Genomic DNA, 54,356 nt, shown 5'->3' on the forward strand with positions numbered 1-54,356 from the left:
CCCGGTAACCCACGACCACCACCCGTCCCTCACCCACGGCCACCACAACCTACAAACCCTCCCCGGCGCCACCCGAGCAGCCCACCAAGCCCTCACCACCCACCTGAACCAGGCCCTGAACCCCTAACCCCCCGGCTCAACCAACACCGGCACAGCCTCCCGAACCTGCAACGGCGTCGCGGGCCCGGTGATTGGAACCGTCCCGGAAATGTATTGCCATGCACCTCCGGCGACACGGAACCGTGCCGCGTAGTCGGTCGTCAGCGTGAGATTGACGCCTCCGCGCTTCAGGTATTTATGGGTGATCTCCTTGGCGGGGTACGGCTTGCCCGGAGTCGTCGTCCGCAGAGTCGTGCCGTCGCCGAACGCCCAGAGATAACTCATCGGCGTGGCTTCGACATCGACTGGGAATCCCAGGATCGTGACCTGGGTCGTCGAAACCTTGCTCTCGTCGGTATAGACGATGGTGTCGAGATTGACGAGCGTCCGTGACGTCGGCTGCACCTTGACGGTCAGGCCCGGAAACAGCACGTTCCTGCTCTCCGACAGGACCTGCTCCCAAGTGACATCCTGCGGCCTGGGAATCCGCTCCACGACAACCCCGCCCGGCGTCGGCGGCACCGGCTCGTCGGGCTCGAGCGGCTGGCAACGCGCCGGGCCGGGGATGGTTCCGTCGGCGCCGGCTCGGCCGCAGATGCCGATGTTCATCCGAAACGGGCGTCTAGCCTGGTCGGACGTCTCCAGAACTCTCCTCAGCGGCGGCCGCTCGCCGCTCGATTTCTCATGGCGGTCCGACTTCGTGGGTTTCTTGGGACGTAGGCGGTTCGACTGACTGGTCGTGCTGCCTCCCACGGTCGCACCCCAGTTATTCTTCTTGCCGGTCACCGTCGGCGTTGGCTTCGGCTTCTTGGTGGACTCGCTGGACGGCACGGCTTGGGCGCTGTTCATCGATGCCCCGGCGAACACGACCGCGATACCCCCGACGAGGAGTGCGAGCAGTACGACGCCCGCGCCCGCCAGTCGTGCGTTGTTGGTGCTCATTCGTTGATCTGCATCTCGAACATCACCCAGTTGCCTCCCTTTGCCGACAGGGTGAATTCCATCGTTCCTGTGCTTGCCGGCTGGGAAACAAGAGGTGCGCCAGGCGTCGGACGTTCTCTGTAGGCACCGCTCTTGACCGAAGCGGAGCCGCCCAGCCTGCCGGACTCGCCTCGGTAGATCTCCTTCACATCAACCAACTGATCCTTGAAGTCGCCTTCGAGACCGCCGTTGTTCGCGTTGATCTTCTGCACATACTTGGCGATGCCGTTGCAACCGACGCACCCCTTGTCGCTCTCCGCAAGGAATGGTGCGGAGTCACCGGTGACGTACGAGTAGTTGAGCAGCTCTATGTAATAGCCCAGGAATGCCTCTCCGGCGGCGAGCGAATTCCCCGCCGCTGCGTCTGGTCGCGACGGTGGCGCCGCGGGACTGGACACCGGCGGCGGTGTGGTCGCACCGGGGCTGGACTGCGATCCGGTCGGGGCCGAAGTCTGTGTTGATGGCGGCGCGGTGTTGGGGCGGCCGGCTTCGGGGCTGTTGGTGCAGGCGGTTAGTGAGAGTGTGGTTAGGCAGGCCAGGAGGAGTGGGAGTGGTGGCCTGTTGCGGTTAGTCACGGGTGTCTGCCCTCCGTAGTCGGGATGATCGTAACGGGGGGTGAGCGCGGTGCTCGATGTCAAAAGGTGCAGTTGTGGATAAGTGCGGGCGGGCCAGGAGCCGTCCGGCTGGGGGGTTAGAGGCGCGGACGGCTCCTGGTTGATGGTGGGACGGGTGGGGGCGGGGTTTATGACGTGATGTGAGCGGACGGATTCGTTGTGATGCCATTCACAGGCGCGAACTGGACGTCGAGGGCCGCGGTGGTGAAGCCGAGGGAGGCGTAGAGGCGGCGGGCGGCGGTGTTGGTGCCGTCGACGTACAGGACGATCTCGTCGAGGCGTCGTACCTCCTGCAGGTGGTGGAGGCCGACCAGGGTGAGGGCCTTGCCCAGGCCGTGGCCCTGGTACGCGGGGGCGACGCCTACGACGTACACCTCGCCGACGCCCTCCTCGACCTTCGTCCAGTGGAAGCCGGCCAGCGCGCCGCTCGCGGAGTCGACCGCCAGGAAGAAGCCGGCCGGGTCGAACCACGGCTGGTGCAGGCGCTCGGCCAGATCGGCGGCAGTCCAGCTGCCCTGCTCCGGGTGGTCCGCGAACGCCTGACTGTTGACCTCCAGCCACGCCGCGTCGTCCTCACCGGGAACGAACGTGCGTACGTCGATCCCGTCAGCCCACACCGGTTCAGGCAGTGCAGCCCTTGTACGCCGGAGGAAGTACAGCTCCCGGGATACCTCGAGGCCAAGGCGTGCTGCGAGCTCATCACTGCCAGGGAGTCGCCCGTGGGCCCATAGACGAAGTCCTGCGCCACCATGGTCGAGCAGCATGCGCAGCAACGCAGTACCAGTGCCCTGTCGTCTGGCTGCGGGGGTGACCACGAGTTCGGCCGAGCCGTCGGGTGACAGGGCGGCGTACCCGATGAGGTTGCGGGCGCTCTGCAGTCCGGTGACCTCGATCGTGCCGGGGTCGCCGTCGTACGCGAGCACGTGGACGTCGCCCGGGTGCTCACCGTCGAGATGGAGCAGCGTGCGTTCGGAGAGTGGGTTGACGCCGTCGCTCTGTGCGGCCGCACGAGCGAGTTCTGTGACGGCGGCGGCGGTGGCCGAGGGCAACGGTGAGGGCACGGCTTCGAGGGTCACCGGAATACCGTAAAAGGTCCGGATGAGTTCATGCTCGAGTCCTTGGAGGGGCCGCGCCGCGTCGGGTAATTTTCGCGGGACCGCGCACCAGCGGTGACCGACTACGACGGAGTAGACATGGCCTTCACACGACGAGACCGGACGTGGCTGCGAGGACGGCGGGTGGCCGCGCTGGTCGCCGCCGGGACAGCCGCGGCGCTCGCTGTGGCCACGGGGGGATCCGTGACCCAGGCGGCGACGACGGCGAAGCCGAAGCCGACGCACACCCAGATCCAGGTGCTCGCGCTCAACGACTTCCACGGCAACCTCGCGCCGAACAGCCCGACCAGCTCGAGCGGCAACGTCAACGGCACGCCCGCGGGTGGCGCGGAGTTCCTCGCCACGCACCTCAAGCAGATGCGCGCGGCCGCCGCGGCCAAGGGCCAGCAGTCGGTCACGGTCGCCTCCGGTGACCTGATCGGCGCCTCGCCGCTGCTGTCGGCGGCGTTCCATGACGAGCCGACGATCGAGGCGCTGAGCGGGATGGGGCTGGAGGTCGCGTCCGTCGGGAACCACGAGTTCGACGAGGGCTGGCACGAGTTGCTCCGGATGCAGACCGGCGGCTGCCTCCCCGACGGCGACGGGGAGAACAACCAGAACTCCTGCCCCGACCCGAAGAAGCCGTTCACCGGCGCCAAGTTCAAGTATCTGTCGGCGAACGTGTTCTTCGAGAACACGCAGAAGACGCTGTTCGCGCCGTACAAGATCAAGACCTTCAAGGACGGCCGCAAGGTCGCCTTCATCGGCATGACGCTGGAGGACACCCCGAACATCGTCACCCAGTCCGGTGTCGAGGGGCTGACCTTCACCGACGAGATCGAGACCGCCAACAAGCTGGTCCCGATCCTGAAGAAGAAGGGCGCGGAGTCGATCGTCGTGCTGCTGCACGAGGGCGGGTTCCCGGTCGATCCGCGGGCGTACAACAGCTGCCCCGGGATCTCCGGCCCGATCGTTGACATCAACGCCGGTCTCGACCCGGAGATCGACGCGATCATCTCCGGCCACACCCACCAGGGCTACAACTGCACCCTGCAGGACAAGGCCGGCGCGCCCCGGCTCGTGACCAGTGCGTCGTCGTTCGGCAAGCTCGTCACCGAGGTGCGGCTGAGCATCGACAACAAGACCGGTGACGTCGACCGGGCGAACACGATCGCCAACAACCAGATCGTCACGCAGGACGTGCCGAAGGACGCCCGGACGAGTGCGCTGATCGCGAAGTACCAGACCCTGGTCGCGCCGATCGCGAACAAGGTCATCGGTCACCTCACCACGTCGTCGGTCTCGCGTACGCCGGACGAGTCGCTCGAGTCCCCGCTGGGCAATCTGATCGCCGACGCACAACTCGCCGACCCGTCGGTGGTGACGGACGGGAAGGCGCCGGTGGCGGCGTTCATGAACCCGGGCGGTATCCGGGCCGACCTGGCGTCGAACGGCGGTGAGGTCACCTTCGGGCAGGCGTTCACCGTGCAGCCGTTCAACAACTTCCTGGTGTCGATGGACATGACCGGGACGCAGATCAAGACCCTGCTGGAGCAGCAGTTCTCCGGCGTGAACGGTCCGGAGGCGCCGAAGTTCAAGGTCCTCCAGGTCGCGGGCATCACCTACACCTGGAACCCGGCCGCGCCCGCGGGCTCGAAGGTGGTCCCGGGGTCGATCAAGATCGCCGGGCAGCCGCTGGTGGACGGGACGACGTACCGCATCGTCACGAACAACTTCCTGTCCGACGGTGGCGACGGCTTCCCGGCGTTCACCACGGGGACGAACAAGTTCTTCGGCGGTCTCGACATCGATGCCTTCGCGAACTACCTCACCGCCCACGACCCCTACACCCCGGTCCCGACGGACCGCATCTCCACCGGCTCCTGACCCGTCGAGTACGCCGGTACGCCGATTGCGGGCGGCGTACCGGCGGACCCGGGCGCGCTCGTGAGGCGGTCGGGCGGGTTCGCGGGGCGGGAGAGGGCGTGGGAGAGGTTGAGGGGGCAGCTTTTTACGATCGGGTTTGTTGCTGGTACCTTGCGTATTCGGTCTTTTACGGAAGGTGACCGATGGCGCACGTTGCTCCGACTTCGCATCGCCGTGCCGCCCGTGCGTCGCATCGCGGGCATCGCAGTGATGACGGGCCGATCCAGCTCACGACCTGGCTGGGGCTCACGTTCGCGATGGTTCTCGGTCTGGTGCTGACTGCGCGGTCGCATGTCGGCGTGCACGCGGCCGGGATCACGTTGCTGGTGATGCTGGTGCCGTTGACAGTGGCTGTGTTCGGGGCGGCGCTGAAGCGGGGGATCGGGTCTGGGAAGGCGGCTCTGATGACTGCAGTCGCACTCACCCTCGTGCTCCTGAAGTTCCTGCTCTGAGCCCCGACCTGCTCTGAGCCCCGACCTGCTCTGAGCCCCGACCTGCTCTGAGCCCCGACCTGCTCTGAGCCCCGACCTGCTCTGAGCCCCGACCTGCTCTGAGCTCCAAGCTGCTCCGAGCCCCAACGTGCTCCGAGTCCGACCTGGTCTGAGCCCTGATTTGCCCCGAGCTCCGACCTGCGCCGAGCTCCGACAACTTGCTTTGGGGCTGGCCGTCGTGCATTGGGCCCGGCTGGGGGAGTGATGCTGGAGGCGGGTCAGCCGCCGGCGAAGGGTGGGAGGGCGTCTACCTGGGCGCCGGCGTGGAGCGGGGTGGAGGGGTCGGCGCGCTGGCCGTCGAGCAGGAAGGTGCAGATGCCGAGGACCCGGGCCAGCTCGGGGCGGTCGGCGGAGACGGTGCCGATCAGGTCGCGGATCGAGGCGGCGTCGGCGGTCGCAGAGGACTCGCCGGCGGCGGCGCGGGCGGCGGCGAAGTACCTGATGGTGACTTCCGGCATCTGGGAGTACGCCTCACTAATCGGTTAAGTCTCAGCTATTATGTCAGCTTGCTGTTGCTATCCAGTGTGTCTCAGGCCCCCGGCAATGACGCCGTCGGGGCCTGACGTGCAGAAGGACCGGATCGCTCTCGGGGGATCCACCGACCAGCACAAGGAGACAGCGTGAGTACGTTGCTTCTGCTGACGAACGCGCTGCAGGCGTCCACCGAGGTGCTGCCCTCGCTCGCCCTGCTGCCGCACCAGATCCGGATCCTTCCCGCCGAGGTCGCCGCGCTGGTCGACGCCCCAGACGCGGACGCTGTCCTGCTCGACGCCCGCCGCGACCTGGTGGCGGTCCGGGGTGTCTCCCGCCTGATCCGGACCACCGGGGTCGACGTACCGCTGATCCTGGTCGTGACCGAGGGCGGCCTGACCGCGGTGAACGCCGACTGGGGCGCGGACGACGTACTGCTGGACACGGCCGGCCCGGCCGAGATCGAGGCGCGGCTGCGGCTGGTGATCGGCCGGCTCGCAGCGGCTCGCAACGACGAGCCCGACAGTTCGCTGATCCGCACCGGTGACGTGGTGATCGACGAGGCGTCGTACACCGCGAAGCTCAACGGGCGGGCGCTCGACCTGACGTACAAGGAGTTCGAGCTGTTCAAGTTCCTCGCGCAGCATCCGGGGCGGGTGTTCACCCGGGAGCAGTTGCTGCAGGAGGTGTGGGGGTACGACTACTTCGGTGGGACGCGGACGGTGGACGTGCACGTACGGCGGCTGCGCGCGAAGCTCGGCCCGGAGCACGAATCCCTGATCGGCACCGTGCGGAACGTCGGCTACCGGTTCGTGATCCCGCCCACCAACACTCGCGAAACCGCCGACGCCAAAGCCTGAGCCCGCCGCGGGCACAGGCCTCCTAGGCCGGAGGTCCGGTTGAATGGGGTTGTGGACAGCGGGCTGGTGGTGCGCGCCGGGGTGGTGATCCCGGAGACGGAGTTGGCCTGGCGCTTCTCGCGGTCCAGCGGTCCGGGCGGTCAGTCGGTCAACACCACCGACAGCCGGGTGGAGCTGAGCTTCGACGTCCGCGGTACGACGGCGCTGTCCGACGTACTGCGGGCTCGCGCGCTCGAGCGGCTGCGGTCGCGGCTGGTGGACGGCGTACTGACGGTCGCGGCGTCGGAGCACAAGTCGCAGTGGCGGAACCGGGAGGCGGCGCGGACCCGGCTCGCGGCGCTGCTGCGGGACGCGATCGCGGCCCCGCCTCGGCAGCGGCGGCCGACCAAGCCGAGCAAGAGCTCGGTCCGCCGGCGGCTGGACGACAAGAAGCGCCGCGGCGAGACCAAGCGGCTGCGAGGGCGCCCGTCGGACTGACGCGCGGACGCCCCTCGGAGCGGGTGATGCGCGGGCGCGCCTTCAAGCGAGGATGCGCGGGCGCGCCTTCAAGCGAGGATGCGCGGGCGCGCCCCTCAGAGTGATGCGCGGACCCCGTCGGAGTGGTGCGCGGGCGTGCGTCCGAGTGGTGAACGACCGTTTGGGGGCCTAGGTCTGCGACGTACGCTGGGTTGTCATGAGCCTGGGGATGTGGGTGCTGGTCGGTGCGGTCGCCGTCGGCGTCATTCTCAGTCTGCTCAAGTCCAAGCTCGACGGCCGCTTCCGGGGTACCCGGCAGGTCAGAAGGACAGAGGCGCACGACGTGGACAGCGTGGACCGGGTCTCCGCGGCGGACATCGGCAGCGAGCTCGGTGAGCGGGCGACGCTGCTGCAGTTCTCGTCGGCGTTCTGCGCGCCCTGCCGCGCGACCCGACGGACACTGGCCGAGGTCGAGGGCATGGTCGATGGCGTGCGGCACGTCGAACTCGACGCCGAGAAGCATCTCGAGCTGGTCCGGCGGCTGGACATCCTGCGTACGCCGACCACCTTGGTCCTCGACAGCGCCGGCGCGATCGTGAAGCGGGCCAGCGGCGCGCCGCGCAAGCCCGACGTGATCGCCGCACTGGCGACCGCGATCGAGCACGCGCCCCGCTGAGCCCGTCCGGTACCTGCCACCGAATGGCGAATGGACCGCCGCGTAGGTGATGCTTTGGCGGTGAGCTATCCAGCCGGTTGGTACGACGACCCCCAGGACCAGTCCCAGCAGCGGTACTGGGACGGCAACGCGTGGACCGACGACCGGCGTCCGCGCCAGAGTCCGCCGCCGTACCAGGGCCAGTTCGGTCAGCCCGCGGGGCAGCAGCAGTTCGGCCAACCGGTCCAGCACGGCCAGGTGTACGGCGGCGGCCAGCCCGGGCCGGCGCAGTACGGGCAACCGAAACCCCAGCAATACGGCCAACCGGGCCCACAACAGCAGCACGGCCAGCAGCAGCAAGGCCAGCAGTACGGCGGTCAGCAGCCGTACCCCCAGCAGGGCGGCTACGGCTACCCCGGTCAGAAGGTGCACACCACTCCGGACGGCCAGCAACTGTCCGGCTGGTGGCGGCGGGTGTTCGCCCGCATCATCGACTCGATCATCGTCGGCATCATCGGCCTGCCGCTGACCGGCTACTTCTACTACCAGTACTTCCTGGTGATCTGGGAGTACCTGGAAGAGACCATGGACGCCGCGGCCGCCGGGACGCCGACGACCACGACCGCGCTCCCGCCCGAGGCGTACCAGTGGATGATCCCGGCCGTGCTGATCGGCATGGCCGTGTCGTTCGTGTACGAGTACCTGTTCCTGACCAAGAAGGGCGCCACCCCCGGGAAGATGGCGCTGGGGATCGCAGTCCGGTTGCGCGACGTCCCCGGCCTTCCGCCGGGGCAGGCCGTGGCCAAGCGGTACGGCTTCGAGATCCTGCTCAGCGTGCTCGGGGCGATCCCGCTGGTCGGGACGCTGTTCGGCTTCCTCGCGCTGATCAACTACCTGTGGCCGCTGTGGGACGACAAGAAGCAGGCCCTGCACGACAAGATCGCGGCGACCAACGTGGTCCGCGTTTGACCGCGATGTGAACAGTTGTCTCACGAAATGGGACCACGGCTGGTGGGCCCGCCCGCTTTCCGTACTCTCGATGCCGTGGCTTACACGACATGGCTGACCAAGCGCCGGGCGGTGGACAACTGCCGGGTGCGCTCGTCGCTGTGTCGTCGCCGCTGACCAGGCGGCGTCCCGAGCGCTGCGGAACCGGTCGCTGAGCACGGTTCCGCGTACGTCGTCTCCCGCGTACCCGGGCGGGTCCGGCTCGATCCATCTCCCTCGGGGAGTCGTCATGTCCGACACGACAGCCACAGTCGATCCGCGCGGACTCCGGTTCGCGGCGGGCATCACCACCGTGCTGCTCGCGCTGACGCTGATCCTGAACAGTGCCTGGCCGCTCGCGGTCCAGGCCGTGGTGTTCGCGATCTCGGTCGCGTTCGGCGTCCACGCGTCGCCGTACGGGCAACTGTTCAAGCGGCTGGTCCGCCCGCAGCTGGGCCCGCCGCGCGAGCTGGAGGACGCGGCGCCGCCGCGGTTCGCCCAGCTGGTCGGCCTCGTCTTCGCGGCCGCCGGTCTGATCGGGTACCTGACCGGCGTCACCGTGCTCGGCGTGGTCGCCACCGGATTCGCCCTGGTCGCCGCTTTCGTGAACGCGGCCGTCGGGCTCTGCCTCGGGTGCGAGGCCTATCTGCTGATCCACCGCATTCGTACGCCGTCAACCGCTACCAACTGAGAAGAGGCAGCACACATGAGCAGGGAATCCGCGCTCGTCTCGGCCGACTGGGTCGAGGAGCACAAGAACGACGCCGGGGTCGTCCTGATCGAGGTCGACGAAGACGTCTCGGCGTACGACGCCGGCCACATCGCCGGCGCGATCAAGCTGGACTGGAAGGACGACCTGCAGGACCCGGTACGGCGTGACTTCGTGAACCAGCAGCAGTTCGAGGCGCTGCTGTCCGAGCGTGGCGTGAAGAACGAGGACACGGTCGTCCTGTACGGCGGCAACAACAACTGGTTCGCGGCGTACGCGTACTGGTACTTCAAGCTGTACGGCCACGGCGACGTCCGGCTGCTCGACGGCGGCCGCAAGCGCTGGGAGCTGGACAGCCGCGAGCTGACCGACGAGGTCGTGAAGCGCGACGCCACCGAGTACAAGGCCAAGGAGCCGGACCTCACCATCCGCGCGTTCCGCGACGAGGTCAACGAGGCCATCGGCGTGAAGAACCTGGTCGACGTCCGCAGCCCCGACGAGTACGCCGGCCGGCTGCTCGCCCCGGCCCACCTGCCGCAGGAGCAGGCGCAGCGCGCGGGTCACATCCCGACCGCCGCGAACATCCCCTGGAGCAAGGCCGCCAACGACGACGGCACCTTCCGGTCCGACGACGAGCTGAAGTCGCTGTACGCCGACGCCGGCGTCGACTTCGGCAAGGACACCATCGCCTACTGCCGCATCGGTGAGCGGTCGGCGCACACCTGGTTCGTGCTGCACGAGATCCTCGGTCAGGCGAACGTGAAGAACTACGACGGTTCCTGGACCGAGTGGGGTTCGCTGGTCGGCGTACCCGTTGCCCTCGGCGACGAACCCGGAAAGGCCTGACACATGTGCGGAGCGAAGAAGGGCGGCCTCGACCTCAAGGGTGTCGACGTCGACAAGGAAGCCGTGATCCAGGGGCAGGTGCTGCGCGGCGAGGAGCCTGTCGGCGGCGCGTACGTGCGGCTGCTGGACGCCTCGGGTGAGTTCACCGCCGAGGTACCGACGTCCGCGACCGGGCACTTCCGGTTCTTCGCGGCGCCGGGCAGCTGGACACTGCGGACGCTGGCGCCGAAGGCGGCGCCGGTCGACCGCCAGGTCGTCGCCCAGTACGGCGAGGTCGCCGAGGTGGCCGTTACCGTCTGACTTGTCGCTCGTTACAGATGGTGCCGCCGCCCACCCGCGGCGGCCCACCCTGATGCGGTCCCCGAAGGGCCCGGACCTTGCGCGTCCGGGCCCTTCGGCTTGCCCGGAAACCGTCCTGTGTGCAGGGATTCGGGCATCACCGCCGGGTTACGGGTGCGGTCGGAAAATCTCGCCCGCCGAGCGGACAGGTAACGGTTTGGTCTCGGAGAGGAACCTTCTCGTTACCTACCGCAACCGACTGAGTTGTGTCTGTGTCCTGGCCCGCCATCCGGGTCACGTCATCACTCAGGGAGGAGGGGTCATGAGACCCCGCATCGGATACAAGAAGCTCGCTGCCGTCGGTGTTGCCGCGGTTGTCGGCGTGGCTTCTACGATCGCGCTGACCTCGGGTTCGGCGTCCGCGTCGCCCGTCTTCGGCTACAGCGGCTACGCGTTCGGCACCGACGTCCAGTCGGGTCTGGCGAACAGCGGCCCGCAGGTGGTCAGCCAGATCAGCTGCACCACGGACTCGAACCGGTCCGACAAGAACGACCTCGCCGCCGCGAACGTCAACAACCACGCGATCGCCCGCACCGTGCGGACGGACACGCACTCGTTCAACAACAAGTTTGGGAACGGCGTCACCAGCAACGCGACCGCGGTCGACATCAAGCTCGGCAGCCTGCTGCACCTGACGGGTGTGAAGACCACCACCACGGCGGTGTACAAGAACGGCAAGCTGTCCTACACCGGCAGCACCACCTTCGCCGGCGTGAAGATCGGTTCCGTCTCGGTGCCGTCGCTGCTCAAGCCCGAGCCGAACACCAAGGTCGCCGTACCGGGCCTTGGCTACATCGTGCTGAACCGCGTCGGTGGCGTGAAGACCAACACCGGCATCTACTCGTACGCGCAGGCCGTCGTGCTGCACGCCACGGTGAAGAACAAGTACATCCCGCAGGGTGTCGACGTCGCGGTGCTGAAGACACGCTCGGAGATCACCAAGCCGGCCACCGCGATGGTGATCGGTGACGCCTACGGCACCAAGGCGCACGCGGACAAGCTGGTCGTCTCCGGTCCGACCTCCTACCAGGCCACCTGCCAGGGCACGGAAGGCAAGACGATCCGGAACGCGATCGGCGAGCTGAACATCCCGAAGGTCGCTTACGTGGGTGCGGTCTACACCACGAAGAACGGCTACATGAGCATGGACAAGTCGGCCGTGAAGTTCACCTCGCACGTCGCGGGTGTGAAGGTCGGCAACCTGTCGATCGGCGCCATCGAGTCCTCCGCCGCGGCGTGGAAGACCAAGGACGGCAAGGTCGGCCTGGACCACAGCTCGAGCATCGCCTCGATCCGCGTCGGCAACAAGGTGTACCCGGTCAAGACCGGCCCGAACGCCACGCTGGACATCCCGGGCATCGCCAAGCTGACCTTCAACCAGGTCGTGAAGCAGCAGCGGTACATCTCGGTCAACGCCCTGGTGATCGACGTCTACAGCCTGAACACCAAGGTCATCGTCGGCCACTCGGCCGCCGGCGTCATCGGCTGATCCAGCCCGACGCACCCTTCTGAGTCGAACCTCACCGATTCAGAACAGCACGACACCGGCCCCGGCTGGATCCCAGTGATCCGGCCGGGGCCGTTCTTCGTACCGACTCTCAGGCGTCGAGGATCAGGGTGACCGGGCCGTCGTTGACCAGGGCAACGTTCATGTGGGTGCCGAAGCGGCCGCGTTCCACCTTGGCGCCGAGGGACTCGAGGGCTGCGCAGAAGGCGTCGTACAGGGGTTCCGAGACGGGGGCCGGGGCTGCGGCGCTCCAGGACGGGCGGCGGCCTTTGCGGGTGTCGGCGTACAGGGTGAACTGGCTGATGGCGAGGATCGGCGCCTGCTCGTCGGCGCAGGAACGCTCGTCGCGGAGGATGCGCAGCGTCCAGATCTTCGCGGCGAGCGCCTTCGCCTGCTCCTCGGTGTCGTCGTGGGTGACGCCGAGCAGCACCAGCAGCCCGGGCTCGTCGATCGCACCGACCACCTCGCCCTCGACGGTGACCGATGCCTGACTGACACGCTGTACGACGGCTCTCATGCCTCCATCCTGCCGTGCGGGAGATCGTCCGGTCATCAGGGCATCGAACCGGCGAATGTCCTGTCCGGTCGGCGATCTGGCAGGATCTGTTCATGGCCTCGACTCTGATCACCGTTGCTCCCACCGGCGCCGAGACCGCCAAGGCGGACTGCCCGGCGCTGCCGACGACGCTCGACGAACTGGTCGAGACCGCGAAGCGGTGCGAGGCGGCCGGGGCCGCGATGATCCACATTCACATCCGCGACGGCGAGCACCGGCCGACACTCGATCTCGGCCGGCTGACCGAGACCGTCGCCGCCGTACGGGAGAACACCGCCCTGATCGTGCAGTTGTCGACCGGCGGCGCGGTGACCGATCCGTTCGACCATCGCCTGCGGGTGCTGGACGCCGCGCCGGACTCGTGCTCGCTGACGATGGGCACGGTCAACTTCGGTGATGACGTGTTCATGAACCCGTGGCCGTTCGTCACCGAGCTCTATCGGCTCACGCAGGAGCGGGAGGTCGTGCCGGAGTTCGAGCTGTTCGACCTCGGGCACGTGGCCGCGTTGCACCGGTTGCTGGACAAGTTCGGTCTGCCGTACGGCGGGCGCGTGCACTGCGATCTGGTGATGGGCGTCCCGGGCGGCATGCCTGGCACGACGGACGCATTGGTCGCCGCGGTCAACGCGCTGCCGGCCGCGGTGACGTCCTGGTCTGCCACCGGAGTCGGGCGTACGACGCTGCCGGTCGCACTGGCCGCGTTGTCGAAGGGCGGACACCTGCGGGTCGGGATGGAGGACACGTTGACGCTGGCGAAGGGACAGCCGGTCACGCACAACGCCGAGCTGGTCGAGCGTGCCGCGACCCTCGCGACCTTGGCGCAGCGCCCGCCGATGTCGCCGGACGAGGCCCGTGGGCTGCTGAACGTCAAGCGGTGAGGTGCAGAACGACAGGAGGTGTCGGTCGGATCGGCCGCTCCTAGCCCGCTCGTCCCGCTCGGGCCGTTCGCGCGAGCCGGATACCTCCTGTCGTTCTGTCCGTCGGTCCGGGGGTGGTGGCACCGGCTGGGCTTAGGCTTGGCGGGCTGAGAGAGGAGTCGACGGGTGAAGACGCAGCTGCGGTCGTCCGACGATGACGAACGCGCCATGGCCGACCTCGCCGAGGTCTCCGACTGGAGATCGATCTGGGGACCACCGGGGACCGGGCTGGACGCGATCCGCGCGCTGGTCTCCCGCGTCACCGCGGCCACCGGCTGGCGTCCGTGGGCTCCCGGCAACATCGACCCCAACCGCTACACATGGGGCCTGGTCACTCCGCGCGAGACCGTGATGCTCGTGCTGCCGGACGCCGTACTGCCGGAGAGTCCGCGCAGCGGGTGGTCGGCGTACGAGATCGGTCCGGGGGAGCAGACCGAGGCCGAGGAAGGGCTGGACGAGTACTGGCCCAACCAGTTGCTGTTGGCCCGCAAGCACTGGGGCGCGCCGGTGTACGTCGGTCCCGGTGACGATCCCCGGGTCCCGCCCGAGTGGCGGGGACGCCGGCGTCACCTGGCGGTCTGGCTGAAGCCGGGCGCCGAGTTTCACCTGTACGCGACACAGCCCGGGCCGGAGGACGCGCAGGCCGGCTTCGGGTACTCCGTCTATGCGAGCGAGGTGGCGTGATGGCCGAAGCGGAAGACATCTTCGAGCAGACGCTGTCGGGGCTGCGGACCCAGCTGCGGCACCTGCGGCGGCTGCGGAACGCTCTCAGCCGCCGGCAGGAGGCGCGTTCGCTACTGGAGGCCATGCGGAACGCGCGGACGCACAACGCGGATCTCGACCGGGCGATCAACAACGACCCGGACCGGGCGTCGCAGTGGGGCGAGATCGAGCGGCAGATCCAGCAGTTGCGGGAGCAGAACGACCGGCTGCAGGAGCAGAACGCGCAGCGCCAGGCGGAGATCGACCGCCAGCAGGCCGATCTCGACCAGGCGCGGGCGGACAGCCTCGATCCCGATCGCGACGGGGTGCCCAACGACGTCGAGGAGCGCCGGGAGGCGGCGGACGACGCGCGGCAGCGGGAGGAGCAGGCCGAGGACCGTGAGCAGGCCGTCGACCAGGACGGCGACGGGGTGGACGATCAGGTCGAGGACCGCCAGGAGGAGCAGGCCGAGCGGGATCGTGAGGCCGAGGCGCGGCGGGAGCAGGAACGCCAGCGCGAGCGCGACGAGCAGGAGCGCGGGCCTGATCCCACGGTGCCGGTCGCGGCGGCCGCAGGTACGGCGGCCGCCGTCGACGAACTGAACGACGAACGTGACGACCGCGCCGACGAGCTGAACAGTCGGGAAGCCGAACAGGACGTCGAGCTGGGCGACGACGGCGTCAGCCGCCCGACCGCCGACCAGGAGCTCAACGGACCAGACGCCGACCAGGACCGCACACAGGAGGCGAACGGGCCCGACGCTGACCAGGTCCGTGCGCAGGAAGTGAACGAGCCGGGGGCCGACCAGGTTCGTGCGCAGGAAGTAGATGGGCTGGACGCCGACCAGGTCCGCGCGCCGGAAGCGGATGGGCCGGACGCGGACCAGGTTCGGCAGGCTGAGGTGGATGGGGCGGAGCCTGATCAGGTTCGCCAACCGGAGCTGGACGGGCGGGACGCTCAGGAGTTGGGGGGGCCGGGAGCCGAGCAGGCTCGTCAGGCGGAGCTGGATGGGCAGGATGCTCAGCAGGTGGGTGGGCCGGAGGGCGAGCAACAGGTTGAGCTTGGTGACGATGGGGTGATTCGGCCGGCGGGGGAGCGGGCGGCGCAGGCTGAGGTGAACGAGCCGACGCGTGGGCAGTACGTGGATGCTGATGGTGCTACTCCGCCGGTGATCGGGGAGGATCAGCAGGCGCAGGGACCGGCGGTCGATCAGTCTGGCGAGCAGCGGGTGCAGCCCGTCGAGCGGGTGCTTGATGAGCAGCGGGCTGAGCACGCGCAGAGCTCGGACGGTCGGCAGCAAGGTGATCGACCGAACGGGATGACGCCGGACGAGATCGGGCGGAATCAGCACGTCGCCAACTCCGGGACCTCGCCGGCCACCGGCGCGGCCGTTCCACCGCGCGAGGAGGCGCTCACCGGCGGCCGCGGCGGTCAGACGCCCGCTCAGCAGCACCAGGTGAACGTCAACCGCGGCGGCCGCACCGACGGCCCCGGCCTAGGCGAGTAACCAAACCACACCCCCACCATCCCCACCACACCGTTCCGCCACGCACTGCGCACCACACCGTCCCCGGTGCGAACGCCCCACCACACCATCCCGAAAACGCCATCTCCACCACACCAACCCCACCACACGTCCCCGGCGTACCGTCCCACTGCACGTCTCCGGGCGTGCCGTCACCGACTCGCCGTCGCCGGTGGGCGGAGTGGGGTTAGTAGACGATGGCTTGGGTGTTTTGGGTGAGGATTTCTTCGGTGAAGGCTGGGGCGCCGGCGATTCGTGTGCCGGGGACTAGATCGGCCTCGGTCAGGTCGCGGCGTTTGGCGCACTGGGTGCAGACGGTCAGCTGACCGCCTTCGACCACGGCCGCGAGCAGGTCCGCGAGCGGCGCCGCGTGGGGGAGGTCGAACTTCTCGGCCCGCCCGGGTACGGCGAACCAGACGGCCTCGCCGGTGAGCCAGAGCGACACCGTGGCTCCGGCGGCGACGGCGGTCGCGGCCACGGTGAACGCCTGGTTGGCGCGTTCGGGCTCGTCGGCACCTGCGGTCAGCTTGATCACCAGCGTGCGGGACATCACGCCACGGTAGCCGAAGGTCCGCCGCGACCATCCTCTAGACTGGCCGACGTGCTGCACGTCATCTTCACCACGCTGCTGGTCCTGGTCTGTGTGTTCATGGGCTGGTTCTCGGCATTCGTCGTCTACCGGCTGTACCGCGGCCGCAGCACCAACTGAGACCTGAGATGGCGTTCGAGATCCCGCAGGACCTCCACCCCGACCTGATGCCGCTGGCCTGGCTGCTCGGTCGCTGGGAGGGCCGCGGTCACGGGGACTACCCGACGATCGAGAAGTTCGAGTTCGGTCAGCAGATCGACTTCAGCCACAACGGCAAGCCCTACATGCATTACGTGAGCCAGACGTACGTCGTCGGCGAGGACGGCACGAAGGAACGCCCGCTCGCGGTCGAGACCGGGTTCTGGCGGCCGAAGCCGGACAACAAGGTCGAGCTGGTGCTCGCGCACCCGACCGGTGTCGCGGAGATCTGGTACGGCGAGATCGACGGCGCGAAGATCGAGCTGCGGACCGATGTGGTCGCCCGCACCGAGACGGCCAAGGAGGTCAGCGCCGGCCACCGGCTGTACGGCCTGGTCAAGGGCGAGCTGCTCTGGGCCTACGACATGGCCGCCGAGGGCCAGCCCCTCCAGCCCCACCTCTGGGCGACCCTCGTCCGGGCCTAACTCTCGGCCACCCAGGAGTACTCGACCTTCGGCCGGCCGCTGCGGCCGTCGTACCGCTGGGTGCGCAACGCCTGGCCCTGGTCGGCGAGGTGTTCGAGGTAGCGGCGGGCTGTGATCCGTGAGGTGCCGAGGGACGCGGCCACCTCCTCGGCGGTCCAGCCCTCGCGGTTCCCGAGGAGCTGGACGACCCGGTCCAGCACCGATCCGGCCAGCCCTTTCGGCACCGACGACGACACGGTTGCCGGATGCAACAACCGGTCGACCTCGTCCTGGTCCGCGACCACCTGACCGGAGGCGGCCGCCTTGCGTTGCCGCGCGTACGCCGTCAGTCGGTCGCGCAAAGTCTCGTACGCAAAGGGTTTCAGCACGTACTGCACCACGCCGATCCGCGCCGCCGCCTGCACCGCGGCCACCTCCCGGGCCGACGTCACCGCGACCACGTCGGTCTGGTTGCCCAAGGCACGCATCCGGCGGACGACGTCCAGTCCGTGCCCGTCCGGGAGATGCATGTCCAGCAGCACCAGGTCGACCTCGCCGCGAGCGAGCACCTGGAGCGCCCGGGCCGCCGTCCCCGCGACGCCGAGACACGTGAAGCCGGGCAGCCGGTCGACGTACGTGCGATGAGCCTCCGCGGCGACCGGGTCGTCCTCGACGACGAGGACCCGCAGGTCAGGCACTGGCGTCCACCGCCCGCGGCAGCCGGACCCGCACGGTCAGCGCCGGTACGTCGTCCAGCTCGGAATCCGGATCCACCATCACCGTCCCCTGCCAGCGCTCGACCGTACTGCGTACCAGCACGAGCCCGAGACCGTGTCCCGGCTCGGCCTTGGTCGTCCAGCCTCGGTCGAACATGTGCGCCAGTTCTACCGCACCCAGCTCGGCGCCGGTATTGGTCACGGCGAGGTCGATCGCGTCCGGCGTCGTACTCGCCCGCAGCTCGACCCGGCGGGGAGCGGATCCGCCGCGTGCGGCTTCGATCGCGTTGTCGAGCAGGTTGCCCACCACCGTGACCACGTCCTGCGCGGGCAGCCGGGTGTTGAGGGCCTCCTGCCCGAGCTCCAGCGTCAGCACGACGCCGCGTTCCTGGGCCTGGGACAGTTTGGCGAGCAGGAGCGACGCGAGCACCGGGTCGCCGACCGTGCCGACGACGCGGTCCGTCATCGCCTGCGCGAACTGCAGCTCCGAGACCGCGAACTCCCGCGCCTTCTCCGGTTTGCCGATCTCGATCAGGCTGACCACGGTGTGCAGGCGGTTCGAGGCCTCGTGGTTCTGCGCCTGCAGCGAGTCGGCCAGGCTGCGGACCGCATCCAGCTCCCCGAGGAGCCGCTGCAACTGGGTATGGTCCCGCAGCGTGACGATCCGCCCGGACCGCGCCGGTTGCTGGTTGACGACCACGACCCCGTCGGCGCCGAGGTGAAGCTCGTCGTACGCCGTCCGGCCGGCGATCATCAGTTCGGACAACGTGCTGCCCAGGTGGAGCTCGGAGATCGGGGTGCCCGGCGCGACCGCGTCCAGACCGAGGAGGTGACGAGCCTCGTCGTTGACCAACTGCACCTGGCCGTCCGCGTCGAGCAGGATCAGGCCTTCGCGGGCGGCGCGCAGGACTCCCTCGTAGAAGTCGAGCATGCGGGCCAGCGCCTGGGTGCCGATGCCGCGGGTCGCTCGGCGGACCCGCCAGGAGACCAGCGCGTTGCCCGCGATCGCGACCCCGAGCATCAGGCTCGCGACGCCGAGCATCGAACGCACGTCCAGCCTGATCAGCTCCCACCAGCCGGGCGGCGCGATCCCGGCGGCCGCGGCGTCCCGGACCGCCTGCGCCCGGGAGCGGGCGACCATAGTGATCCAGACCATCGCGATCAACACCGCGGCCGTGACGGTCTGCAGCCAGAGCACCTGGCGGCGCAGCTCCCACGGCCGATCTCTCATGTCGACAGTGTGCATAGGATGCGCGACATTTGTGCATTCCAGCGGGCCACTGGTCCGCTGCGACGAACGATATGAACGAAATGCCGGGTTTGCCTGTGCGTCACGTCACAGTTACTCAGGTACCGCCCGCCCGGCCGCTACAGGAGTGTCCCTATGTCGAGCCCGACCGAATCCCGACCGACCCCGGTCCGCAACGATCGGACCCACTTCCTCTACATCGCCGTCATCGTCGCCGTGCTGCTCGGCATCGGCGTCGGCTTCCTCTTCCCGAACTTCGCCGTCGAGCTGAAGCCGCTCGGCACCGGGTTCGTCAACCTGATCAAGATGATGATCAGCCCGGTCATCTTCTGCACGCTGGTGCTCGGCATCGGCTCGGTCCGGCAGGCCGCCAGCGTCGGCAAGGTCGGCGGTCTCGCACTCGTCTACTTCCTGGTGATGTCGACGGCCGCGCTCGCGATCGGCCTGCTGGTCGGCAACCTGGTGCAGCCCGGCTCCGGCCTGAACCTGACCGACACGCTCCGCGAGGCCGGCCAGAAGCAGGCCGCCGGCGCGCACGAGAGTACGTCGGACTTCATCCTCGGCATCATCCCGCAGACGATCGTGTCCGCGCTGACCGAGGGCGAGGTCCTGCAGACCGTGCTGGTCGCCCTACTGGTCGGCTTCGCGCTGCAGGCGATGGGCAACACCGGACAGCCGATCCTGAACGGTATCGGCCACCTGCAGCGGCTGGTGTTCAAGATCCTGTCGATGATCATGTGGGTCGCCCCGATCGGCGCGTTCGGCGCGATCGCGGCCGTCGTCGGCGCCACCGGGACGGACGCGCTGGTCAGCCTCGGCAAGATCATGCTGGCCTTCTACCTCACCTGCCTGCTCTTCGTGGTCGTTGTCCTGGGCACCGTTCTGCGGGTGGTCGCCGGCATCTCGGTGTTCCAGTTGCTGCGCTACCTGGGCCGCGAGTTCCTGCTGATCGTGTCCACGTCGTCCTCGGAGACCGCGCTGCCGCGGCTGATCGGGAAGATGGAGCACCTCGGCGTCGGCAAGCAGGTCGTCGGCATCACCGTCCCGACCGGCTACTCGTTCAACCTGGACGGCACGGCGATCTACCTGACCATGGCGTCGCTGTTCATCGCCGAGGCGATGGACCAGCCGTTCTCGCTGGGGCAGCAGATCTCCCTGCTGGCGTTCATGATCATCGCCTCGAAGGGCGCCGCCGGTGTCACCGGTGCCGGCCTGGCCACGCTGGCTGGCGGTCTGCAGTCCCACCGGCCGGACCTGGTCGACGGGGTCGGTCTGATCGTCGGTATCGACCGGTTCATGTCCGAGGCCCGGGCACTGACGAACTTCGCCGGCAACGCGGTCGCGACCGTTGTCGTCGGCCACTGGGTCGGGGCCTTCGACAAGGACCAGGCCCGGCAGGTCTTCGCCGGCGAGGATCCGTTCGACGAGGCCGCGTTCGCCGCCGGTGACACCCACGCCGGCGACGTACCGCAGGCATCCGAGCGGCCCGCCGACCTCGAGCCCTCCAACCGCTAGACATCCCTCCTCACTGCCCGTCAGCTCTACATGCTGGCGGGCAGTGTCGTCTCTAACTCCCGGTCAGCTTCTCGACCACGGGAGCCAGGTCGTCGAGGTACAGCGAGTTGACGGTGATGTACGACGTACCGAACTCGTCCCGGCGGCGCTCGAGCTCGTCGACCATCTGCTGCGGCGTCCCGCGCAGCATCATCAGCGAGTCGCTCGCCTCCAGCTCCTCGGGCGCGGCGCCCGCGGCCTGCCGCGTCCACGGCGGCAGCTCGCGGGTCCCGGCCGCGAACAGGTTCATCGCCAGCTCGATCTCGTCCGCGCGCGGTCCGGCCAGGTCGCGCAGGTCGCGGACCAGGCGCAGGATCTCGGCCCGTGGCGTCATCGCGCCCTTGGCGATCGACACGATGTCGGCCCGGGCCGCCGCCAGCGCGAGTGCCCGGGGTCCGCCGGCCGCCAGCATGATCGGCGTACGCCGGTCGCCGTCGAGCTGCTCCAGGAGGTCGAGGGTCTCGCGGACCTGGTCACGGCGTTCCTTGCCGGAGCCGAACCGCAGTCCGAGCTCGGCCGCCTCTTGGTCGATGCCCGGGCGGCCGGTGCCGATGCCGAAGTCGAACCGGCCGTCGGTCAGCACGGTCAGCGTGTGCGCGTCCCACGCGGCCTGGCGAGGCGTCCGCAGCGGTGCCGCCGCGACGAACGTGGCGACCCGGACATCCGCCAGGGCCGCGGCCATCGCGAGGGCCGCGAACGGCGAGGGCAGTTGCAGGCCGTCCGGTATCAGCACGCTCGAGTAGCCGAGGTCGGCCGCCCGCCGTACGGTCGTGGTCCACTCCTCCGCGGTCGCCGGGCTGCCCACCACGCCGAACCGGAATCGCCTGTCGCCCATCGTCGTGCTCCTCTCGAAAAGTCGGTACGTCCAGGCTGTCCGTGAGCCGGTGTTGTCCACATCCCACGGTGGGAGGCGATCGCCGTACGCCGCTCGACGTACTCTGGTGACATGTCACTGAAGCGCAGCCCCCTGCTGGACCGGCCCGCCGCGGTCGAGGCTGACGGACTCGACGCCGGGGTCGCGGCGCACTACGGCTCCGACCTCCGGGAGCAGCGGATGCTGGCGGCCGGGGACGGCTTCGTCGACCTGTCGCACCGCGAGGTCGTCACGATCACCGGCCCGGACCGCCTGACCTGGCTGCACGCGCTCACCACGCAGTACTTCGAAGGCTTGAAGCCGGGGACGTCGACCACGGCGCTGCTGCTGTCGCCGACCGGCCACATCGAGCACGTGATGTACGGCGTCGACGACGGCGAGACGTTCTGGCTGCACACGGAGCCTGGCGCGGCCGCCGCGCTGATCGAGTGGCTGCGGAAGATGGTGTTCATGTCGCGTGTCGAGATCACCGACGTGACCGACGACTACGCGATCGTGTGGCGTCCCGGGCCCGCCGGCGGTGAGTTCCTGACCCGCAGCGGCGAAGACTCGCTCGGCGGTCACGAAGTCTTCCTGCCACGGTCCGAGCTGGCCGGGCTGGAAGGTCCTGCGGCCGGGATCTGGGCGTACGAGGCGCTCCGGATCGAGGCGGGCGCGCCACGGTTCGGCCTGGACACCGACGAGCGCGCGATCCCGAACGAGGTCGGCTGGCTGGGCGTCGGCGTACACCTGGACAAGGGCTGCTACCGCGGTCAGGAGACGGTCGCCCGGGTGCACAACCTCGGCCGTCCGCCCCGGCGGCTCGTCCGGCTCCATCTGGACGGCTCGGTCGACCACCTGCCGGCGCACGGGTACGCCGTACGCGCAGGTGAGAAGCAGGTCGGGTTCGTCGGGTCGGCGGCCCGGCACCACGAGTACGGCCCGATCGCGCTGGCGCTGGTGAAACGGAACGTGGATCCGGCCGCCGTGCTCGAGGTCGTCGCCGAGGACCAGCCCACGGTGACCGCGACCCAAGAGGTCCTGGTCGATCCCGAGGTGGGGTTGCACGTGCGCTCGCGGCTGTGAGCCGCATCATTCGCAACCCCACGTTTTGCACCTGTACAGTGCAGCCGTGAGTGAACCTGTGATCCTGGCCGACGTCGTCCGCAACGGCTTCGTCGAGAGCCGCCACCGCGGGTCCGTCGTGGTGACGGACGCCGACGGCGCGGTCGCGTGGTCCGTCGGCGTGGTGGACGAGCCGATGTTCCCGCGCTCGTCGAACAAGCCGATGCAGGCGCTCGGCATGCTCCGGCACGGCCTCCCGCTCGACGGCCGGCTGCTCGCGCTCGCGGGTGCGTCGCACTCCGGCGAGCCGTTCCACGTGGACGGCGTCCGGGAGATCCTCGCGCTGGCGAAGCTGGACGAGTCGGCGTTGCAGACCCCGCCGGCGTACCCGATCGAGGACGCCACCCGGGACGCCTGGGTGCGGGCGGGGCACGGCCCGGAGCGGATCACCATGAACTGCTCGGGCAAGCACGCGGCGATGCTGCTCACCTGTGTGGTCAACGGCTGGTCGATCGAGGACTACCGCTCGCCCGACCACCCGCTGCAGCAGGTCATCCGGACCGCGGTCGAGGACACGGCCGGCGAGAAGGTCTCGTACGTCGCCGTGGACGGCTGCGGCGCCCCGATCCTCGCGATCAGCCTGGCCGGGCTGGCCCGCTCGTTCGGCCTGTTCGCGGCGGCCGCGCCGGGCACACTCGAGGCCAGGGTGAAGGACGCGTTCCGGGCCTTCCCGGAGTACGCCAGCGGGAGTACCCGCGACGAGGCCGCGCTGATGCGGGCGGTCCCGGGCCTGTTCTGCAAGGTCGGCGCCGAGAGCGTGTACGCCGTCGGTCTCGAGGACGGCCGGGGGATCGCGCTCAAGGTCGAGGACGGTACACCGCGGGCGCGGGCCGTGGTGATGGCCGCCGTACTGCGCATGCTCGGCGTGGAGCACGAGGTCGTCGAGCAGCAGACCCGCTTCCCGCTGTACGGCGGCGGCGTCGAGGTCGGCGCGGTCGTGCCGCACGCTCCGACGTACACCTAACTTCACCTCGTCACTCGGCCGTGAGCGGGCTCACGGCCTGCCTGCTTGCAATTGCAAGCAGCCTGCTAGCACACTGGGGACATGGCCAGGTTGAGTGATCGTGCGGCTGGGGCGGTGGGCTCCCTCGGGGAGTACCTCGCCGAGCAGCGGCGGCACGCGCAGTTGTCGCTGCGGCAGCTGTCCGACCTGGCCGGCGTGTCGAACCCGTACCTCAGCCAGATCGAGCGCGGCCTGCGGAAACCGTCGGCCGACGTGCTGCAGCAGCTCGCGAAGGCGCTGCGGATCTCCGCGGAGACCCTGTACGTACGGGCCGGCATCCTCGATCCGGACGACAGCACCGACGGTGCCCGCGGCGCGACCGGCGTGGTCGACGCCGTCCTGCTCGACCCCGCGCTGAACGAGCGGCAGAAGCGGGTGCTGCTGGACGTCTACGCGTCCTTCGTCCGTGAGAACACGCCCGCCGACGACGAGGCCGCCGGGAAGCCGGAGCCTGCCAGGCCGGCTGCCGCGAAGAGACCGGCGGCCCAGAAGACCCCTGCAAGCAAGCGCAAGTAACGCACATCCTGCTGAAGACATCCCGAGGAGAAGCCTGATGGCTACCCGTACGCCCGTTACCCCGCTCTACGCCCTCGCCGGTGCCGGCGACCTGGTGGTGGAGAAGTTCCGCGCGGTCAGCGACGACGTCACCGCCCGGTTCGCCAAGCTGGACCAGAAGACCGTCCAGGCCGAGCTGACCAAGGCGCAGTCGGAGCTGACGAAGCGCTTCGAGGCGATCGTCGCCGACGCCCGGACCGCCCCGGCCAAGCTGCGGGAGCTGCCGGCCACCGCGCAGGCCGGCTTCACCACCGTGCTCGGCCAGGCCGAGGAGACCTACGAGGACCTGGCCGGCCGCGGCAAGGAGCTGGTCGAGCGCGTCCGCAGCCAGAAGGCCACCGAGGACCTGGTCACCCAGGCCAAGACCACGGTGAGCAAGGCCAAGGCCACCCGGACCACCGCGAAGAAGACCGCCGACACCGCGTCCCGCAACGTCAAGGCGACCGCGACCAGCGCCCGGAAGACCGCGAAGACGGCCTCCAAGGCCGCAACCGACGCCGCCGGCAAGGTCGGCGACTGACAGTAACGACACCCGACATCTGGGTGAATCCTCCGGCCGGGCGGCCCACAATCTGCACTGAGCAGAGGTGGGCCGCCCGGTCTTTGGGTACGCTCGTACGCATGCTCCCACTCGCCACGTTCCCGAACCTCTTTCCCGGGTTCGCCGGTCCGCTCGAGATCATCTGGTGGGTGCTGCTCGGGATCAAGCTGGTCGCGCTGCTCGACGCGGCGTTCCGGCCGCGGGCGGTGTTCGTCGCCGCGGACAAGTTGACCAAGCCTGGCTGGGTGCTGATCCTGGTCGTGTTCACGCTGAGTCAGATCTTCCAGGGCTGGCTGAGCTTCTTCGGCCTGATCGGCATCGTCGCCGCCGGTGTGTACCTGGTCGACGCCCGTCCCGCCCTGCGTGCGGCCGCCGGCCGGGGCCGCGGCGGCTGGGGCGCGATCCGCCGCCGGCGGGGGCCGCGCCCGCTGTAGTCGGGGACTACGAGCGGTAGACGATCACCTTGTCGCCAACGGTGATCTGGTCGAACAGGACCTTGATCTTGCCCAGGTCGCGGACGTTCACGCAGCCGTGCGAGCCGCCGTTGTAGCCGCGGGCGGCGAAGTCCGACGAGTAGTGCACGGCCTGGCCGCCGGAGAAGAACATCGCGAACGGCATCGGTGAGTCGTACAGCTTGGAGACGTGGTTCCGGCTCTTCCAGCCGACCGAGAAGCTGCCCTCGCGGGTCGCCGTCTTCTCGGCGCCGAAGCGCACGTCCAGCTGCATCTTCACCACGCCGTCGACGACGTACCGCAGCTTGCGGGTGGTCTTGTCGATGCAGAGCACGACCCCGGTCGCGCAGCGTGGGTCGAGCCGCTTGCCGTTCACCATCGGTGGCGGCGGGTAGAGCTCGGTCTGGGTCGGCTCGCGGGTCACCGCGACCAGCTTGTCCCAGGTGTTCTGGTCGACGTACCCGAGCTGGGGAATGCCCTTGGACTGCTGGAACTTCTTCACCGCGTTCCGGGTCATCGTGCCGAACTCGTTGTCCTGGTAGCGCTTCTCGAGCAGCTTGAGCTGGACCAGCCGGGCCTCGACCTTGCGCACGTTGGTGCCGGCGGAGCCGTTCTTCCACAGCGCCTTCGGGTAGATCGGCAGCTCGCCGCTGACCTGGAACGGCACGGTCTTCAGGTCGGCGGGGGCGGCGGTCGCCTGGGTTCCGAAACTGAGCAGTGCCGCAATCCCGGCGCCGACGGTCAGGCCGCTCACCAGCTTGCGAATGATCAGTCCGCGCATCGGACACCCCTCTGGATAGACCTCGTCCCTGCAGTGGTGGGACGTCCTCACCGGCCTTTTGGTTGGCGCCCCAGCGTACCTGCGTCGAGAGCGAGCTGTGATCTGCCGTGAGCAAGTCGTGATCCGCCGGACATACTGAACCCGTGACGACAGCCACCCACGAGGCGATCGACGTCCACGGAGTCCGGATCGCCTATCGCCAGGCGGGCGCGGGGACGCCGGTCGTCTTCCTCCACGGCAACCCGACCTCGTCGTACCTGTGGCGCGACGTCCTCGGCCCGGTCTCCACGATCGCTCACTGCGTCGCTCCGGATCTGGTCGGCATGGGCCGGTCCGGGCCCGAGCCAGCTGGGAACTACCGCTTCGTCGACCACCGGCGGTACGTCGACGGGTTCCTCGAGGCGCTCGGGTTGACGCAGGGTGTGATCCTGGTCGGCCACGACTGGGGTGGCGTTCTCGCGACCGACTGGGCTCGCCGGCACCCGGACGCGGTCCGCGGGATCGCCTATCTGGAGACGCTCGTGGCTCCCGTCACCTGGGACAGCCCGAACGCCCCGGCCCCGGAGCTCTTCCGCAGGCTGCGCAGCGCGGAAGGCGAGCAGCTGGTGCTGGAGCAGAACGTCTTCGTCGAGACGGTGCTCCCGAGGGGGATCAAGCGCGAACTCACGCCCGACGAGCACGCCGCCTACCGCGCGCCATTCCTCCGGTCGGGTGAGTCCCGCCGGCCCATGCTGACCTGGGCGCGGGAGATTCCGATCGACGGGACGCCCGCCGACGTCCACGACATCGTCGCGGCCAACGCGGCCTGGATGGCGGTCACGCCGATCCCGAAGCTGTTCGTGAACGGCGAACCCGGGGCACTGCTCACCGGCCCGCTGCGCGACCTGTGCCGACGGTGGCCGAACCAGCGGGAAGTCACGGTCGGCGGTCTGCACTTCCTGCCCGAGGACTCGCCGGCCGAGCTCGCGAAGGCGTTGCTCGACTGGATTCCGACCTGCTGACCTGGAGATCGTTCATGGAGATCGTGCTGAGTACGGCGGACATCACCACCGTCCCCGTGGATGCGGTCGTCAACGCCGCCCACCACGCACTGCGCGGAGGTGGTGGGGTGGACGGTGCGATCCACCGGGCCGGCGGGCCGGAGATCCTGTCCGAGTTGGTCGAGCGTTATCCCGACGGTGCCGCGACCGGCGAGGCCGCGTGGACGACCGCGGGCGCGCTGCCGGCGTCGTACGTGATCCATGTGGTCGGGCCGAACTACACCGCCGGGCAGCGGGATCCGGCGCTGCTGGAGTCCTGCTACCGCAACGCGTTGCGGATCGCGGACGAGTTGGACGTGCTGACGCTGGCACTGCCGGCGGTGTCGGCCGGGATCTACGGCTGGCCGGCGCAGTCCGCGGCGGACATCGCCGTACGGACGCTCCGCGGGACGGCGACGGGCGTACGGACCGCCACCTTCTGTCTGGTGGAACCGCGGCTGTACAAGGCGTTCCAGAACGCGACAGCGGCCGGAGAGTGAGTGCTCTCCGACCGCTGTGACGGGTTTGTCAGGCGCTGTAGACGACGACCTTGTCGCCGATCTTCACCCGGGCGAAGATCCAGGCGATCTTCTTCTTGTCCCGGATGTTCGCGCAGCCGTGCGAGGAGCCGTTGTAGCCGCGGGCCTTGAAGTCCGACGAGTAGTGGATCGCCTGGCCGCCGCTGAAGAACATCGCGTACGGCATCGGCGACTTGTACAGCGACGACACGTGGTTCTTCGACTTGCGGTAGACCTTGAACACGCCGTTGCGGGTCGGGGTCTTGCGGCCGCCGAACCGTGCGTCGGTGATCTGGATCGGCTTGCCGTTCACCAGGTACACCAGTTTGCGGGTGCGCTTGTTCAGGCACAGCACCCGGCCCCTCGTCATACAGCGCTTGTCGATCCGCAGCTTGCCCGGAACGACCGCCGCCGAACCCGTGGCCGCGGTCGCCGCCTGCGGTGCGACCACGACCTGAGGCGCAACCTTCGGCGCGACCGGGGCCGCCTCGGCCGTCGTGGTGGCGGTCAGTGCGCCCACCCCCACGAACGCGGCCGCCGTGACGGTGGCGCCGAGCTTACGCAGAATGCCCATGTTTCCTTTGTCCTTCCCCCAACAGAAGTCTTCCTTGCACACCACAGACGCCGCCCACCCGCGCCCGGTTGGTAACGATCCGGCACAACCACCCCCGCCGCCGGACCGACCAAAGGAATATCACATCTGTGTGATTCAGCTCTTGTTCTTGCGGCCGAGTTTGGCTCGTTCCACCTGGGTGAGGGCTACCTTGCGCATGCGGACGGCGTCGGGGGTGACCTCGACGCACTCGTCCTCGCGGCAGAACTCCAGGCACTGCTCGAGGGAGAGCTTGCGCGCGGGCACGAGCTTCTCGAACTCGTCCGCGGTCGACGACCGGACGTTGGTCATCTTCTTTTCCTTGGTGATGTTCACGTCCATGTCGTCCGCGCGCGAGTTCTCGCCGACGATCATCCCCTCGTAGACCTCGGTCGTCGGCTCGACGAACAGCGTGCCGCGCTCCTGCAGGTTGATCATCGCGTACGACGTCGCCGCGCCGGCCCGGTCCGCGACCAGGGAACCGCTCGGCCGCGTCCGCAGCTCGCCGAACCACGGCTCGTACCCCTCGAACACGTGGTGCGCGATCCCGGTCCCGCGGGTGTCGGTGAGGAACTCGGTCCGGAAGCCGATCAGCCCCCGCGCCGGCACCAGGAACTCCATCCGGACCCACCCGGTCCCGTGGTTCGTCATCTGCTCCATCCGGCCCTTGCGGACCGCGAGCAGCTGCGTCACCGTGCCGAGGTACTCCTCGGGGCAGTCGATCGTCAGCCGCTCGACCGGCTCGTGCCGCTTGCCGTCGATCTCGCGGGTGACCACCTGCGGCTTGCCGACGGTCAGCTCGTAGCCCTCGCGCCGCATCTGCTCGACCAGGATGGCGAGCGCCAGCTCACCACGGCCTTGGACCTCCCAGGCGTCCGGCCGCTCGGTCGGCAGAACCCGGATCGACACGTTGCCGACGAGCTCCTTGTCCAGCCGGTCCTTGACCAGCCGGGCGGTCACCTTGGTGCCCTTGGTCCGGCCGGCCAGCGGCGAGGTGTTGGTGCCGATCGTCATCGAGATGGCCGGCTCGTCGACGGTGATCAACGGCAGGGGCTGCGGGTTCTCCGGGTCGGCGAGGGTGTCGCCGATCATGATCTCCGGGATGCCCGCGATCGCGACGATGTCACCCGGGCCGGCCGAGTCGCCGGGCACCCGCTCGAGCGCCTCGGTGACCAGCAGCTCGGTGATCTTCACCCGCTCGACCGACCCGTCGTGCTTGCACCAGGCGACCTGGGCGCCCTTCTTCAGCGTGCCCTCGTGCACCCGGACCAGCGCGAGCCGGCCGAGGAACGGCGAGGCGTCCAGGTTGGTCACGTGCGCCTGCAGCGGCGCGTCCTCGACGTACGTCGGGGCCGGCACGTTCTCCAGGATGGTCTGGAACAGCGGCTCGAGGTCCTCGGAGTCCGGCAGGCCGCCGTCGGCGGGCTGGGTCAGCGAGGCCCGGCCGGCCCGGGCGGACGCGTACACGACCGGGAAGTCCAGCGCGCTCTGGTCGGCGTCGTGGTCGAGCAGGTCCAGGAACAGCTCGTAGGTCTCGTCGACGACCTCGGAGATCCGCGCGTCCGGACGGTCGACCTTGTTCACCACCAGGATCACCGGCATCTTCCGCGCCAGCGCCTTGCGCAGCACGAACCGGGTCTGCGGCAGCGGGCCCTCGGAGGCGTCCACCAGCAGCACGATCGCGTCCACCATCGACAGGCCGCGCTCGACCTCGCCGCCGAAGTCGGCGTGGCCGGGGGTGTCGATGATGTTGATCGTCATCTGCTCGCCGTTGGCCATCTTGTGCCGGACGGCGGTGTTCTTGGCCAGGATCGTGATGCCCTTCTCACGCTCCAGGTCGCCGGAGTCCATCGCCCGCTCGTCGACGTGCTGGTGGGCCCCGAAGGCGCCGGACTGCCACAGCATCGCGTCCACCAGGGTGGTCTTCCCGTGGTCGACGTGGGCCACGATGGCCACGTTGCGCAGGTCGTTACGGACAGGCATGGGGAAGCGCTCCAAGCGATCAGGGGGCAGTCAGCGGAATCAGGCGGTGGCTACGGCAAGTTCACGTGCCACTCGACACAGGGCGCAGCCCCTCCATCTTACCGGTGACGGGGCGTGCCCACGAATCGGGCACCCCTTTGACATTCGTTGACTGGACGTCCAGTCTATAGACCGGGCGCCTGGGGAGGGGTCCGAAGGAACGGGGGGTCAGCGCCCGGGAGTGCCGAGCACGGAGTGGGGGGTTGCTCGGCCTCCGGGGCCACGACCAGGTTGAGGAAGGAACCGTGCCGCGCTCGGCCACCGCGAACCAGGAGATGCGGGAGCGGTCCCGCGAGCGCATCCTGGCCGCTGCCCTCGAGGTGTTCGCGGCGAAGGGCTACGAGGCCGCCTCGATCTCCGAGATCACCGCGCGGGCGGAGGTCTCTCGCGGCCTGGTCGCGTACTACTTCGCCACCAAGGAGCGGCTCGCGGCGGAGCTGCTGGACCGCTGGCTGGACGGCATCACCGGGATCCTGACGATCGAGGGTACGCCGGACGAGCGGCTGGCCGGCATCATCGACGGCGCCCTGATGGCCGCGGCGACCACGCTGCCGATCCAGCGGCTGGCGATCACGCTGATGATGCAGCCCAGTACGCACGACGTCTTCGCCCGCGTGGAGGCCGAGAAGAACGTCCGGCTGGCGCAGGTGGAGGACGCGATCCGCTCGGTCTTCGCCGAGCGCGGCGCCGCCGATCCGGCCGTCGAGGAAATGTTGCTCAGAGCAACCTTGGAGGGCGTCACCGTCAAGCTGGCGATCTACCCGCAGACGTTCCCGCTGGAAGCCGTCCGGCGCCGCCTCTACGTCACCTACGACCTCCCGGAGCCTGCCGCGCCGCTCCCGGTCCCGTCACCGCCGGTGCACCGCCTCCGCGCGAAGTGATCAAGCCGGCGGCGTCCAGTCCAGGATCCGGGTGCCGCTGCGATGCGCCGCCCGCGGGGGAGTGACCCGCAGCAACGCGTTTCGTGCCCATTGGCCGACACCGGGACCGAGGTGCGCGCCCAGAGCCGCCATCTGCACCGACCGGCTGACCAGACGCTGAGCCCGTCCGTGCCGAAGCCTCTCGTAGTCGCAGAGCGCGGACGACAGCTCGCGATCGGCACGGACGACGGCTCCGAGCGTCACGCCGTCCTCCAGTGCCGAGTTCGCGCCCTGGCCGAGGGTCGGCAGCATCGGATGTGCCGCGTCCCCGATCAGGACCGTACGCCCCTGGGTGTACCTCGGCAGTTGCCGCGACAACTCCCACACATCGTGCCGGATCAACTGATCCGCCTCCGTCGCCCCGGTCAGCGCCCGTACGTCGGACGCCCACGACGCGAAGTACTCCCGGGCTGCGTCGAGCTCGTTCGCGAACCGGTGTCCGGTCGGCAACCGGACGTACCCGTACCAGTAGACCCGCTCCGGGCCGATCCGCAGCGAGCCGAACTCCGCGTGCGGCCCCCACACCATGGCGAACCGGTCGTCGACGATCGCGCGGTCCGCGATCACCGCCCGCCAACTCGAGTAGCCGCTGTACGTCAACCGGAAGCCCGGAAACAGCACGCTGCGGGCGACACTCCGAATCCCGTCGGCGGCCACCAACAGGTTGGCGGTTGCGCTGTGCGTGCCGTCGGACGACTCCCACACCACGCGGGCCGGCTCGCCTCCCGGCGTACCCGGCCAGAGTGCGCTGACTCGTGCCCCGGTGACCAGTTCGGCGTCGCGGGCCGACTCGACCAGGGCTTGGTGCAGCTCGCGCCGGTGGATCCCGATCATCAGGTCCAAGTCACCGCTCGGTGCATCAGGGGCCCGGAGCAACCATTTTCCGTCCGCGCGCCGGGTGCCCGCCGGCCGCAGTACGCGACCGTGGCTGCGTACCCGGTCGCCGGCGTCGATCGCATCGAGCGCCCGGGCGCCGTTCACGGTGACGGCCAGGCCGGCGCCGACCTCACCCAACTCCGGCGCGCTCTCCAGGACCAGGACCTTCCAGCCCGACCGGATCAGCGCCGCGGCTGCCGCGAGTCCGGCGATCCCGCCGCCCGCCACGATCGCTCGGTGCTCTGTCATGGCGTTCACCGTAGTGACGCGGAAACCCCTGCGCGTACGACGGTCGGCGTATCTTCGGAGCCGCCCGGTGAGGGATGTCAGGCCCGCTCCGGGACGCCAGTGTGGTGAGGCATGGACAAGACTGTGGTTTCCCGGAGGACGTTGTTGGGTGGCGCGCTCGGCGTGGCCGCGGCGGGCGGGCTGGGGGTGCAGAGCTCCGTGGCCGTGGGCGATCCGGTCGCGCGCTGGATCCGCCGGAACGCCGTACCGCTGGACGATCTCGGCCACTTGCGCCGCTCGATCGGTACGGCGCGGATCGTCGGGCTCGGTGAGGCGGTGCACAACACGGCCGAGATCACCCGGCAGAAGCACCGCGTACTGCGCTACCTCGTCGAGCGGATGGGGTTCCGGTCGATCGCCTTCGAGGAGGACTGGTCGCTGTGCACCCAGGTGAACGAGTACGTGCGGACCGGTCGCGGTGACCTGAAGGCGGTCATCGGCCAGATGAGTCCGGCCTGGCGGTCGCAGGAGCTGGCCGACATGATCGAGTACGTCCGCGCCTACAACGCGAGGCGTCGCGACAAGGTCTACTTCGCCGGCGTCGAGTACTACTCGACCCGTGACCTCGCGTACGACGCCATCGACCAGTACGTCGCCCGCCACGCACCCGGCCGGCTCGCGGAACTGCGCCGCAGCCTGGATCCGCTCCGCCCGAGGACCACGGACATGGGCAAGTACGTGCGGTGGTACTGGAAGGAGGTCGCCGACAAGGCGCCGTACATCAGCAAGGCGCGGGCCGTGTACGACCTCGTCCGCCGGATGCCCGACCAGGTGATCGTCCACCACGCCCGGCAGATCGTCTCGTTCTACGAGGCGTTCAGCCTGCCCGACGACGAGATCCCGGCGTACCGCGACGCCCGCGCGGCCGAGAACGTGCGCTGGGTGCACCGGTACACCGGCGACAAGGTCGTGTACTGGGCCGCGAGTGCGCACACCGCGAACGCGCCGGGGGTCCGCTACGTGGTGCCGCCGATGCCCGACGTGACGTTCCGGAACGCGGGCTCCTACCTGCGGCGCTGGTACGGCGACCGCTACCGCATCCTGGGCTTCACCTTCGACAGCGGGACGACGCTGGGGCCGATGGGACCGATCGACATGCCGCCGGCCTCGGCGGACTGGTTCGAGGCCCGGCTCCGTTCGGCCCGGCCCGAGCTGTTCAGCCTGGATCTCCGGAGCCCGGCGAACGGCGCCGTCCGGCAGTGGCTGCGCAGTACGGCGAAGACGCGCGGCTACCCGGAGATCGGGCCGACGTCCTGGATGACCGGGGGCAGTGTCGGCGAGTGGTTCGACGTGCTCATCCACGCCCGCGAGGTCACCGCGGCCACGCCCTACTGAACCCGGTGCACCTTGTGCTGGGCCGCCTGCGCCCGCGGGCGGACGGTGAGCCGGTCGATGTTCACGTGCGGCGGCCGGGTCGCGACCCAGGTGACGATGTCGGCGATGTCGTCCGAGGTCAGCGGCTCGGCCACGCCGGCGTACACGGCGTCGGCCTTCTCCTGGTCGCCGTCGAACCGGGTCAGCGCGAACCCCTCGCTGCGGACCATGCCCGGCGCGATCTCGCAGACCCGGACCGGCTGGTCGTACAGCTCCAGCCGGAGCGTGTCGACCACGGCCTTGACCGCGTGCTTGGCGGCGACGTACCCGCCGCCGCCCTCGTAGGCGACCTGGCCGGCGGTCGAGCCCATCACGACGATCGTGCCGCGGCCGGCGACGAGGGCCGGGAGCAACGACTTGGTGACGGCGGCGACGCCGATCACGTTCACCTCGTACATCTGCCGCCAGGCCTCCAGGTCGGCCTCGGCCACCGGCTCGAAACCGAACGCGCCACCGGCGTTGTTCACCAGCAGATCGAGCCGGTCGCCGACGGCCGCGGTCAGCGCGGCGACGTCGTCGGCCGACGTCACGTCGCACCGCACCGCCCGGCCGTCGATCTCCTTGGCCAGCGCCTCGATCCGGTCGAGCCGGCGGGCCGCGCAGAGCACCTCGAACCCCTCGCGGGCCAGGTGACGGGCGGACGCGGCGCCGATGCCGCTGCTCGCTCCGGTGACGACGGCGAGCGGACGCGTAGTCGAAGTCATGCCTCCGAGTCTCGCAGGCCGGTTGCCATCGGCGGGAACCAGTCCGCACAGTAGAACGTCGGGTCTTTCGGGAGGGGGCGAGATGGCGACTGAGTCCGGCGAGACGCCCGGCCACCTGCGGACGGTCCAGGTGTTCTCGCCCGACGTGCCCGCCTCGGCCCGCAAGCTGCTGACCGAGCACCCGGACGCCCTGATCCCCGCGAGCACGCCGCACGACGAGGTCGTCGCCCGGCGTCAGCCACCGGGCGAGTCGGTCGGCGGGCTGTTGATCTTCGGCGGCATCGAGGTCGGCGTGTGGTTCTTCCTGCGCTGGCTCCTGTTCACGATCTTCCCCGACGGCCTGGCCTTCTGGCTGAGCACCGGCGCCGCGGTCCTCGGAGCCTTGCTGTTCACCGCCGGAATCGCCGCGCTGGCGGGCGAGTCCAGGGCCCACGGGGTGGCCCGGAAGTACCACGGTCAGTACCTGCTGACCGAGGACTGGGACGAGCGGGGCCGGGCGCTGATGCGGCGTGCGCAGCAGGCGATCGAGCGGATCCAGGACTCCGAGGTGAGCCGGCGCGGCCTGCTCGACGCGGCCAAGAACGACGTGGTCCTGCCCGAGCAGCTCTGGGACATCGGCCGCGTGCTCCACCAGATCTCCGCGCTGCGCGGCCGGCAGGCGAACATCGAGGAACAACTCCGGACCGCCCGGCTCGAAGCGGTCCTGCAACCCCAACGGCAGGCCCTCGACCTGTCCGCGAACGCGATGGAGGCGAAGGTCGCCAAGCTCGAGCAGTACGCCGACCAGGTCCGCGCGGCGGACGCCGTACTCGAGGTCGAGACCGCGCTGGAAGGCGCGCTGCAGGACCGCGACCGGTACGTCGAGCTGCTCTCCAGCACCGAGGTCGCCGGGCACAGCGGCCTGATCGAGGAGCTCAGCCAGGAGACCGCCGACCTGCGCGAGACGCTGTCACGCCGGGTCGCCGCCGCCCTGGAAACCGGTCAGGCTCTCGCCCTGCCGGAGCAGGACGCGGACTGAGAACGCCAGGGTTACGCTGGCCACGTGAGCCTCCCCTCGGCCGACCGCCCTCTCCGGCGGGTCGCGATGATCAGCCTGCACACGTCACCGCTCGATCTGCCGGGGACCGGGGACGCCGGCGGGATGAACGTCTACGTCGTGGAGCTGGCGAAACGCCTCGCCGACCTGGGGATCGAGGTCGACGTGTTCACCCGCGCGACCTCGTCGGCGCTGGCCGCCCGGGTCGAGCTGATGCCCGGCGTGATGGTCCGCAACGTCGCCGCCGGTCCCTACGAAGGGCTGACCAAGAACGAGTTGCCCGCCCAGCTGTGCACGTTCGCCCGCGCGGTCCTGCGCGCCGAGGCGATCCACGAGCCCGGGTACTACGACGTCATCCACTCGCACTACTGGCTCTCCGGCCAGGTGGGCCTGCTCGCCCGCGACCGGTGGGCGGTCCCGCTCGTGCACACCATGCACACGATGGCCAAGGTGAAGAACGCCAGCCTGGCCGACGACGACGTACCCGAGCCGCCGGCGCGGCTGCTCGGTGAGGAGCAGGTCGTCGAGGCCGCCGACCGGCTGCTGGCCAACACCGACGACGAGGCGGACGAGCTGATCACGTTGTACGGCGCCCAGCCGGCGAAGGTCGGCGTGGTCAACCCCGGGGTGGACCTGGACATGTTCGGTCCGGGCGACCAGGCCGAGGCCCGGCGGGCGATCGGGCTGCCGGAGGACGCCGTCGTACTGGCCTTCGTCGGGCGGATCCAGCCGCTGAAGGCGCCCGACCTGCTGATCCGGGCGGCCGCGCGGATGATCGAGCGCGACCCGTCGTTGCGCTCCCGGCTCGTGGTCGCGGTGATCGGCGGCCCGTCCGGCAACGGCATGGAGCATCCCGAGGCACACGCGGAGCTGGCCCGGGCGCTCGGGATCGACGACGTGACCCGGTTCGTCAAGCCGATGGAGCGGGCCGCGCTGGCCGACTGGTACCGGTCCGCGTCGGTCGTCTGCGTCCCGTCGTACTCGGAATCCTTCGGGCTGGTCGCGCTCGAGGCGCAGGCCTGCGGTACGCCGGTGGTCGCGGCGGCCGTCGGCGGGCTGACGACCGCGGTCGCGGACGGCGAGACCGGGCTGCTGGTCCCCGGGCACGCGGTGGACGACTTCGCCGACGCGCTGACCCGGGTCGCGACGGATCCGCACACCCGCGACATCATGGGCCGGGCGGCGGTCAAGCACGCGCGGGGGTTCGGGTGGGAGGTGACCGCGCGCAAGACGGTGGCGGCGTACCGGACGGCGACGGAGACGATGGCGGCGGAGCTCGCCGCGGAGGTGGCGGGATGAGGGTGTCGGCGGCGGACGTGATCCGCCAGGTCCTGAAGGAGAACGAGCTCGACTTCACCGAGGCCGAGCCGGGCGCGTTCACCGCGGACCTGCCGGGGGAGCGGAAGCTGAAGACCACGGTCACGCTGACCGTCGGCGCGCAGGCGGTGCACGTGCACGCCTTCGTCGCCCGCCACCCGGACGAGAACCACGAGGCCGTCTACCGCTGGCTGCTCGAACGCAACCTCAAGCTGTACGGCGTCGCGTTCGCCGTCGACCACCTCGGCGACATCCACCTGGACGGCCGCGTCCCGCTGCACGCGATCACCCCGACCGAGGTGGACCGGCTGCTCGGCGCGGTCCTGGAGTACGCCGACTCGTCGTTCAATACGATCCTGGAGCTCGGGTTCGCGTCCTCGATCCGCAAGGAGTACGAGTGGCGGGTGTCCCGGGGCGAGTCCACCCGAAACCTGGACGCTTTCAAGGGCTGGCTCGAGCCCCAGTAGGCTTGCGGCCATGACCTATCGCCTGATCCTGCTCCGCCACGGCCACAGCGACTGGAACGCCAAGAACCTCTTCACCGGCTGGGTCGACGTCGACCTGAACGCCCAGGGCGTCGAGGAGGCGCACCGCGGCGGGGAGCTGCTGCGCGAGCGCGACCTGCTCCCGGACGTCCTGCACACCTCGGTGCTGCGCCGGGCGATCCGCACCGCGACCATCGCCCTCGAGGTGGCCGAGCGCCAGTGGATCGACGTACGCCGGTCCTGGCGGCTGAACGAGCGGCACTATGGCGCGCTGCAGGGCAAGGACAAGAAGCAGACCCTGGAGGAGCTCGGCGAGGAACAGTTCATGCTGTTCCGCCGCTCCTACGACACCCCGCCGCCGCCGATCGAGCGCGGCTCGGAGTACGACCAGGCCGGCGACCCGCGGTACGCCGCGCTGCCGTCGGAGCTGCTGCCGTCGACCGAGTGCCTGAAGGACGTCGTCGAGCGCATGCTGCCCTACTGGTACGACGCGATCGTGCCGGACCTGCGCGACGGCAAGACGGTCCTGGTGACCGCCCACGGCAACTCGCTCCGTGCGCTGGTCAAGCACCTGGACAACCTGGACGAGAAGACCGTCGTCGGCCTCAACATCCCCACCGGCATCCCGCTCTACTACGAGCTCGACGACGACTTCAACCCCATCACCCCCGGCGGCGAATACCTCGACCCCCAAGCCGCCAAAGAAGCCATAGAGGCAGTCAAAAACCAAGGCCGCTAAACGCACAAAGGACGCGCCTCCGGCGCGGCAGTCTTGTTCGCCGGCTGCGCCGGGCCGCGGGTCGCGGTCACACGTCGGCCCCGCTCGGCGAGTGCAGCGTGAAGCCGGGGGTCGGGTGGAAGCGGACGCGCCTGCGACGCGGCTGTTTTGTTGCCGGCTGCGCCGGGCCGCGGGTGGTGGTTGCGCGTTGGTGTGCTCGGCGGTGGGCAGCGCGGAGGCGCGGGTCGGGTGGTCGTCTCGGCGGGTCGTCGGGGGTGTGAACAGGTTCTGGTGGGGGCGCACAAGTTATTACCTGTTCAAGCCCTCCGCCGCGTGGGCGAACCCCCGACGGCATGAAGCCCGTCGGTAACCATCTGCCTGTTCAAGGCCGACGGCGCGTGGGCGCACCCCCGGCGGGCAGCATCCGCGGTTGGCTGGTCGAGCCGCGACAAGCGACAAGCCCTCGGCTACCACCTGGTGGCCGAGGACTTGTCGGGAAGTGTCAGTTGCCGTTGGGGTTGGGGGTGGAGGCACCGGCGCCGGAGCCGGCGGCGGTGCCGCCTACGGCGACGGGGAGCTCGCCGGTGACCAGGTAGACGACGCGGCGGGCCATCGAGACGGCGTGGTCGGAGATGCGCTCGTAGTACCGCCCGAGCAGGGCGATGTCGACGGCGACCTCGACGCCGTGCGGCCAGGAGGCGTCCATCATCAGCCGGAACTGGTTGCTGCGCAGCTTGTCCATCAGGTCGTCGGTGGCCTCGAGCTTGGCGGCCGCCTCGACGTCGCGGGTCTGGATCACGTCACCGGCGGCGTCGACCATCTTGCCGGCCACCGACCCCATCTCCTCGATGACGGTGTGCAGCTCCTGCGGGATCGCGGGCGACGGGTACCGCAGCCGGGCGATCTTGGACACGTGCGCGGCCAGGTCGCCCATCCGCTCCAGGTCGGCGACCATCCGCAGCGCGGCGACCAGCATCCGCAGCTCGTTGGCGACCGGCGACTGCCGCGCCATCAGCTCGAACACCTTCTCCTCGACGCCCTCGCCGGCCGCGTCCAGCTGGATGTCGGCCGCGATGACCTCCTCGGCCTGCCGGATGTCGGCGGCCAGCAGCGCCGTGGTGGAGCGCCGTACGGCGGTGGACACCGTCCGGGTCATCCGCTCGAGCTCGGCGAGGATGTCGTCGAGCTGCTCGTGGTAGGTGTCACGCATTGTGTTCGTTTCCGATCTGTGGTGTCCGGTACCGCGGTGGACGGGGAGGGTGGCACCCGCCTGGTACCCGCCCAACGGTGACCGTATGCCGTCGAGGTTGCCGGACGGCGACGAGTGGTGAACGCCTGATGAACAGTTGTGTCGTCCCCCGGTCATCCGGTGATCATTCGGTCTTTCCCTGCTGGTTGCCCGCGTAGCATCGATGCCGTGGACCCCACGCTGGCTGCGGTGCTGGGCGGCGTCATCGGCGCGGCCCTGGCCCTGCTTTCACTCGGCGCGATGATGCTCAGCGAGCGGTCCCAGCGTACGATCCCGGAGTCTCCTGACCCGATCGTTCCCCACGGTGTGGCCACCGTGCTGTCCGTACTGCGCTCGTCGGCGGTCGTGATGGGCCCGGAGGACCAGGTGCTCCAGGCCAGCGCCCCGGCGCACGTCCTCGGCATCGTCCGGGGCGAGCGGCTCGTGGTCGACGACCTGCTGACGATGGTCCGGGCGGTCCGCCGTGACGGCGAGATCCGCCAGCAGGACCTCGAGATCGTCCGCGGGCGGCTCGGCGCGACGCAGTACGTGAGTGCCCGGGTGGCGCCGCTGGGCAGCCAGCTGGTGCTGGTGCTGGTCGAGGACCGGACCCGGGAGCGCCGGCTGGAGGCGATCAGGCGGGACTTCACCGTCAACGTCAGCCATGAGCTGAAGACCCCGATCGGGGCGCTGATCCTGCTCGCCGACGCGGTCTCGGAGGCCTCCGACGATCCCGAGGCGGTGCAGCGGTTCTCCGGCCGGATGCGGGTCGAGGCGGCCCGGCTGAGCCGGCTGGTGAAGGAGATCATCGAGCTGTCCCGGCTGCAGGGCGACGACCCGCTGGAGAACCCCGGCCCGGTGGACATCAACGCGGTCGTCGAGGCCGCGGTGGACCGCTGCCGGATCGACGCCGAGGACCGCGACATCAAGATCGTGGTGAAGACCGAGCCCGAGCTCGAGGTGATGGGCAGCGAGGACCAGCTGGCGATGGCGATCGGCAACCTGGTCGAGAACGCGGTCAACTACAGCCCCGACGGCACCCGGGTGGCGGTCGCCGCGCACCCGATCGGCGACCTGGTCGAGCTGACCGTCAGCGACCAGGGCGTCGGGATCCCGAGCAGCGACCTGGAACGCATCTTCGAACGGTTCTACCGGGTCGATCGGGCCCGGAGCCGGGAGACCGGCGGGACCGGGCTCGGCCTGTCCATCGTCAAGCACATCGCCTCCATCCACGGAGGCGATGTGCGGGTCTGGAGCGTCGAGGGCCAGGGCTCCACCTTCACCGTGAGACTCCCCCTGCGCGAGCCCGCAGCGGGTCAGACCGACTCCCCCAGCCAGGAGGAGCCGGCCATCCGCCTGACGCCTACCCCGTCAGGTCAGATCACAAAGGAGACAGCTTCGTGACCCGAGTGCTGGTCGTCGAAGACGAAGAGAGCTACAGCGACGCGTTGTCGTACGTGCTGCGCAAGGAAGGGTTCGAGGTCGCGGTCGCCGAGACCGGCCCGGACGCGCTGGACGAGTACGACCGGGCCGGTGCGGACATCGTCCTGCTCGACCTGATGCTGCCGGGGCTGTCCGGCACCGAGGTGTGCCGGGCGTTGCGCAGCCGGGGCAACGTCCCGGTGATCATCGTCAGCGCCAAGGACACCGAGGTGGACAAGGTGGTCGGCCTGGAGCTGGGCGCGGACGACTACGTCACCAAGCCCTACAGCCCGCGGGAGCTGCTCGCCCGGATCCGCGCCGTACTGCGGCGTGGCCAGGACGTCGAGCTGCTGCCGGACACCCTGGAGGCCGGGCCGGTGCGGATGGACGTCGAGCGGCACGTAGTGACCGTGTCCGGGACCGAGATCCGGCTGCCGCTGAAGGAGTTCGAGCTGCTCGAGATGCTGCTGCGCAACACCGGCCGGGTGCTCACCCGGGGGCAGCTGATCGACCGGATCTGGGGCGCCGACTACGTGGGCGACACCAAGACCCTGGACGTGCACGTGAAGCGGCTGCGCTCCAAGCTGGAGAAGGATCCGTCGAACCCGCAGCACCTGGTCACCGTGCGTGGCCTCGGCTACAAGTTCGAGTCCTGATTCACATCCCCGCGGGTCGCGGGGGTGAGTGAGGTTAGCTTAGGCTCTCCTTAGTTGAGGCATTTTCGTCTAAGGAGAACCACCATGTCCTGGTCCCGTACCCGGGTCGTCAGCGCGGTCACCGCCGCGCTCCTCGCGACGACCACGCTGGCCGCCTGCGGCAGCGACGCCGGCGAGCAGAGCGGCGATACCGCCGGTACGGCGGCCGCCGGGTTCCCGGTGACGCTGAAGAACACCTTCGGCGAGACCACCATCACCAAGAAGCCGGAGCGGATCGTCACCCTCGGCTGGAACGCCCAGGACGTGGTCTACGCCCTCGGCGAGACCCCGGTCGGGATGCCGAAGGTAACCTACGGCCCGACCCCGGAAGGGGTGACCGCGTGGGACGCGGACAAGTTCGACGCCTCGAAGACCGAGCTGCTGGACACCGGTGACAAGTTCCCGTTCGAGAAGATCGCGGCGCTGAAGCCGGACGTGATCCTGGCGCCGTACGAGGGCTTCGACGCGGCGACGTACAAGACGCTGACGGACATCGCGCCGACCGTCGCCTACCCGGGCGCTCCCTGGCAGACGACCTGGCAGGACCAGACCCTGCTGGTCGGTCAGGCCCTGGGCAAGAAGGCCGAGGCGGAGAAGCTGATCGCGGACCTCGGCGACAAGATCAAGCAGGTCGCCTCCGAGCACCCGGAGTTCAAGGGCAAGACGATCACCGTCGGCTCCTTCGGGGCCGAGAACTACGTCTACATGCCGGGTGACCCGCGGGTGCAGATCCTGAACGAGATGGGCTTCGTGAACGCGCCGGGCGTCGAGGCGCTGGAGAAGACCAACACGAAGAAGGAGTTCGCGCTCACCATCAGCAAGGAGAGGGTGTCCGAGGTGGACGCCGACGTGGTGGTCGCGTACGTCGACGGGCTGGGCGCGCAGAAGTTCACCGCCGACCCGGTCTACTCCTCGATGGGCGCGGTCAAGCGCGGCAGCGCGTACGTGATGGAGGACCAGCAGGTGATCTCCGGGATGAGCGCCGTCAGCGTGCTCAGCGTCCCGTGGGTCCTGGACAAGATCGTCCCCGGCCTCACCAAGGCCGCGCAGTCCGCGGGTTAGCCCCGCGAAGCGGCCCGGTACGGCGACCGATCCGTCGTACCGGGCCCGATGCGTCCGCCGGGGCCTCGGCCACAGGCCCCGCCGGTACGACGAACGGGCCGTCCCGCGCCGGGGCGGCCCGTTCGGCTGTCTGCGGACGACTTAGCCGTGGCCGCCTTCGTCGGGGCGGGGGGACGGCGAGTAGTGGTCCTCGGTGATGACCGGGATGTGGGTGGTGATCGGCGCGGCCTTGCCGAAGGTGATGGTCACGTTGATCATCTGGCCGGGCTTGCCGCCGGTGACGGTGATCGGGCCGCCGGCCGCCGGGGTCTCGGTGGCTCCAGGAGTCTCGGTCGCCCCAGGGGTCTCCGTGGCGCCAGGAGTCTCGGTCGCACCAGGAGTCTCGGTCGCGCCGGGAGTTTCCGTGGCGCCGGGGGTCTCGGGGGTGGTGGTCGTCTCGGCGCCGGTCTCGCCCTCTGCCGGCGGCAGCAGGGTCGACGTACCGGCCTTGAGGTCCAGCTCCTCCACGTTGCCGAACGTGACCTCGGCCGGCTGGTCGCCGCCCTGGCCGTCCGCGGTCTCGGGCGCCTGCTCGATCCCGACCAGGGTGTCGTCGGTGCTGCCGCTGTTCACGATGACGGCGTGCAGCTCGCCCTTGCCGTCCTCGGAGGCGATCACCAGCACGTTGCGGAGCGCGATCGAGCCGGAGTCGGCGTTGGTGCCCTCGGCCGCCTGGTAGTTCTGCAGCGTCTGGGCGTTGAAGTTCGCGCCGCAGGCCGTCAGCGCGATACTCAGGGTGGCGGCGGCACCCGCCAGCGCGGTGCGCCGGACGGACCGCGAGGACAACGTGATCGGCACTGGAATCCCTCTCCTGCAAGCTGTCTGTGGCCGTCAGGCAACAGCCTCCGGCGCGTCACAGCGTAGCTCTCGTGGCTGCCGGACCCGCCACCGGGATGGCCGTCACGGGCTGTCGCGCCGATGTCCCCGGCAACCGTCCGGGCACCCTTTCCCGCGCGCACGAGGCACGGCAGAGAGCGTTTGTCAAGGCGGGAAGTGGCCTCTGACCAGCGCAAACGCCCCGACCGGACCATCTACAGCGTGGTAGTATTGAGCTTGGAAAGGGGCACGTGACATATGACTTTCACAGTCGGCGAGACGGTTGTTTACCCCAATCACGGTGCGGCCGTCATCGAGGACATCGAGACCCGTCAGATCAAAGGTGAGGACAAGACCTATCTGGTCTTGAGGATCGTCGCTCAGAACGACCTGGTCGTCCGGGTCCCCGCGTGCAACCTCGATCTTGTCGGCGTGCGTGACGTCGTGGATCAGGCTGGCCTGGAGCGCGTCTTCGACGTGCTGCGTGCACCGCACACGGAGGAGCCGACCAACTGGTCGCGACGGTACAAGGCGAACCTCGAGAAGCTGCACTCGGGCGACGTGATGAAGGTGGCAGAGGTCGTTCGCGACCTGTGGCGCCGTGAGCGTGACCGCGGTCTGTCCGCCGGTGAGAAGCGGATGCTGGCGAAGGCTCGCCAGATCCTGGTCTCCGAGCTGGCCCTGGCCGAGCACACCAACGAGGACAAGGCCGAGGCCATCCTCGACGAGGTTCTCGCTTCCTGATCGACCTGATCAGACCGAGTCGAAGTACGTGATCCTGCCGTCCTGTGTGGGCTCGAGATGAGCACCGCGGCCATCATCCCGGCGGCGGGGCTCGGGCTCCGGCTCGGCGGCGAGACCCCGAAGGCATTCCGAGAGGTCGGTGGCGAATCGCTGCTGGTCCACGCGGTGCGTGGGCTGCAGGCGGCGACCGCCGCCGACCTCAGCTGTTTCGTGGTCGCGGTCCCGCCCGGCACCGAGGACACCGTCCACAAGGAGCTCGAGCCGTACGTCGATGACGCGCGGCTGCTCGTGGTCGCGGGCGGCGCCGAACGGCCCGAATCAGTTCGCGCGGCGCTGGACCTGGTCCCGGTCGACGGGATCGACTGCGTGCTCGTCCACGACGCGGCCCGGGCGTTCGTCCCGGCCGAAGTCGTCGAGCGGGTGGTCGCTGCTGTGCGGGCGGGCGCTCCGGCCGTCGTACCGGCGGTGCCGGTGACGGACACGATCAAGCGGGTCTCCGCGGCCGGCGAGGTGGTCGACACGCCCGACCGGTCGACGCTGGTCGCCGTACAGACTCCGCAGGGTTTCGATCCCGACGTACTGCGTCGTGCGCATGCGGCCGGTGGTGTCGGGGCGACGGACGACGCGATGCTGTGTGAGCGGCTCGGGGTGGCGGTGCTGACGGTCGAGGGGTCCGAGGACGCGTTCAAGGTGACGCGGCCGCGCGACCTGTTGCTGGCCGAGGCGTTGCTGGCGGACAGGAGGCTGACGTGAAGGTTCCCCGGGTCGGGAACGGCGTCGACGTACACCCGCTGGAAGCAGGGCGCCCGTTGTGGCTGGCCGGTCTGCACTGGCCGGACGAGCCGGCCGGTCTGTCGGGCCACTCGGACGGTGACGCGGCCGCGCACGCGATCTGTACGGCGTTGCTGACCGCGGCCAAGCTGGGCGACCTGGGGTCGAACTTCGGGACAGCCGAGCCGGAGTGGGCCGGTGCCTCCGGGATCGCGCTGGTCGGCGAGGCAGCCCGCCGGGTGCGCGCCGCCGGCTTCGAGATCGGCAACGTGTCGGTCCAGATCGTCTGCAACCGGCCGCGGATCGGGACGCGCCGGGAAGAGGCCGAGAAGGTGCTCTCCGCCGCCTGCGACGCCGAGGTGTCGGTGAGCGCGGCAACGACCGACGGGCTGGGCTTCCCGGGCCGCGGCGAAGGCATCCTCGCGATCGCGACCGCCCTCGTCTACTGACGATCCGCCGGCGCGCGCTGCGCGTCGGTCGGCTGATCGTCCGGTCCGGGTAGCTGGACCGGATCGGGGGAGAACCGGGCGGACCGCGGGTCCAGCTCGTCGCCCCTGCGCTGGGTGAGCAGGCCGTACAGCTCCGGACGACGGCCGCGGAGCCAGCGCCGGCCCGTTGCCAGCGGCACCAGGTCCAGGTCGAGGTCGGCGACCACCACCGCCTCGGCGGGCACCGGGGTCTCGGCGACGATCCGGCCGTACGGGTCCAGGATCATCGCGTTGCCGGTGCGGAGCTCGTCGTCGTCCGGGCCGACCCCGTTGCTGAATAGTAGGAACAGCCCGTTGTCGTGCGCCCGGGCCGGCAGCCAGCGCATCAGCCAGCCGCGCCCGCTCGGGCCGTTGAACGCGGCCTCGATCGCGGCCCGGTCGCCGCTGTCCCAGATCTCCCGCGGAATCGGCGTCATCCCGTGCGGGCTGCGTGAGCTGGTCCCGCCGGTCTGGTGCGGCGCCAGCAGGACGGTTGCTCCGAGCAACGCGGTGATCCGGACGTTCTCCACCAGGTTGTTGTCCCAGCAGATCAGCACCCCGGCCCGGAAGCCCCAGGGCGTGTCGAAGACCGTGTACGACGACCCGCTGGCGATCGCCTCGTGCTCGAACGCGTGCAGCTTCCGGTGCACGTGGACCTCCCCGGTCGGCAGGCAGACGGCGTAGGCGTTGAACAGCGTGCCGTCGGCGCTCTCCAGGAAGCCGACGCCCAGCCCGGCGTCGAGCTCCTTGGCCAGGGCAAGGACCCGGCCGACCAGCGGGCCGTCCGCCGGTGACGCCAGCTCGTGCAGCCGCTCCGGGCTGTGCCTTCGGAGGTGCCAGTAGCCGAGCAGGCACAGCTCCGGGAACACCACCAGACGGGCGCCGTCGGCAACCGCCTGCCGGGCCAGCCGTTCGACGGTGGCGAGATTGGCTGCCGGCTGGTCCGGGACCGGCTCGAACTGGACGACCGCGCTGCGGAAGAGGCTCACACGGCCATCGAAACGCCGAGGGTTCCATCACGTCCAATAGTTGTTTGGTCAGATTCCATATCCTGGGGTTATGGATCTCCGGCTGCTCCGGGCGTTCGTCACGGTGGCTCGGCTGCGCAACTTCGGGGCCGCGGCCGAGGAGCTGTCGACCAGTCAGCCGGCGCTGACCAAGCAGGTGCAGGTGCTGGAGCGACGAGTCGGTTCGGTGCTGTTCACGCGCGGTCGCCACGGGGCCCGGCTGACTCCGGCGGGTGAGCTGTTGTTGCCTGACGCACTGGAGTTGCTGGAGCGGTCGGAGGCGTTCGACCGACGCGCGGTGCAGGTGGCGACGGGTGACGAGGGCTCGCTCGCGATCGGGTTCGGGCTGTCCGGGATCGAGCTCGCACCACGGGCGGTAGCGCTGTTCCGCAGCCGGTGGCCGGGTGTTTCCGTCACACTCGACGACATGTCCTCGGCGGTCCAGTGCGAGCGGCTGCTGGCCGGCAGCCTGCAGGTCGGGTTCGTCCGGCTGCCCGTTCCGGCCGGTCTCGAACACCTACGGTTACGCCGGGACCGGCTCGCGCTCGCGATCCCCACCGCGCTGGAGGTGCCCCAGGACGTCGGCCGCTGGCTCGACGGCCGGCCGCTCGTCCGGCTCACGCCGTCCAGGGGTCCTGGTCTGACCGCGCAGATCGACGGCCTGTACGCCGAACTCGGTTGCCGTCCCGCAGTTCTTCAGGAGTCGGCCGATCTGCAGACCGTGCTGGCGTTGGTTGCCGCGGGCGCCGGTCCGGCCGTCGTACCGCAGTCGGCCGAACGCATCGCACCACCGGAACTGCGGCTCGTGCCGTTGTCCGGACGCGCCGCAACCTGGTGGATCGGCGCGGCCTGGTCCACCCGGACCCCGCTGACCGAACGCTTCGTCAAGGCCGCAGCCGAGGTCGCCCGGTCCTGAGCGCGGGCAGCTCGGTCGAGTCCAGCCAGGCGGCGAACAGGGCGCGTACGGCGGTCTCGTCCGGGCTGGACGTGGTCGCCAGCGCGATGAACTCCTCCGTCGTCACCGACCCGTGCCGGTGCGCCTTGGTCCACGCCCGCAGGAGCTCGAAGAACGCGTCGTCCCCGAGGTGCAGGCGCAGTACGTGCAGGGTGATCGCGCCACGCTTGTAGAGCCGGTCGTCGAACATCAGCTCCGGACCGGGGTCGGACAGCAACAGGTCCTGCGGCAGCCCCTTCAGCCGGGTATGTGCCTTGGACACCTGCTGAGCCGCCGTCAGCCCGCCCGAAGCCTCCGACCAGAGCCACTCGGCGTAGCAGGCGAATCCTTCGTTGAGCCAGATGTGCTGCCAGCTCGCCGGGGTCAGGCTGTTGCCGAACCACTGGTGCGCGAGCTCGTGCGCGACCAGCCGCTCCGACCCACGCCGGCCGTCGAGATGGTTGCTGCCGAATACCGAGATGCCCTGCGCCTCCAGGGGAATCTCCAGCGGATCGTCGGTCACCACGACCGTGTACGACGCGAACGGGTACGGCCCGAACAGCCGGCAGAACAGCGTCATCATGGCCTGCTGCCGCCCGAAGTCCGTCCGGAACGCGCGCAACTGCGAGGCGGGCAGCACCGCCCGGGTCGGCACCGGTGACGTGGCCAGCTCGACCTCGTCGTACCGGCCGATCTGCACGGTCGCCAGGTAGGTCGCCATCGGCGCGGCCTGGTCGAACACCCAGGTGGTCCGGCTCGCCTTGACCCGCCGCGACACCAGCCGCCCGTTCGCGACCACGTGGTACGGCGAATCGGTGGTGATCGTGATCCGGTAGTGCGCCTTGTCGCCGGGGTGGTCGTTGCACGGGAACCAAGTGGCCGCGCCACTCGGCTGGCTGGCCACGATCACGCCCTCGGTGAGCTCTTCCCAGCCGAGGTCGCCCCACGGGCTGTCCTCGGGCTTCGGGTTGCCGGCGTACTGGACGTCGACGGTGAACTCGGCCCCGTCCATGATGTTCGCCGAGATGTGCAGCTTCCCGGCGCGGTGGGTGTAGCGCTGCGGCCGCCGTCCGTTGACGCTCACCTTCGACACCCGCAGACCGGCCAGGTCGAAGCTGATCCGGGACAGCGCCTGGGTGGCCACCGCGGTGATGATCGCCTTGCCCGTCAGCCGGTTGCTGCTGACCCGGTAGTCCAGGTCCAGCTCGTACGACTCGACGTGGTAGCCGCCGTTCCCGTGCGAGGGCACGTAGGGGTCGCCGGCGCTGGCCGCACCGGGCTGCCCGTTGGTGCGGGCAATCATCAGCCCTGCCAGGGGGCGATCGGGTTCCCGGCCCAGCGCGTCCCGGCAGGTACACCTTCACCACGCATCACGAGCGACACCGGCCCGATGGTAGCTCCTGCTCCCACGGTCGCGGCCGGCAGGACGATGCCGTGGGGCCCGAGGGTCGCTCCCGGCCCGAAGGTGACTGTGCTCATGGAGAGAACTCGATCATGAAACAGGTGCGTCTGCAGCACGCATCCGCGATTCACCGTGGCACCGTCGCCAAGCGTGACCAGATCCGCCTCGGGCAACCAGTACGTCTCGCACCAGACACCCTTGCCGATCTTGGCACCCAGGGTCCGCAGCCACAGTGCGAGCACCGGCGTACCGGCGGCCGCGTTCGCGAACCAGGGGGCGGCGACCAGCTCGACGAAACTGTCGACCACCTCGTTGCGCCAGACGAACGAGCTCCACAGCGGGTACTCGACCGCGCGGGTCCGGCCGACGATGACCCACTTAGCGACTGTGGCCATCCCGCCCGCGACCGCGCCGGCGGCCAGGATCACCGCGCCGGACAGCAGGACCGTCAGCCACGGACCGAGCCAGACGTCGAGCGCCTGCAGCGCGAACAGGACGCCGAGCGCGATCGCCACCGTGCACATCATCGGGACGAACCGGCACAGCTCGACCAGCGCCCGGGCGACCTTGAGCTTGAGCGGCGGGTTGAAGGTCCGGCTCTGGTCGCCCTCGACCGCCTGCCGCCGGAGCTTCACCGGCGGCGAGCCGAGCCACGACGTACCGGCCTTGGACTTCTTCGGGGCCGCGCTGAGCACCGCGACCAGACCGTTCTTCGGCACGCTCCGGCCGGGCGCGGTCATCCCCGAGTTGCCGAGGAAGGCGCGCTTCCCGACCTTGGCGCCGGCCACGTGCAGCCAGCCGCCACCCAGCTCGTACGACGCGATCATCGTGTCGTCGGCCAGGAACGCGCCCTCGCCGACGGTGGTCATCTTCGGCAGCAACAGCACGGTCGACGCCTCGACGTCCCGGCCGACCTTCGCGCCGAGGGCACGCAGCCACCACGGCGTCAGCAGGCTCGCGTACAGCGGGAACAGCAGGGTCCGGGCCGAGTCGAGCAGCCGCTCGGTCGCCCACACCTGCCAGCCGATCCGGCTGCGGACGGGGTAGTGACCGGGCTTGATCCCGATGCCGAGCAGCCGTACGCCGATCAGCGTCAGCACCGCCAGGGTCGCGAACCCGACGAGCGTCATCAGCGGCACGGCGGCGAGCGCCCGGAGCGCGGCCTCGCCGAGCGTCTCGGTGCCCTGCAACGCATTGCCCAGTACGACGATCGCCGCCGCGGCCGCGGCCACCGGGATCAACGACATGATCGCCGACTGAGCGCCGTACGCGAGCACCCACCAGGGCGCGCGGGCCGGGCGGTGGTCCGGCCATGGGCGGCGGGCGCGGCCGATGCGGACCGCGGGGGAGCCGGACCAGCGCTCGTTCGGCGGGACCTTGCCGGAGACGGCCGAGCCGGCCGCGATCTCGGCGTTCCGGCCGATCTCCGCGCCGGGGAGCAGCGTCGAGCGGGAGCCGATGACGGCCTCGGCGCCGACGGTGACCGGGCCGACGTGCAACTGGTCGCCGTCGATCCAGTAGCCGGCCAGGTCCACCTCGGGCTCGATCGACGCGCCGCGGCCCATCGTGAGCATCCCGGTCACCGGCGGGAGCGTATGCAGGTCGACACCGCGGCCGATCTTCGCGCCGAGAGCCCTTGCGTAGTAGGCGATCCAGGGCGCGCCCGCCAGGTTGGCCGCGCCGGCCGCGTCCGCGAGGTTCTCCGCCGCCCACAGGCGGACGTGGACGGTGCCGCCCCGGGGATAGGTGCCGGGCCGGAGGTTGCGCAGCAGGATCCGGGCGCCGACGACGGCGATTCCCATCCGCCCGGCCGGGGTGATCAGGATCAGCCAGCCGGCCAGGATCCACCACCACGACACGGTCCGCACCCAGGGGAGCGGGCCGGCGAACTCGGCGAGCAAGTTGTTCAGCGTGAACAGGTAGACGAGCCAGCGGACCCCGACGACCGTCTGCAGGATCAACGTCAGCGCTGTCTGCAGCAGCTGGGTGGCCTTCGGCGTCGGCCGGATCTCGCGGACCTCGACCGGCTCGGTGAGCTGGGTGCTGGACTCGTCGAGGCGATCGGCGAGTGCGCCGAGCCGCGGGTACTCGTAGATGTCCGCGACGGTCACGTCCGGGTAGCGCTCACGCAGGGCGGACACGAGTTGAGCGGCCGCGAGGCTTCCACCGCCGTGCAGGAAGAAGTCGTTGTCGGCGCTGGTCACCTTGGCCCCGAGGACCTTCGTCCACCGCACCGACAGCCAGCCCGCCGTACCGTCCAGCTCGGCCGCCGGCTCGTCGGAGTCCATGCCGTCGAGCGGCCAGGGGAGCGCGTTGCGGTCCACCTTGCCCGACGTCCTGGTCGGCAGCGTGTCGACGATCGCCAGCAGCGGTACGAGGGCGGCCGGCAGGGCTTCCCGTAGCCGCTCGGTCGCCGCCTTCTGGTCGAAGGTGGTGGGATCCTTCGGTACGACGTACCCGACGAGCAGCTGATTGCCGGCGGCGCTGGCGCGGACGGCGGCGGCCGCGCCGGAGACGGCCGGCAACGCCTGCAGAGCGGCGTCGACCTCGCCGAGCTCGATCCGGCGGCCGCCGAGCTTGATCTGCTCGTCCGCGCGGCCTTGGAAGATCAGGCCCTCGGGCTCGTAGCGGACGAGGTCGCCGCTGCGGTACGCGCGTTCCCAGCCCAGCGTCGGCATCGGCGCGAACTTCTCCGCGTCCTTCGCCGGGTCCAGGTAGCGGGCCAGGCCGACGCCGCCGATGATCAGCTCGCCGGTCCCGCCCTCGGCCACTTCGTTGCCTGCGGCATCGACCACGGCGAGGTCCCAGCCGTCCAGCGGGAGCCCGATCCGGACCGGTCCTTCGCCGGTCAGCCGGGCGCCGCAGGCCACCACGGTCGCCTCGGTCGGGCCGTAGGTGTTCCAGACCTCGCGGCCGTCGATCGCCAGCCGCTCGGCGAGCTCCGGTGGGCAGGCCTCGCCACCGAAGATCAGCAGCCGGACCTGGTCGAGCGCGTCGGCCGGCCACAAAGCCGCCAGTGTCGGCACGGTCGAGACCACCGTGATGCCCTGCGTGACCAGCCACGGGCCGAGGTCCATCCCGCTGCGGACGAGCGAGCGTGGCGCGGGGACCAGGCAGGCGCCGTGCCGCCAGGCCAGCCACATCTCCTCGCAGGACGCGTCGAACGCGACCGAGAGCCCGGCGAGCACGCGGTCGTCGGGGCCGATCGGCTCCTGCTGGAGGAACAGCCGTGCCTCCGCGTCCACGAAGGCCGCGGCCGAGCGGTGCGTGACCGCGACACCCTTGGGGACGCCGGTCGAGCCCGAGGTGAAGATGATCCACGCGTCGTCGTCCGGCTCCGGGCCGCCGTGCCTGCCTCCCGCCGTACTCGCGCCGGGGTCGTCCATGCGGGCGGAGTACGGGTAGTCGAAGTACCCGTCGGCGTTGTCGTTGTCGTTGGCACGCGGCGGGGTCGGCTGGGCCTTCAGCAGGTCGAGCTCGAGGTCGTCGGCCACGATCGCCGAGACCGCGGCCTCGCCGAACACCAGCTCGGCGCGCTCGTCCGGATCGTCCGCGTCGACCGGCACGTACGCCGCTCCGGCCTGGAGCGTCCCGAGGATCGCGACGTACAGGTCGTTGTGCCCGGACGAGATCCGCACCCCGACCCGGTCGCCCGGCCCGATCCCGCCCGCGGTCAACCGCGCCGCGAACCGCTCCGTCTGCTCGAGCAGCTCCCGGTAGCTCAGGCTCACACTGCCGTCGTCGAGCGCCGGCTCGTCGGCGTACTTCGCCGCGGTCTCCCCCAGGACGTCCACCAGCGTCCGCGCGGACGGCGCCAACTCCCCGCGTCGCAACGTCACGGCCGGATGATACGCCCCGGAGTTAACGCCGCCCGAATCCCCGGCAACGCCGAGACGCCGAAGCCGTCACTTGACCAGGTCGGCCGGGGCGGCGTAGGTGTTGCAGGCCTTGTTCTCGGTGATGTTGAAGCCGTTCTGGATCCAGAAGCCCTGGCTGGTGGCGAGGCCGTGGGTGCGTTCGTCCTCTGGGGTGCTGGGAGACTCGCCGAAGCTGTTGCTGGACTGCTCGCGGAACTCGTTCATGCGGTCGGTCAGCGGATACGACTTCGCGACCGCGCGACTGAAGACACCGGCGAAGCAGGAGGCCTGCAGCTCGTTGCGGCGGGAGAACTCGAGCTTGCGGTCCGGATGGTCCTGCAGGTACGCCGCCCGCGCGTAGAACAACCCGGTGACGCCCTGCACGTGGTGGCCGTACTCGTGCGCGATCGTCATCAGGTAGGCGAGGTCCTGCCGCGGCCCGAACGCCTTGTTCATCTGCTGGACGTCGGTGTACATCACCTGGTTGCCGTAGCAGTAGAAGGCGAGCACCCGGCCGGACAGCGGCGCGAAGTTGCCGCACGGCGTGACCACCGGCTTGTCGAACACGACCAGGCCCGGGTCCGGCTTCTGCTGGCCGATCTCCCGGAAGATCGGCCGCCAGGCGTCGTTCAGGCAGGCGAACAGCTTCTCGTAGTACACCTTCTGCGCCGCGAGGTTGCCGTTGCCGAGGTTCGCGGCCTCGCAGTCCTGCTCCGGCAGCGCGCCGGTGCGGTAGATCTCGGCGTTCAGCAGGTAGTCCTCGGCCGAGCCCTCCTGCGGGTTGGTGGTCGCGGTCGGCACGATCGACGGCCCGGTCACGCCCGGCTGGGCGGTGTCGTCGCCGGCCTGGCCGCCGGTCAGGATCACGCTGATCGCGGCCAGCGCGCCGCCGACGATGACCAGCATCGCGAAGCCGAACAGGATGAGCCGCGCGGCCCCACCCCGGCGCTTCGGCGGCTGGAACCCGTTGAACTGGCCGTGCCCGCCGTAGTACGGCTGGTTCCACTGGCCTTGGTACGGCGCTCCCTGCGGATACGGACCGGACTGGTACGGACCAGGTGGCGGCCCGCCCTGGAACTGGCCGGGACCCTGCTGCCAGGGCGCCGCCTGCGGAGGCGGCAGGACACCGGGCGGCGGTCCCACGGGCCGGTCCTGAGGACGGCCCCCGTAGCCGTACGGGCTGCTCACCGGTGGTGCCCTCCTGCCGCTCGACGGTCCTGACTCGGGTTCGCTGGACGAACCGGCACGAGACTACTCTCGACCCATGTCACCGAAGCGCCGCCTCCTCCCGGCTGCCCTGCTGATGTCCCTGACCGCCCCGTTGGTTGCCCTGGGCACGTTGCCCGCGCAGGCCGTGGGCGAGCGGGCCACCGACGACCGGATCACGGGATACGCCGCCGAGGCGACGCTGACCGCGGACGGCAGGCTGCAGGTCAAGGAGACGGTCGACCTGGCCGCCGGGGGTACGACGTTCAGCCGGACGCTGGCCACCCGCGTCCGGGCCGACGCCGAGCGGGACCGGACGTACGACGTCAGCGACGTGTCGGCCACCGTGAACGGCCAGCCGGCGCAGGGGTTCGAGAACGAGAGCACCGACGACGGCCGCCGGCTCACGATGACCGTGAACGGCCAGTCGAAGATCGTCTACAGCTACACCGTGGACAACGTGGTGGCCGAGTCCACCGAGGGCCGCGAGGTGAGCTGGCCGATCGTGCAGGGGTTCGCGACGTCGGTGCCGAAGGCCTCGCTGACGGTGAACATCCCGTTCGCCACCTGGGTGACGTGTTTCGCCGGCCGGGTCGGCTCGAGCATGCCGTGCACGTCGTCGCAGCTCGCCGAGTCGGCCGCGTTGCAGATCGAGCAGAACGGCGTACCGGCGGGTGGCCGGGTGACCTTCCTGACCGGGCTCGGTGAGCAGGCGACGGTCCGGCCGAACGCGGAGTTCGCGACGCGGTGGAGCCTCGGCCGCGCGTTCACGGTCGACTCGAGCACTCTCGGCCTGGCCGCGCTGGTGTTCGGGCTCGGGCTGCTGGGCGCGGCGGCGCTGTGGTTCTTCCGCGGGCGGGACGCGGCCAGGTTCGGCGGCGGCGGGCCGGAGCGGCCGGTGCTGGACGGCACCGACGGGCCGCAGTTCGCCGCGCCGGACGGAATCCGGCCGGGCCAGGTCGGCACGGTGGTGGACGAGACGGCCGACGTCGTCGACATCACCGCGACGTTGCTGGACCTCGCTGTCCGGAACTACTTGACCATCGTCGAGCTGCCGCGCCAGAGCCAGTTCGGCAAGCTG

General features: G+C 69.9%; 57 protein-coding genes (2 of these 57 running past the window's edge). 37 read left to right on the plus strand and 20 right to left on the minus strand.

The genetic code is table 11. The features are described from left to right. Positions 1–127 carry the 3' portion of an alpha/beta hydrolase gene (locus ACQPYZ_RS04835; RefSeq protein WP_433165634.1) on the plus strand. 935 nt of this gene lie to the left of the window's left edge, so only the last 127 of its 1,062 coding nucleotides appear in the window; the start codon falls outside the window, past its left edge; the stop codon is at positions 125–127. On the opposite strand, the gene ACQPYZ_RS04840 is transcribed toward ACQPYZ_RS04835, so the two are convergent. The 3 genes from ACQPYZ_RS04840 to mshD all read right to left on the minus strand — a co-directional run bounded on the left by ACQPYZ_RS04840 (position 124) and on the right by mshD (position 2,770). Continuing rightward, positions 124–1,041, minus strand: coding sequence for a PKD domain-containing protein (locus ACQPYZ_RS04840; RefSeq protein WP_433165636.1), 918 nt, complete (start codon positions 1,039–1,041; stop codon positions 124–126). The genes ACQPYZ_RS04835 and ACQPYZ_RS04840 overlap by 4 nt on opposite strands. Continuing rightward, positions 1,038–1,478: a DUF6318 family protein gene (locus ACQPYZ_RS04845; protein WP_433165638.1), complete on the minus strand. Its 441-nt coding sequence runs from the start codon at positions 1,476–1,478 to the stop codon at positions 1,038–1,040. The genes ACQPYZ_RS04840 and ACQPYZ_RS04845 overlap by 4 nt, the downstream gene beginning before the upstream one ends. A 344-nt stretch (positions 1,479–1,822) precedes the next feature. Further along, positions 1,823–2,770: a mycothiol synthase gene (gene mshD, locus ACQPYZ_RS04850; RefSeq protein ID WP_433165640.1), complete on the minus strand. Its 948-nt coding sequence runs from the start codon at positions 2,768–2,770 to the stop codon at positions 1,823–1,825. Positions 2,771–2,887: 117 nt separating this feature from the next. Here mshD and ACQPYZ_RS04855 point away from each other — a divergent pair, with 117 nt between their 5' ends. Continuing rightward, a complete protein-coding gene (locus tag ACQPYZ_RS04855; RefSeq protein WP_433165642.1) occupies positions 2,888–4,675 on the plus strand; it encodes a bifunctional metallophosphatase/5'-nucleotidase in 1,788 nt (595 codons plus the stop codon). A gap of 182 nt (positions 4,676–4,857) precedes the next feature. Beyond that, positions 4,858–5,166, plus strand: a complete 309-nt coding sequence (locus ACQPYZ_RS04860) for a hypothetical protein (protein WP_433165644.1) — start codon at positions 4,858–4,860, stop codon at positions 5,164–5,166. A 257-nt stretch (positions 5,167–5,423) separates the two neighbouring features. Here the strand turns inward: ACQPYZ_RS04860 and ACQPYZ_RS04865 are convergent, their stop codons facing one another. Continuing rightward, positions 5,424–5,663: a MoaD/ThiS family protein gene (locus ACQPYZ_RS04865; RefSeq protein WP_433165646.1), complete on the minus strand. Its 240-nt coding sequence runs from the start codon at positions 5,661–5,663 to the stop codon at positions 5,424–5,426. A gap of 162 nt (positions 5,664–5,825) precedes the next feature. Here ACQPYZ_RS04865 and ACQPYZ_RS04870 point away from each other — a divergent pair, with 162 nt between their 5' ends. The 8 genes from ACQPYZ_RS04870 (at position 5,826) to ACQPYZ_RS04905 (ending at position 12,017) form a co-directional block, all read left to right on the plus strand. Then, on the plus strand, positions 5,826–6,536 hold the full coding sequence (locus tag ACQPYZ_RS04870) for a winged helix-turn-helix domain-containing protein (protein WP_433165648.1): 711 nt from the start codon (positions 5,826–5,828) through the stop codon (positions 6,534–6,536). Positions 6,537–6,587: 51 nt separating this feature from the next. Beyond that, a complete protein-coding gene (arfB, locus tag ACQPYZ_RS04875; protein ID WP_433165650.1) occupies positions 6,588–7,013 on the plus strand; it encodes an alternative ribosome rescue aminoacyl-tRNA hydrolase ArfB in 426 nt (141 codons plus the stop codon). A gap of 196 nt (positions 7,014–7,209) precedes the next feature. After that, complete coding sequence (locus tag ACQPYZ_RS04880) at positions 7,210–7,668, plus strand: TlpA family protein disulfide reductase (RefSeq protein ID WP_433165652.1); 459 nt, start codon at positions 7,210–7,212, stop codon at positions 7,666–7,668. A gap of 60 nt (positions 7,669–7,728) precedes the next feature. Next, positions 7,729–8,616, plus strand: a complete 888-nt coding sequence (locus ACQPYZ_RS04885; RefSeq protein ID WP_433165654.1) for an RDD family protein — start codon at positions 7,729–7,731, stop codon at positions 8,614–8,616. Positions 8,617–8,884: 268 nt separating this feature from the next. Beyond that, positions 8,885–9,325: a DUF4395 domain-containing protein gene (locus tag ACQPYZ_RS04890; RefSeq protein WP_433165656.1), complete on the plus strand. Its 441-nt coding sequence runs from the start codon at positions 8,885–8,887 to the stop codon at positions 9,323–9,325. 15 nt (positions 9,326–9,340) lie between these two features. Next, positions 9,341–10,189, plus strand: a complete 849-nt coding sequence (locus ACQPYZ_RS04895) for a sulfurtransferase (protein WP_433165658.1) — start codon at positions 9,341–9,343, stop codon at positions 10,187–10,189. 3 nt (positions 10,190–10,192) lie between these two features. Continuing rightward, entirely contained in the window at positions 10,193–10,489 is a 297-nt protein-coding gene (locus tag ACQPYZ_RS04900) for a DUF1416 domain-containing protein (RefSeq protein ID WP_433165660.1), read from the plus strand. A gap of 301 nt (positions 10,490–10,790) precedes the next feature. After that, positions 10,791–12,017, plus strand: coding sequence for a choice-of-anchor P family protein (locus ACQPYZ_RS04905; RefSeq protein ID WP_433165662.1), 1,227 nt, complete (start codon positions 10,791–10,793; stop codon positions 12,015–12,017). A gap of 109 nt (positions 12,018–12,126) precedes the next feature. Here the strand turns inward: ACQPYZ_RS04905 and dtd are convergent, their stop codons facing one another. Further along, a complete protein-coding gene (gene dtd / locus ACQPYZ_RS04910) occupies positions 12,127–12,552 on the minus strand; it encodes a D-aminoacyl-tRNA deacylase (protein ID WP_433165664.1) in 426 nt (141 codons plus the stop codon). A gap of 92 nt (positions 12,553–12,644) precedes the next feature. Between dtd and ACQPYZ_RS04915 the strand changes: the two genes are divergently transcribed. From ACQPYZ_RS04915 to ACQPYZ_RS04925, 3 genes are all read left to right on the plus strand, one after another. Then, on the plus strand, positions 12,645–13,469 hold the full coding sequence (locus tag ACQPYZ_RS04915; RefSeq protein ID WP_433165666.1) for a 3-keto-5-aminohexanoate cleavage protein: 825 nt from the start codon (positions 12,645–12,647) through the stop codon (positions 13,467–13,469). 165 nt (positions 13,470–13,634) lie between these two features. After that, entirely contained in the window at positions 13,635–14,192 is a 558-nt protein-coding gene (locus ACQPYZ_RS04920; protein ID WP_433165668.1) for a hypothetical protein, read from the plus strand. Next, positions 14,192–15,718, plus strand: a complete 1,527-nt coding sequence (locus tag ACQPYZ_RS04925; RefSeq protein ID WP_433165670.1) for a hypothetical protein — start codon at positions 14,192–14,194, stop codon at positions 15,716–15,718. The genes ACQPYZ_RS04920 and ACQPYZ_RS04925 overlap by 1 nt, the downstream gene beginning before the upstream one ends. Before the next feature lie 205 nt (positions 15,719–15,923). Here ACQPYZ_RS04925 and ACQPYZ_RS04930 read toward each other — a convergent pair whose 3' ends face one another. Then, complete coding sequence (locus ACQPYZ_RS04930; RefSeq protein WP_433165672.1) at positions 15,924–16,286, minus strand: DsrE family protein; 363 nt, start codon at positions 16,284–16,286, stop codon at positions 15,924–15,926. 167 nt (positions 16,287–16,453) lie between these two features. Here ACQPYZ_RS04930 and ACQPYZ_RS04935 point away from each other — a divergent pair, with 167 nt between their 5' ends. Next, the gene (locus tag ACQPYZ_RS04935) at positions 16,454–16,948 is read left to right on the plus strand and encodes an FABP family protein (RefSeq protein WP_433165674.1); all 495 of its coding nucleotides are present in this window, start codon (positions 16,454–16,456) and stop codon (positions 16,946–16,948) included. Here ACQPYZ_RS04935 and ACQPYZ_RS04940 read toward each other — a convergent pair. Both ACQPYZ_RS04940 and ACQPYZ_RS04945 read right to left on the minus strand, forming a co-directional pair. After that, positions 16,945–17,625, minus strand: coding sequence for a response regulator (locus tag ACQPYZ_RS04940; RefSeq protein WP_433165677.1), 681 nt, complete (start codon positions 17,623–17,625; stop codon positions 16,945–16,947). The genes ACQPYZ_RS04935 and ACQPYZ_RS04940 overlap by 4 nt on opposite strands. Next, a complete protein-coding gene (locus tag ACQPYZ_RS04945) occupies positions 17,618–18,874 on the minus strand; it encodes a sensor histidine kinase (protein ID WP_433165679.1) in 1,257 nt (418 codons plus the stop codon). Before ACQPYZ_RS04945 ends, ACQPYZ_RS04940 begins: the two co-directional genes overlap by 8 nt. Positions 18,875–19,027: 153 nt before the next feature. On the opposite strand from ACQPYZ_RS04945, the gene ACQPYZ_RS04950 reads away from it, so the two are divergent. Continuing rightward, positions 19,028–20,407: a cation:dicarboxylate symporter family transporter gene (locus ACQPYZ_RS04950; RefSeq protein ID WP_433165681.1), complete on the plus strand. Its 1,380-nt coding sequence runs from the start codon at positions 19,028–19,030 to the stop codon at positions 20,405–20,407. Positions 20,408–20,459: 52 nt separating this feature from the next. Here ACQPYZ_RS04950 and ACQPYZ_RS04955 read toward each other — a convergent pair whose 3' ends face one another. After that, on the minus strand, positions 20,460–21,281 hold the full coding sequence (locus tag ACQPYZ_RS04955; protein WP_433165683.1) for an LLM class flavin-dependent oxidoreductase: 822 nt from the start codon (positions 21,279–21,281) through the stop codon (positions 20,460–20,462). A gap of 111 nt (positions 21,282–21,392) precedes the next feature. Here ACQPYZ_RS04955 and ACQPYZ_RS04960 point away from each other — a divergent pair, with 111 nt between their 5' ends. From ACQPYZ_RS04960 to ACQPYZ_RS04980, 5 genes are all read left to right on the plus strand, one after another. Then, positions 21,393–22,385: a YgfZ/GcvT domain-containing protein gene (locus ACQPYZ_RS04960; protein ID WP_433165685.1), complete on the plus strand. Its 993-nt coding sequence runs from the start codon at positions 21,393–21,395 to the stop codon at positions 22,383–22,385. A gap of 46 nt (positions 22,386–22,431) precedes the next feature. After that, positions 22,432–23,388: an asparaginase gene (locus tag ACQPYZ_RS04965; RefSeq protein ID WP_433165687.1), complete on the plus strand. Its 957-nt coding sequence runs from the start codon at positions 22,432–22,434 to the stop codon at positions 23,386–23,388. 81 nt (positions 23,389–23,469) lie between these two features. Beyond that, the gene (locus ACQPYZ_RS04970; protein WP_433165689.1) at positions 23,470–23,943 is read left to right on the plus strand and encodes a helix-turn-helix domain-containing protein; all 474 of its coding nucleotides are present in this window, start codon (positions 23,470–23,472) and stop codon (positions 23,941–23,943) included. Positions 23,944–23,980: 37 nt separating this feature from the next. Next, positions 23,981–24,502: a hypothetical protein gene (locus tag ACQPYZ_RS04975; RefSeq protein WP_433165691.1), complete on the plus strand. Its 522-nt coding sequence runs from the start codon at positions 23,981–23,983 to the stop codon at positions 24,500–24,502. Positions 24,503–24,603: 101 nt separating this feature from the next. Then, a complete protein-coding gene (locus ACQPYZ_RS04980; protein WP_433165693.1) occupies positions 24,604–24,957 on the plus strand; it encodes a DUF2516 family protein in 354 nt (117 codons plus the stop codon). 7 nt (positions 24,958–24,964) lie between these two features. Here the strand turns inward: ACQPYZ_RS04980 and ACQPYZ_RS04985 are convergent, their stop codons facing one another. Continuing rightward, a complete protein-coding gene (locus tag ACQPYZ_RS04985; protein WP_433165695.1) occupies positions 24,965–25,756 on the minus strand; it encodes a L,D-transpeptidase family protein in 792 nt (263 codons plus the stop codon). A 143-nt stretch (positions 25,757–25,899) separates the two neighbouring features. Between ACQPYZ_RS04985 and ACQPYZ_RS04990 the strand changes: the two genes are divergently transcribed. Next, positions 25,900–26,757 (plus strand): haloalkane dehalogenase, encoded by an 858-nt coding sequence (locus tag ACQPYZ_RS04990; protein ID WP_433165697.1) that lies wholly within the window; start codon positions 25,900–25,902, stop codon positions 26,755–26,757. 14 nt (positions 26,758–26,771) lie between these two features. Beyond that, the gene (locus ACQPYZ_RS04995) at positions 26,772–27,275 is read left to right on the plus strand and encodes a macro domain-containing protein (protein WP_433165699.1); all 504 of its coding nucleotides are present in this window, start codon (positions 26,772–26,774) and stop codon (positions 27,273–27,275) included. 28 nt (positions 27,276–27,303) lie between these two features. Here ACQPYZ_RS04995 and ACQPYZ_RS05000 read toward each other — a convergent pair whose 3' ends face one another. Both ACQPYZ_RS05000 and typA read right to left on the minus strand, forming a co-directional pair. Then, positions 27,304–27,867, minus strand: a complete 564-nt coding sequence (locus tag ACQPYZ_RS05000) for a L,D-transpeptidase (RefSeq protein WP_433165701.1) — start codon at positions 27,865–27,867, stop codon at positions 27,304–27,306. Between the two features lie 135 nt (positions 27,868–28,002). Further along, complete coding sequence (gene typA / locus ACQPYZ_RS05005) at positions 28,003–29,868, minus strand: translational GTPase TypA (protein WP_433165703.1); 1,866 nt, start codon at positions 29,866–29,868, stop codon at positions 28,003–28,005. 284 nt (positions 29,869–30,152) lie between these two features. Here typA and ACQPYZ_RS05010 point away from each other — a divergent pair, with 284 nt between their 5' ends. Next, positions 30,153–30,788 (plus strand): TetR/AcrR family transcriptional regulator, encoded by a 636-nt coding sequence (locus ACQPYZ_RS05010; RefSeq protein WP_433165705.1) that lies wholly within the window; start codon positions 30,153–30,155, stop codon positions 30,786–30,788. On the opposite strand, the gene ACQPYZ_RS05015 is transcribed toward ACQPYZ_RS05010, so the two are convergent. Further along, positions 30,789–31,952: an FAD-dependent monooxygenase gene (locus ACQPYZ_RS05015; RefSeq protein ID WP_433165707.1), complete on the minus strand. Its 1,164-nt coding sequence runs from the start codon at positions 31,950–31,952 to the stop codon at positions 30,789–30,791. Between the two features lie 111 nt (positions 31,953–32,063). On the opposite strand from ACQPYZ_RS05015, the gene ACQPYZ_RS05020 reads away from it, so the two are divergent. Further along, positions 32,064–33,326 carry an erythromycin esterase family protein gene (locus tag ACQPYZ_RS05020; protein ID WP_433165709.1) on the plus strand — a complete coding sequence of 421 codons (1,263 nt, stop codon included), beginning with the start codon at positions 32,064–32,066 and terminating at the stop codon, positions 33,324–33,326. Here the strand turns inward: ACQPYZ_RS05020 and ACQPYZ_RS05025 are convergent. Then, positions 33,320–34,069: an SDR family oxidoreductase gene (locus tag ACQPYZ_RS05025; RefSeq protein ID WP_433165710.1), complete on the minus strand. Its 750-nt coding sequence runs from the start codon at positions 34,067–34,069 to the stop codon at positions 33,320–33,322. The two genes, ACQPYZ_RS05020 and ACQPYZ_RS05025, sit on opposite strands and share 7 nt — an antisense overlap. Positions 34,070–34,151: 82 nt before the next feature. On the opposite strand from ACQPYZ_RS05025, the gene ACQPYZ_RS05030 reads away from it, so the two are divergent. The 4 genes from ACQPYZ_RS05030 (at position 34,152) to ACQPYZ_RS05045 (ending at position 37,646) form a co-directional block, all read left to right on the plus strand. Next, positions 34,152–35,087, plus strand: a complete 936-nt coding sequence (locus ACQPYZ_RS05030) for a hypothetical protein (RefSeq protein WP_433165712.1) — start codon at positions 34,152–34,154, stop codon at positions 35,085–35,087. 66 nt (positions 35,088–35,153) lie between these two features. After that, complete coding sequence (gene mshA / locus ACQPYZ_RS05035) at positions 35,154–36,404, plus strand: D-inositol-3-phosphate glycosyltransferase (protein WP_433169627.1); 1,251 nt, start codon at positions 35,154–35,156, stop codon at positions 36,402–36,404. Beyond that, positions 36,401–36,889 carry a YbjN domain-containing protein gene (locus ACQPYZ_RS05040; protein ID WP_433165714.1) on the plus strand — a complete coding sequence of 163 codons (489 nt, stop codon included), beginning with the start codon at positions 36,401–36,403 and terminating at the stop codon, positions 36,887–36,889. The genes mshA and ACQPYZ_RS05040 overlap by 4 nt, the downstream gene beginning before the upstream one ends. Positions 36,890–36,899: 10 nt before the next feature. Then, complete coding sequence (locus ACQPYZ_RS05045) at positions 36,900–37,646, plus strand: phosphoglyceromutase (protein WP_433165716.1); 747 nt, start codon at positions 36,900–36,902, stop codon at positions 37,644–37,646. A 481-nt stretch (positions 37,647–38,127) separates the two neighbouring features. Here the strand turns inward: ACQPYZ_RS05045 and phoU are convergent, their stop codons facing one another. After that, on the minus strand, positions 38,128–38,835 hold the full coding sequence (gene phoU / locus ACQPYZ_RS05050) for a phosphate signaling complex protein PhoU (protein ID WP_433165718.1): 708 nt from the start codon (positions 38,833–38,835) through the stop codon (positions 38,128–38,130). Positions 38,836–39,042: 207 nt separating this feature from the next. Here phoU and ACQPYZ_RS05055 point away from each other — a divergent pair, with 207 nt between their 5' ends. The 3 genes from ACQPYZ_RS05055 (at position 39,043) to ACQPYZ_RS05065 (ending at position 42,032) form a co-directional block, all read left to right on the plus strand. Further along, complete coding sequence (locus tag ACQPYZ_RS05055) at positions 39,043–40,257, plus strand: sensor histidine kinase (protein WP_433165720.1); 1,215 nt, start codon at positions 39,043–39,045, stop codon at positions 40,255–40,257. Further along, positions 40,254–40,931 (plus strand): response regulator transcription factor, encoded by a 678-nt coding sequence (locus ACQPYZ_RS05060; RefSeq protein ID WP_131353111.1) that lies wholly within the window; start codon positions 40,254–40,256, stop codon positions 40,929–40,931. The genes ACQPYZ_RS05055 and ACQPYZ_RS05060 overlap by 4 nt, the downstream gene beginning before the upstream one ends. Positions 40,932–41,015: 84 nt before the next feature. After that, positions 41,016–42,032 carry an iron-siderophore ABC transporter substrate-binding protein gene (locus tag ACQPYZ_RS05065; protein WP_433165722.1) on the plus strand — a complete coding sequence of 339 codons (1,017 nt, stop codon included), beginning with the start codon at positions 41,016–41,018 and terminating at the stop codon, positions 42,030–42,032. A gap of 141 nt (positions 42,033–42,173) precedes the next feature. On the opposite strand, the gene ACQPYZ_RS05070 is transcribed toward ACQPYZ_RS05065, so the two are convergent. Continuing rightward, positions 42,174–42,869, minus strand: coding sequence for a hypothetical protein (locus ACQPYZ_RS05070; RefSeq protein ID WP_433165724.1), 696 nt, complete (start codon positions 42,867–42,869; stop codon positions 42,174–42,176). A 276-nt stretch (positions 42,870–43,145) separates the two neighbouring features. On the opposite strand from ACQPYZ_RS05070, the gene ACQPYZ_RS05075 reads away from it, so the two are divergent. From ACQPYZ_RS05075 to ispF, 3 genes are read left to right on the plus strand one after another with little or no spacing between them, the layout of a single operon-like run. Continuing rightward, the gene (locus tag ACQPYZ_RS05075; RefSeq protein WP_012918679.1) at positions 43,146–43,631 is read left to right on the plus strand and encodes a CarD family transcriptional regulator; all 486 of its coding nucleotides are present in this window, start codon (positions 43,146–43,148) and stop codon (positions 43,629–43,631) included. A gap of 57 nt (positions 43,632–43,688) precedes the next feature. After that, entirely contained in the window at positions 43,689–44,384 is a 696-nt protein-coding gene (ispD, locus tag ACQPYZ_RS05080; RefSeq protein WP_433165726.1) for a 2-C-methyl-D-erythritol 4-phosphate cytidylyltransferase, read from the plus strand. Continuing rightward, a complete protein-coding gene (gene ispF, locus ACQPYZ_RS05085) occupies positions 44,381–44,851 on the plus strand; it encodes a 2-C-methyl-D-erythritol 2,4-cyclodiphosphate synthase (RefSeq protein WP_433165728.1) in 471 nt (156 codons plus the stop codon). Before ispD ends, ispF begins: the two co-directional genes overlap by 4 nt. On the opposite strand, the gene ACQPYZ_RS05090 is transcribed toward ispF, so the two are convergent. After that, a complete protein-coding gene (locus tag ACQPYZ_RS05090) occupies positions 44,845–45,858 on the minus strand; it encodes a nitrilase family protein (protein WP_433165730.1) in 1,014 nt (337 codons plus the stop codon). The genes ispF and ACQPYZ_RS05090 overlap by 7 nt on opposite strands. A gap of 70 nt (positions 45,859–45,928) precedes the next feature. Between ACQPYZ_RS05090 and ACQPYZ_RS05095 the strand changes: the two genes are divergently transcribed. After that, on the plus strand, positions 45,929–46,792 hold the full coding sequence (locus ACQPYZ_RS05095) for a LysR family transcriptional regulator (RefSeq protein ID WP_433165732.1): 864 nt from the start codon (positions 45,929–45,931) through the stop codon (positions 46,790–46,792). On the opposite strand, the gene ACQPYZ_RS05100 is transcribed toward ACQPYZ_RS05095, so the two are convergent. From ACQPYZ_RS05100 to ACQPYZ_RS05110, 3 genes are all read right to left on the minus strand, one after another. Continuing rightward, positions 46,761–48,113, minus strand: coding sequence for a M1 family metallopeptidase (locus ACQPYZ_RS05100; protein ID WP_433165734.1), 1,353 nt, complete (start codon positions 48,111–48,113; stop codon positions 46,761–46,763). The genes ACQPYZ_RS05095 and ACQPYZ_RS05100 overlap by 32 nt on opposite strands. Further along, a complete protein-coding gene (locus ACQPYZ_RS05105) occupies positions 48,113–52,051 on the minus strand; it encodes a Pls/PosA family non-ribosomal peptide synthetase (protein WP_433165736.1) in 3,939 nt (1,312 codons plus the stop codon). The genes ACQPYZ_RS05100 and ACQPYZ_RS05105 overlap by 1 nt, the downstream gene beginning before the upstream one ends. A 66-nt stretch (positions 52,052–52,117) precedes the next feature. After that, positions 52,118–53,212, minus strand: a complete 1,095-nt coding sequence (locus ACQPYZ_RS05110; RefSeq protein ID WP_433165738.1) for a neutral zinc metallopeptidase — start codon at positions 53,210–53,212, stop codon at positions 52,118–52,120. 121 nt (positions 53,213–53,333) lie between these two features. Here ACQPYZ_RS05110 and ACQPYZ_RS05115 point away from each other — a divergent pair, with 121 nt between their 5' ends. After that, positions 53,334–54,356, plus strand: the 5' portion of a protein-coding gene (locus tag ACQPYZ_RS05115; RefSeq protein WP_433165739.1) for a DUF2207 domain-containing protein. 678 nt of this gene lie beyond the right edge of the window; the window shows 1,023 of its 1,701 coding nt (coding positions 1–1,023); the start codon lies at positions 53,334–53,336; the stop codon falls past the right edge of the window.

The sequence above is a fragment of the Kribbella sp. CA-247076 genome, assembly GCF_050942445.1.
Classification (GTDB): domain Bacteria; phylum Actinomycetota; class Actinomycetes; order Propionibacteriales; family Kribbellaceae; genus Kribbella.

Coding starts and splice junctions, on each gene's coding strand:
- ACQPYZ_RS04915 (WP_433165666.1), top strand. CDS start 12,645: ATGGCCTCGACTCTGATCACCGTTGCTCCCACCGGCGCCGAGACCGCC.
- dtd (WP_433165664.1), bottom strand. CDS start 12,552: ATGAGAGCCGTCGTACAGCGTGTCAGTCAGGCATCGGTCACCGTCGAG.
- ACQPYZ_RS05095 (WP_433165732.1), top strand. CDS start 45,929: ATGGATCTCCGGCTGCTCCGGGCGTTCGTCACGGTGGCTCGGCTGCGC.
- ACQPYZ_RS05040 (WP_433165714.1), top strand. CDS start 36,401: ATGAGGGTGTCGGCGGCGGACGTGATCCGCCAGGTCCTGAAGGAGAAC.
- ACQPYZ_RS05045 (WP_433165716.1), top strand. CDS start 36,900: ATGACCTATCGCCTGATCCTGCTCCGCCACGGCCACAGCGACTGGAAC.
- ACQPYZ_RS04840 (WP_433165636.1), bottom strand. CDS start 1,041: ATGAGCACCAACAACGCACGACTGGCGGGCGCGGGCGTCGTACTGCTC.
- ACQPYZ_RS04995 (WP_433165699.1), top strand. CDS start 26,772: ATGGAGATCGTGCTGAGTACGGCGGACATCACCACCGTCCCCGTGGAT.
- ACQPYZ_RS04890 (WP_433165656.1), top strand. CDS start 8,885: ATGTCCGACACGACAGCCACAGTCGATCCGCGCGGACTCCGGTTCGCG.
- ACQPYZ_RS05015 (WP_433165707.1), bottom strand. CDS start 31,952: ATGACAGAGCACCGAGCGATCGTGGCGGGCGGCGGGATCGCCGGACTC.
- ACQPYZ_RS04860 (WP_433165644.1), top strand. CDS start 4,858: ATGGCGCACGTTGCTCCGACTTCGCATCGCCGTGCCGCCCGTGCGTCG.
- ACQPYZ_RS04950 (WP_433165681.1), top strand. CDS start 19,028: ATGTCGAGCCCGACCGAATCCCGACCGACCCCGGTCCGCAACGATCGG.
- ACQPYZ_RS05025 (WP_433165710.1), bottom strand. CDS start 34,069: ATGACTTCGACTACGCGTCCGCTCGCCGTCGTCACCGGAGCGAGCAGC.
- ACQPYZ_RS04975 (WP_433165691.1), top strand. CDS start 23,981: ATGGCTACCCGTACGCCCGTTACCCCGCTCTACGCCCTCGCCGGTGCC.
- ACQPYZ_RS04880 (WP_433165652.1), top strand. CDS start 7,210: ATGAGCCTGGGGATGTGGGTGCTGGTCGGTGCGGTCGCCGTCGGCGTC.
- typA (WP_433165703.1), bottom strand. CDS start 29,868: ATGCCTGTCCGTAACGACCTGCGCAACGTGGCCATCGTGGCCCACGTC.
- ispD (WP_433165726.1), top strand. CDS start 43,689: ATGAGCACCGCGGCCATCATCCCGGCGGCGGGGCTCGGGCTCCGGCTC.
- ACQPYZ_RS05000 (WP_433165701.1), bottom strand. CDS start 27,867: ATGGGCATTCTGCGTAAGCTCGGCGCCACCGTCACGGCGGCCGCGTTC.
- ACQPYZ_RS04895 (WP_433165658.1), top strand. CDS start 9,341: ATGAGCAGGGAATCCGCGCTCGTCTCGGCCGACTGGGTCGAGGAGCAC.
- ACQPYZ_RS04960 (WP_433165685.1), top strand. CDS start 21,393: ATGTCACTGAAGCGCAGCCCCCTGCTGGACCGGCCCGCCGCGGTCGAG.
- ACQPYZ_RS04855 (WP_433165642.1), top strand. CDS start 2,888: ATGGCCTTCACACGACGAGACCGGACGTGGCTGCGAGGACGGCGGGTG.
- mshA (WP_433169627.1), top strand. CDS start 35,154: ATGATCAGCCTGCACACGTCACCGCTCGATCTGCCGGGGACCGGGGAC.
- ACQPYZ_RS04935 (WP_433165674.1), top strand. CDS start 16,454: ATGGCGTTCGAGATCCCGCAGGACCTCCACCCCGACCTGATGCCGCTG.
- ACQPYZ_RS05100 (WP_433165734.1), bottom strand. CDS start 48,113: ATGATTGCCCGCACCAACGGGCAGCCCGGTGCGGCCAGCGCCGGCGAC.
- ACQPYZ_RS04970 (WP_433165689.1), top strand. CDS start 23,470: ATGGCCAGGTTGAGTGATCGTGCGGCTGGGGCGGTGGGCTCCCTCGGG.
- ACQPYZ_RS04945 (WP_433165679.1), bottom strand. CDS start 18,874: ATGAGAGATCGGCCGTGGGAGCTGCGCCGCCAGGTGCTCTGGCTGCAG.
- ACQPYZ_RS04905 (WP_433165662.1), top strand. CDS start 10,791: ATGAGACCCCGCATCGGATACAAGAAGCTCGCTGCCGTCGGTGTTGCC.
- ACQPYZ_RS04985 (WP_433165695.1), bottom strand. CDS start 25,756: ATGCGCGGACTGATCATTCGCAAGCTGGTGAGCGGCCTGACCGTCGGC.
- ACQPYZ_RS05075 (WP_012918679.1), top strand. CDS start 43,146: ATGACTTTCACAGTCGGCGAGACGGTTGTTTACCCCAATCACGGTGCG.
- phoU (WP_433165718.1), bottom strand. CDS start 38,835: ATGCGTGACACCTACCACGAGCAGCTCGACGACATCCTCGCCGAGCTC.
- ACQPYZ_RS04930 (WP_433165672.1), bottom strand. CDS start 16,286: ATGTCCCGCACGCTGGTGATCAAGCTGACCGCAGGTGCCGACGAGCCC.
- ACQPYZ_RS04865 (WP_433165646.1), bottom strand. CDS start 5,663: ATGCCGGAAGTCACCATCAGGTACTTCGCCGCCGCCCGCGCCGCCGCC.
- ACQPYZ_RS05065 (WP_433165722.1), top strand. CDS start 41,016: ATGTCCTGGTCCCGTACCCGGGTCGTCAGCGCGGTCACCGCCGCGCTC.
- ACQPYZ_RS04955 (WP_433165683.1), bottom strand. CDS start 21,281: ATGGGCGACAGGCGATTCCGGTTCGGCGTGGTGGGCAGCCCGGCGACC.
- ACQPYZ_RS04925 (WP_433165670.1), top strand. CDS start 14,192: ATGGCCGAAGCGGAAGACATCTTCGAGCAGACGCTGTCGGGGCTGCGG.
- ACQPYZ_RS04980 (WP_433165693.1), top strand. CDS start 24,604: ATGCTCCCACTCGCCACGTTCCCGAACCTCTTTCCCGGGTTCGCCGGT.
- ACQPYZ_RS05030 (WP_433165712.1), top strand. CDS start 34,152: ATGGCGACTGAGTCCGGCGAGACGCCCGGCCACCTGCGGACGGTCCAG.
- ACQPYZ_RS04900 (WP_433165660.1), top strand. CDS start 10,193: ATGTGCGGAGCGAAGAAGGGCGGCCTCGACCTCAAGGGTGTCGACGTC.
- ACQPYZ_RS05020 (WP_433165709.1), top strand. CDS start 32,064: ATGGACAAGACTGTGGTTTCCCGGAGGACGTTGTTGGGTGGCGCGCTC.